The sequence below is a fragment of the Streptomyces sp. NPDC052721 genome, from assembly GCF_040678315.1.
GTDB lineage: Bacteria > Actinomycetota > Actinomycetes > Streptomycetales > Streptomycetaceae > Streptomyces.
Genome location: NZ_JBFATL010000002.1, coordinates 169,999 through 224,473 on the forward strand (window position 1 = coordinate 169,999; position 54,475 = coordinate 224,473).

Sequence of the window (54,475 nt, forward strand, 5' to 3'; positions counted from 1 at the left end):
GACGACCCCTGGGTGGAGCGGCCGAGCCCCGCGCGGGGGGCCTTCTACGCCGAGGTGATGCACGAGTGCGAGGACGGCTGGCGGCCCGTCTTCGACCCCGAACAGATGCTCAGCTCCCGCGAGACATGGGTCTACGACGCCCACTGGGAGGAGCTGGCCCAGGTCCGGTGTCCGACGCTGGTGGTGCGCGGCGTGGACGGCGAGCTGGGGCGGGCGGAGGCCCAGGAGATGGTGCGGGTGCTGCCGCGCGGGGAGTACGCGGAGGTCCCGGACGCGGGGCACCTGGCCCACTACGACCTGCCGGAGGCCTGGCGGGCCGCCGTCTCGCCGTTCCTTGACGGCTTGCCCCGGGACTGAGTGCCTGAACGTGTGCCGGGTTGTTCTTTCGCGGGCGGCTGCGGGTGAGTGGTGCGTGCCCGCCGGCGAAAGAACAACCCGGCGGACGAGTGGGCGAACCGGCTAACGATCCCTCCCGCACGCGTAGGCCAGCGGTGAGATCAACTCCTCCGCGTCCGGTAGCCACCGGTTCGCGGGCGTCGGCCGGCAGGCCCACTGCACGGCCCCCCGGGACCCGAACCGCGTGGGCGGCGCCGCCACGTACGCGCCCTCGCCCAGGGCCATGAGGTCCAGTGAGGCGGGCGACCAGCCGAGATTCCGTACCAGCTCCGGCACCTTCGCGGTCGCACCGGGCAGGACGAAGAACTGCATCCGCCGGTCCGGAGTCAGCGTGACCGGTCCGAGCGTCAGTTCCATCCGCTCCATACGGGCGAGCGCCAGGAACCCCGCGCTCTCCGGGACGGACAGCGCGTCGAACGTCCGGCCCGTCGGCAGCAGGATCGACGCCGTCGGCTGTTTCTGCCACATCCGGCGCGCGACGGTCGTACTGCCGGTCGCCTGGGTCGCCCAGTCGGGGCGCGCGGGGTGCGCGCCCGGCGCAGGGCAGGAGGCGTCGCCGCACGAGCAGCGCTGCCTGCCGTCGACGGCTTCCAGCCAGGTGCCCGGGAACACGTCCCAGTGCCGCTCCTCGGCGTAGCGTACGGCGGTCTCCAGCAGCGATTCCCCGCGCTGCTGCGGGATGTGACCGGCCATCTGAGTGTTCTGGGCGCCCGCGATCGTCTCTTCCACGTTCCACTCAACTCCCGTGCCCACCTGGAGTTACGGCCGTACCGCGCGCGGGGGAGGAGCATCGATTCGGCAGTCGGGGCGCATGGGTGCATGGCCGGGGGCGCGCGGGAGGAGGCGGGGCGTGAGATGGGTAGCCAGGGAGGGGGGCAACCGTCTTTACCCCGGCAAACCGCACATGTCACGCATTAACGGTATGTCAGCTGGGCAGTGATCTTCCCGGCCGGAACTTCGTGCTCCGGAGGATCGCAACACGTTCCAGGGGATAGCGACGCAGGGGGTAGCACATGGCCGCAAGGCCTCTCGTGGCGAGGCAGCCGAACGAACGGCTGCAGGCACTCATCCAGGAAGCGGGGTGCTCGAACGCCGGGCTGGCCCGGCGGGTCAACATGTGCGGCGCCGAGCACGGCCTCGACCTGCGCTACGACAAGACGTCCGTGGCCCGCTGGCTGCGCGGCCAGCAGCCGCGGGGCCGGGCCCCGGCGGTCATCGCCGAGGCGCTCGGGCGCAAGCTCGGCCGTACGGTCACGATCGACGAGATCGGCATGGCCAACGGCAAGAACCTCGCCTCGGGGGTCGGTCTCCAGTTCTCGCCGACGGTACTGGGGGCCATCGAGCAGGTCTGCGAGCTGTGGCGCAGCGACGTGGGGCGCCGGGACTTCCTGTCCGGCTCCTCCGTCGCCGCCTCCGCGCTGGTCGAGCCGAGCCGCGACTGGCTGATCTCGGCGCCGGACCCCCAGGTGGCCCGGCAGGCGGGCCCGCGCGTGGGCCAGTCCGACGTGGCGGCCGTACGGTCCATGACCCAGGCGCTGGTGGACCTCGACCACCAGTACGGCAGCGGGCATGTGCGCCCGGTCGTCGTGCACTACCTCAACAGCGTCGTCTCCGGGCTGCTCGCGGGCTCCTACCGGGAGGCGGTCGGCCGGGAACTCTTCGCCGCCGTAGCCCGGTTGACGGAGCTGGCCGGATACATGGCCGTCGACACCGGGCAACCGGGGCTCGCCCAGCGGTACTACATCCAGTCGCTGCGGCTCGCGCAGGCCGCCGGGGACCGCGGGTACGGCGGTTACGTGCTCGCCGCGTCCATGAGCCACCTCGCCGCGCAGCTCGGAAACCCGCGCGAGATCGCCCAGTTGGCGCGGGCGGCGCAGGAGGGGGCGCGCGGGCAGGTGACCCCGCGCGTGGAGGCGATGTTCCACGCCGCCGAGGCGCGCGGGCACGCCCTGCTCGGTGACGCACGCGCGGCGCAGGCCGCCGGCGGGCAGGCGGTGACGGCGATGGAACGGGCGGACGGCTCCGCCGGGGACGACCCCGCGTGGATCGCCCACTTCGACGAGGCCTACCTGGCCGACGAGTTGGCGCACTGCCACCGCGACCTCGGGCAGGCCGACCAGGCCGCGCGGTACGCCGAGCAGTCGCTGGCCGGGCACCCGGAGTCCCGGGCCCGCCGGCGCGCCATCGGCTATGTGCTGCTCGCCACGGCCCAGGTGCAGCAGCGCGAGATCGAGCAGGCCTGCACCACGGGCATGAAGGCGGTGGAGCTGCTGGAGACGCTCCGTTCCGACCGGGGCGCCGAGTACCTGGACGACCTCCAGCAGCGGCTGGAGCCCTTCCGGGACGAGGCGGTGGTACGGGAGTTCGGGGCGCGGCTCGAACTCCAGCAGGCCGCGTGAACATCGGCCCGCCGGCGTGTGAACGAACGGGAAACGGCACCCGGGTGTGCGCCGGGTGCCATGAACAGCGCTTCACGGAGCGGTTGTGTTACCGCTGTCACAGGGAAGGAGGTCACGTCCCGCGCTGCGTGGCACGCGGCTCGGGGGACCCGGTAGCGTGAGCCGACGATTCACAAGGTCCCCCATTAGTAGGAGTCCCGGTGACGCAGAGTGGACAGGGCGAGGAGCCCTCGGCGCGGACCGCGCGCGAAGGCATCGTGCTGCCCTCCGACGGAGGAGAGCCCCTGCTGCCGGGCATGACCGGGACGCCCGCCCCCGCCAACCCGGCCGGCGGACAGGCCTGGGGCGGTTCCTGGGGCCCCGGCCAGCAGGCACCCCAGCCGGGCCAGGGCTGGCCCCCGGCGGCGGCCCCGCAGTGGGACGCCCCCGGCGGTCCCGACCAGCGGCCCCCGTCCGCCGCGAACCCCGGCCCGCTGCCCCCGGAGGGGGCCCCGGCCCCGTCGTACGGCGGCCAGGCCCCGGCCTACGGCGGCCCGACGGCTTCCTACGGCGGCCAGGACGCCCAGTACGGCGGCGGCCAGGCCGGTCCCGGCGCCGGTGCCTACGGCGCGGCTCAGCAGCCCGCGTACGGCGCGCCCGAGCCCTACCAGCAGCACGCACAGCAGCAGCCGTACCCGGCGCAGCCCGCCGCCGCGCCGCAGCCGTCCGCGTACCCGGCCGCGGGTGCCCCGCTGCCCGCGAGCGCGGACGGCGCGACCCAGTACCTCCCGCCGGTCCCCGCCGGCCCCGGCGACGAGGGCGCCACCCAGTACCTTCCGCCGGTTCCCGCGGGGGGCGGCGTTCACGAGGCGGCCACCCAGTACATCCCGCCGGTCGCGTCCGGCGCGCTGCCGCCGGAGTCGGCCGGTGAGGAGACGCGGTACCTCGGCCAGGCGCCCCGGCAGGCGGCGCCCGCGCCCTCGGACGCGGAGGCCACGCAGTACATACCGCCGTACGCCGCCCAGGCACAGGGGGCGGACCGGCAGCCGCCCGCCGAGTTCGACAACCTCTTCCGCGGCGGCCCCGGGGGCGACGGCGGCCCGGCCGGGTCCACCCAGCAGCTGCCGCGCGTGCAGCAGCCGGACGCCTATCCCGGCCCGGCGCAGTCGTCGTACCGCCCGGCGCAGCCGTCGTACGACGCGGGTCCGGACGACGACGGCGGGCGGCGCCGGGGCCGGTCGCGGGTGCCGCTGATCGCCGCGATCGGCGTCGGCATCGTCGTGCTCGGCGTCGGCGCGGGCGCGCTGCTCAGCGGCGGGGGCGACAAGGACCAGGGCGGGGACGGCAAGACGGTCGCCGCCGCCTCCCCGACCACCCGGGACTCCGCCCCGCCCGCCGCGGACCCCGCCCGGCAGCAGGCCGTCGAGCTGGACAAGCTGCTCGCGGACAGCGGCAGCAGCCGTGCCTCGGTGATCCAGGCGGTGGCGGACGTCAAGCAGTGCGACAACCTCGACCAGGCCGCCTCCAGCCTGCGGGACGCGGCTCGGCAGCGCGGCCAGCTCGTCACGCGGCTCGGCAAGCTGTCCGTGGACAAGCTGCCCGGCAACGCCGATCTGACGGCCGCGCTGACCAAGGCCTGGCAGGCGTCCGCCGCGGCGGACAACCACTACGCGGCCTGGGCCGACCAGGCCAAGGGCCACAAGGTCTGCCGCAAGGGGCGCGCCCGCACCACCGGCGAGACGCAGGCCGGCAACCGGGAGAGCGGCACCGCCAGCGCGCAGAAGGCGAAGGCGGCGGCGCTGTGGAACGCGATCGCGCGGAAGTACGGCCTGACCCAGCGCCAGCCGACCCAGTTGTGACCGCCGGCCGTCACGGCACGTCGGCGTTCTCCAGGGTCCGGGTCACGTCGGCGGTCCCGTTGCTGCCGCCGATGCCCTTGCGGGCCGCGACCAGCTTGCCGTCCCGGACCACCTGGAGGGTGACGTCGGCGTTGACCAGCCGCGGGAGGCCGACCGCGGCGAGCTTGCTCTCGTAGGGCCAGTGCAGGGTCGGGGTGAGGCCGCCGGTGGACACGCGCAGACCGTCGTTGAGGGTGCGCCGCACGGTGTCGGCGCTCACCTCGCCGTCGCCGATCTTCTCCAGGACGGCCTTGAGCACGGTGTAGGCGATCCACGTGGTCTGCACACCGGCGTCCGCGGGGTCGATGCGGTTGTCGCCGAAGGCCTCCTCGTCGATCACCCTCTTCATCGGGTTCCAGCGGGGGTCGGAGACGACCGGGTACCAGCCGGTGATGTACGCCCCCTCGTACGGCCCCGACGCCCCGCCGGTCGCGTTGATCACGGTCTGGTCGACGCTGCCGAGCACGGTCGCCGTGCGCACGGCGGGGAAGTTCTCACGGGCCCGCCGGAAGGAGTCCATGAAGGTGTCGGTGCGGTCCCCGAGGGCGGGCACCACACAGCCCGTCCTCGTCACGTCCCTGGTCGCGTGGCGCAGCGCCTGTTCGGCCTGGCCGCCGTACTCGGTGGCGTCGTCGGCGGCGAGCTGGTCGCCGGCGTCCGCGTGGCCGCCCGCCTCGAGACCGGCGTCGAGCATCGCGGGCAGCTGGTCGCCGGCGATGCTGTCCGGGCGGACCAGGGCGACGTTGCCGCAGCCCTCCGCGAGGGCCCTGCCGAGACCGGCCAGGAGGGCAGGCTGGCCGCCGTTGACCGGGTAGGACATGGCGCCGGTGAACTCGTCGTTGGTGACGCCGTAGCCGCCGATGTAGGGGATGCCGGCGCCCTCCAGCGGGGCGAGGTAGGAGTCGCCGAACTGGCTGTAGGAGCCGACGACCGCGACCACGTTCTCGGTCGCCGCGCGCCGGGCGCACTTCGCGGCGCCCACGCCGTCGTTGTGGTCGTTGCAGGTCAGCACCTGAAGCCTGCGGCCGTTGATGCCACCGTGGGAGTTGATCCACTTGGCGTAGGTGCGGGCCATCGCGGGCATGCCGGGCTTGTTGGTCGCGTCCGTGTCCTGCGGGGCCCAGGTCATCACCTTGACCGGGTCGTCCCCGGAGCCCCCCGTGGCACCGGGGACGACCCCGCATGCGGCGGTGAGCGACGCGCAGAGGGCCACCGCGCCCGCCGCGAGGGCGGTGGCTCTGACGGGGCGGGGAAGGACGGGAGGAGGGGTTCTGCGCGTGCGTCGCCTGCCGGTCATGCACCCGCACGATTCCCTCACAGCACCAACCCCGGAGTGACCCTGGGTCAACGAAGGGTGACGCGGAGGTGAATTACGGGGGCCCGTGAGGCCCATGGGGCGAGGAACGTACGATCGATGACCGTGCAAGGTTCGGAGAACTCTTCCCGTCGCGGCCGTCGCTCCTCCACCATGGGCGGCATGCCCTTGAACGACATGCCGTGGTGGCGGTGGCGCAGCAATGTGCGCTCGGCGCTGCACATGCTCTCCGACCCGGTGTTCCAGCGGGAGGTCTGGCTGGCCGGCGTCGACGGCTACGGTGACGTCACGGACGCCGTGTACCGGCTGGTGGAGGACACCTGGCTGGACAGCTGGTCGGCCGAGAAGTACGTCGGCACCATATTCCGGGACTCGCAGGAGGCGGCGCTCGTCGACACCGCCGTGCTGCGGGTGCTGCGGATCATGCACCAGGTCGGCCCGGACGCGCCGGTCGCCGCGTACCTGGAGCACTCCGGCTGGCCGGACGCGGTGCGGGCGGCCCGGGACGCGCATGTGCGGATGTCGGTGAGCGACGGGGAGGACCCGGACACGCCGCCGAAGAGCCTGGAAGTGCTACGGATCCTGACCAGGTCCGCGTAGCGGACGGCCGCCCCGTGGCGGGCGGCCGGTGTGGGACCCTGTGGTGCATGACCGATCAGTCCGCCTCTTCCGCCGCCGCGCCGGCCGACCAGTACATCCTCACGCTCTCCTGCCCGGACAAAAAGGGCATCGTGCACGCCGTGTCCAGCTATCTGTTCATGACCGGCTGCAACATCGAGGACAGCCAGCAGTTCGGCGACCACGACACGGGACTGTTCTTCATGCGCGTCCACTTCTCGGCCGAGGCGCCGGTGACGGTGGACAAGCTGCGGGCGAGCTTCGCCGCGATCGGTGACTCCTTCCACATGGACTGGCAGATCCACCGGGCCGACGAGAAGATGCGCATCCTGCTGATGGTCAGCAAGTTCGGGCACTGCCTGAACGACCTGCTGTTCCGGGCGCGGATCGGCGCGCTGCCGGTGGAGATCGTGGGTGTGGTGTCCAATCACACCGACTTCGAGGAGCTGGTGGGTTCCTACAACGTCCCCTTCCACCACATTCCGGTGACGAAGGACACCAAGCCGGAGGCCGAGGCGAGACTGCTGGAGATCGTCCGCGAGGAGAAGGTCGAGCTGGTCGTCCTCGCCCGCTACATGCAGGTCCTCTCCGACGACCTGTGCAAGCAGCTCAGCGGCCGGATCATCAACATCCACCACTCCTTCCTGCCGAGCTTCAAGGGCGCGAAGCCGTATCACCAGGCGCATGCGCGGGGTGTGAAGCTGATCGGTGCGACGGCGCACTACGTCACCGCGGACCTGGACGAGGGGCCGATCATCGAGCAGGAGGTCGAGCGGGTCGGGCACGACGTGACGCCGGACCAGCTCGTGGCCATCGGCCGGGATGTCGAGTGCCAGGCGCTGGCGCGGGCCGTGAAGTGGCATGCGGAGCGGAGGATTCTGCTCAACGGGCGCCGCACGGTGGTGTTCGCCTAGGCCCTGTCGTCAAACTCCCGTCTGCCGCGCGACGCCATGCACGCACTCTCGCCGCACCGGGCCCCGACCCAAGTACATCCAGTACGAGGGCCGGGGCCCGGCACGCCGAGAGCACGCACCTGACGCCGCGCGGCCCGCCCTCCGGGCGGACGACGGGAGTTTGACGACAGGACCTAGCCCGTCGGGCGGCTGCCGGTCGAGTGTGGCTGGTCGCGCAGTTCCCCGCGCACCTTCGGGGTGCTCCAGCCCTCTCGTACGTGGCTACATCCGGCTCAGCGACGCGACAGCGAACAGTACGTCCTTGATCGCCTCCCGGTCGCCCAGCTGACCGGCCGCCGCTTCCGCCGGAGGCACATGTCCTGCCGCCAGCTTGCAGAACTCCGCGCCGTCCAGAGCCACGTGGGCCACCTCGAAGTCGGCGGAGCCCACCGCCGCCGGTGAGTCGAGGGGGATCAGCCACTCGCCGCCGGCCGCGCCCTCGATCTCCAGGCGCAGGCTGCGGCCGGGCGCGCCGGCCGGGACCAGGTGCGGGGTCCGGCGGCCCGGCGCGGACAGTCCCGCCCGGCGGCGCGCGGCGAGCACCGTCGGCAGCAGACGGGCCGCGAGGTCGATCATCCGGTTGAGGTGCCGTGGCGCCGGCGGCGCGTACGGATAGTCCACCGCCTCGGCGATGTCCTCGGCGTGCACCCAGCACTCGAAGGCGCGGTCCAGCATCGCGTCGTGCAGCGGCAGCGCGAAGTCGCCGTACGACACCGTCAGTCCGCCCGCGTGGCCGCCGGTGAAGGACACCGTCCGCACCAGGCTGTGGCTCTGCTCCCGCCACGGCCGCCGCACCGAGCGCGTCGGCGGGAAGTGGGAGGCCCGCCAGAACGCCTCCGTGCGGCCCGCCGGACCCACGGCGTCCTTGTCTGCGTCGGCGACCTCGGCCAGCGGGTCCTCCAGACCGAGCGCCGTCGCGATCAGCCCGTCCACCGACAGCAGGTGCGCGATCACCCCGGCGACGGTCGTACGACGGCTCGTCGGCGCGTCGTCCTCGAACCAGCGCAGCCGTACCGGGGCGTGCCACTCCGCGTCCCCGAAGTCCTGGAGCAGCGCGTCCAGCCGCGCGGTCTCGGCGTCGTACGGCGCCGCCCAGCCGGGCACGGGGATGCGTGGCGGCCGGCGGTGCAGACAGGCCGCCAGGACGCGGGTGCGCAGCGCCGGGTTCAGGTCCAGGCTCTCCGGCTGCTGCAGCAGGCCGACCGCCTCGCGCAGCCGGCGGGCCTCGTCGGCGCAGGAGCCGCAGCCGCCCAGGTGCTCCTCGACGGCCGCCGTCTCCGCCGCCGAGCAGGCGGCCAGCGCCCAGGCGCCGAGCAGCGACTTCAGGACGTCGTGCGACAGGTCGAGCGGCACGGGTGCGAGGTCCCCCAGATCGGCGAGGTCGGGCAGCGCAAGCCCGCTGTCCTCCACGGAGGCGCGGGGCGTGGGTATCCGCGGTGCCGGGGCGGGTTCGGACCCACCGGCGCCGGGCGGCACGTCCCCCGAGCCGCCACCGCGCCCACCGGAACCCCCGGCACCGGTGTCTTCCGGTGCCCCGTCGCCGCGGTCATCGCCGTGTGGGCCCGCGCCACGCCCCTCGTCCCCGGACCCCCGCCCGCCCGAGTCGGCGTCCCCCCAGGGCCGTTCCCCGCGCGCGTCACCGCCGTGGCCCTCTTCTCCCCCGTGGCCGGCGTGTTCGCCGTAGTCGCCGTAGTCGCCGTATGCGTCGTGCGCCTCGAAGCCGCCCGTCTCCTTCACACCGCACCCCGGTATCCCGGCGGTGTGCCGGTGTCGTGGGCGGTGGAGAGGAGTTGGAGGCCGAGGCGGAGCCGGCGGCGGGCCTCGTCCTCGGTGACGCCGAGGTCGGCCGCGGTCTGGCGGTAGTCGCGGCGCTGGAAGTAGGCCAGGTCGAGGGCGGCGCGCAGCGGGGCCGGCATGGAGTGCACGATGTAGTCGGCGCGGGCGGCGACCGAGGCGCGGCGGACCTTGCTCTCCAGCTCCTCGCGCCGCGGCTGCTCCAGCTCCTCCCGGTCGCGCAGCCGCTGTACGGCGACCCGGTGGGTGACGGCGGCGATCCAGGAGCGCAGGGGGCCCTGCTTGGGGTCGTAGGTCTCGGGGTGTTCCCAGACGTGGGCGAAGACCTCGCGGGTGACGGCGTCGGCGTCCGCCTCGTCGGCGAGGACGCGGTGGGCGAGGCTGTGCACGAGGGAGGCGAAGCGGTCGTACAGCTCGCCGAGGGCGGCCGCCTCGCCGCGCGCGAGCCGCTGCTGCATCTTGCGGTCCCAGCGGGGCGGTACGTCCTTCCCGGTCATGCGGTCCCCTCCCCTCACCCTGTCCGGCCCGTCCAGCCTGTCGTTCCTGCCCTCTCGAATGTAGTCGGCACGTCTGACAGCGCACGCCCCTTTGTGTCAATGTGCGCCCCCTGAAGGGCCGCAGATGATAGTGCCCCTTTCACACATCCTTCACACAAGATGCGTACACCTCTGATCGAACAGGATCGGTAGTGACCGAAACAAGCCCCTAGTCGATCGACTGTCGTTTGTCGCGTCATGTTTCAGGGAACGGCCGCTGGGCAGCCGCGCGACAGGAAACGTAGGAACTGCTTCCGTTTCCGGGCGGTTCCGGGAGATCCGGCGAGCGGAGGGCAGGGCCGTGGCATTCAACGTGACCGGCGTCGAACAGGGCGAGTGGGCCGTCCTCCGGGTGTCCGGGGAGCTGGACCTGATGACCTCGCCGGTGCTGCGCCAGCGGGTGCACGACGTCGTCGCCGAGGGACACCACAGCCTCGTCGTGGACCTCTCCGACGTGTTCTTCTGCGACTCCAGCGGGGTCGGCGTCCTCATCGCCGCCCGCCGGCTGATCCGCTCCTGCCAGGGCCGGCTGCGGCTGATCCTGCCGGACCGGGGCGCCGACGACGGCTCGCACGTCAACCGCGTCCTCGGCGCGCTCGGTGTGCGCCGCCTCTTCGACGTCCGCCCCGACCTCGACTCCGCCACCACGGACGAGGCCGGGCCGCTCTCCGCCTGAGCGGCCGTCACCGCATCGCGACACGGCCACACTGTTGTCGCAGAATTCCCCCGGTCCTGGCACAACCGCCGCTTTCCCGCCGTCTGCCGGCCGTCCGCGTCGTACGCTCCCTGCCAGGTCACCCCCGCCCACGGGCAGGACCACCCCTACGACCCTCACGTAAGGCGGCCCGAACAGACATGGTCAGCACCGAGTACGAGCGCAGGATCGCCGCCCGGTTCGCCACCTTCGACCAGGACGGCAACGGCTACATCGACCGGGGAGACTTCAACGCGGCGGCCAAGGCACTGCTCACCGAGTTCGCCGTACCCGCCCGCTCCGACAAGGGGCAGGCGCTGTACGCCGGCGCGGAGGCGTTCTGGCAGGGCATGGCCGGCATCGCCGACCGGGACGGCGACCAGCGCATCACCCGTGAGGAGTTCGTCACCGGCGCGGTCAAGCGGCTGCGCGACAACCCCGACCGCTTCGCCGAGATCGCCCGCCCCTTCCTGCACGCGGCCCTGGCGGTGGCCGACACGGACGCCGACGGCCGGATCGGCACCGCCGACACCGCGCGCGTACTGCGCGTCTTCCGCGTCCCGGAGGAGGCCGCCCGCCAGGCCGCCGCCGCCCTCGACACCGACGGTGACGGCAGGATCGGCGAGGCGGAGATCGTACCGGCGTTCGCGCGCTACTTCACGGTCCCCGAATAACGGCAATCCACGGCACGATCCGGCGGCGGCCCGCCGGCCCACCCTCACCTGAACCGCTCCCGCAGCTTGTACTTCAGTACCTTCCGCAGTGTCTCGTTGCGTGGAAGGGCGTCCACCACCTCCAGCCGCTCCGGGAGCTTGTGCACGGACAGTCCTTCCGCGCGGAGGAAGGACACGGCCTCCGGCAGGGTCAGCCCGGGTGTCCCCGGCCGCTGTTCGACCACCGCGCAGACCAGTTCGCCGCGTTCGGCGTCCGGCAGGCCGATCACCGCCGCGTCGCCCACCGCCGGATGCGTGGCCAGCAGGTCCTCGATCTCCTTGGCGGAGATGTTCTCGCCCTTGCGGATGATCACGTCCTTGAGCCGGCCGGTGAGGACCAGGTGACCCGACTCCGTCAGGTGCCCCAGGTCACCGGTGCGCAGGAAGCCGTCGGCGTCGAAGGCGGAGGCCGTCTGCGCGGGGTCCAGATAGCCCTGGCAGACGGCCTCGCCGCGCAGCCGTATCTCTCCGTCGACGATCCGGATCTCCATGCCCTGCGGGGGCCGCCCCTCGGTCGTGGCCAGGTTCTCGGGGGTGTCCTGCGGGTCGCCCATGGTGATCATCGGGACTTCGGTCATGCCGTAGCCGTGGGTGAGCTGGACGCCCATCTCGCGGACCACGGCGCGGTACAGCTCGGGCGGCTTCGGGGCGCCGCCGCCCGCGAGCAGCCGCAGCGACGGGATCACCTTCTCGCCCGGCCGTTTGCGCTGCTCGGCCAGGAACAGGGAGTAGAAGGCCGTGGACCCGCCGGCCACCGTGACCCCGTGCCGCCGGTACTCCGCCAGCGCCTCCGGCAGCGCGAAGTGCTCGCACATGACCGCCGGGAAGCCGTAGAGGAGGAGCATCACCGTGTAGTCGGGGCCGGCGATGTGGGCGTAGGGGAAGGCCATCGAGCCGACGTCGTCCGCCGACAGGCGCAGGGCGTGCGCCAGGCAGGAGCCGCCCGCGATCAGGGAGCGGTCGGTGTGCAGCACGCCCTTGGGGTCGGAGGTGGTGCCCGAGGTCCAGTAGATCCAGCGGACCGACGTGCCCTCGGCGGGCGGCGGGGGCAGGACGGACGGGTCGCCGTCGGGGAGGTCGTCGTACGCCTCGAAGATCCCCTCGGCGCCCAGCCGCCGGGCCATCTCCGTGTGGTCGTGGCCCCGCCACACACCCGGTACGGCGAAGAACTCCGCCTTCGACTCGCGCAGCGCGAAGCCGACCTCCCGGTCCCGGTAGAAGGGGATGACCGGGGACTGTACGGCGCCCAGGCGGGCCAGCGCGAAGGACAGCAGGGCGGTCTCGATGCGGGTGGGCAGCTGCCAGGCGACCACCGTGCCGGGGCGTACGCCCATGCCGTACAGGCCGGCCGCGACGCGCTCGGCGCGGGTGCGCAGGTCGCCGAAGGTGAGGACCCGGTCCTCCTGGATCAGGACCGGGCGGCCGGGGGTGAGGCCGGCGCGGCGGGTGACCAGCTCCCACAGTGTGCGGGCGGAACCCAGGGTGTGCGGGGTCTCGTTCACGGCTGCCCCCTGCTTGGCTGACGACTCGTCAGATGCCATGCTATCTGACGGGCCATCAGTTACGCAGGGCCCAGTCGAGCACCGTCCGGCGGAGGGGACCCATGGCGACCGAACTGCCCCGCATCATCAGCGTCGACGACCACGTCATCGAACCCGCCCACCTCTTCGAGACCTGGCTGCCCGCCAAGTACCGGGACCGGGGACCCCAGCCACTGACCGCCGGGATCGGGGAGCTCGCCTATGTCGGCGGGAAGTACCAGATCACCATGGACCCGGCGGGACAGCCGACGGACTGGTGGATCTACGAGGACCTGAAGTTCCCGTACAAGCGGAACATCGCCGCCGTCGGCTTCGACCGGGACGAGATGACCCTGGAGGGCATCACCCGGGAGCAGATGCGGCGCGGCTGCTGGGACCCCAGGGCGCGGCTCGCCGACATGGACCTCAACCACGTCGAGGCCAGCCTCTGCTTCCCGACCTTCCCGCGCTTCTGCGGGCAGACCTTCGCCGAGGCCCACGACAAGGAGGTCGCCCTCGCCTGTGTGCGCGCCTACAACGACTGGATGGTGGAGGAGTGGTGCGGGGACAGCGGCGGCCGGCTGATCCCGCTGTGCCTGATCCCGCTGTGGGACGTCGAGCTGGCCGTCGCGGAGATCCGGCGCAATGCCGCGCGCGGGGTGCGGGCCGTGACCTTCTCCGAGATCCCCACCCACCTCGGGCTGCCCTCCATCCACTCCGGCTACTGGGACCCGTTCTTCGCCGTCTGCCAGGAGACCGGCACGGTCGTCAACATGCACATCGGCAGCAGCTCCCAGATGCCCGCCGCCTCCCCCGACGCACCGCCCGCCGTCCAGGCGTCCCTGAGTTTCAACAACGCCATGGCCTCGATGATGGACTACCTCTTCAGCGGGGTGCTGGTGCGCTTCCCCCGGCTCAAACTCGCCTACTCGGAGGGCCAGATGGGGTGGATCCCGTACGCCCTGGAACGCGCCGACGACGTGTGGGAGGAGCACCGCGCCTGGGGCGGGGTCAGGGACCTGATCCCCGAGCCGCCGTCGACGTACTACTACCGGCAGATCTTCTGCTGCTTCTTCCGCGACAAGCACGGCGTCGCCTCACTGGACGTCGTCGGCCGCGACAACGCCACCTTCGAGACCGACTACCCGCACGTCGACTCGACCTTCCCGCACACCAAGGAGGTCGCCCTCGACCATGTGAAGGGCCTGGACGACGAGACCGTCCACAAGCTGATGCGAGGCAACGCCATCCGCATGCTCGGCCTGGACCTGGACCGCTAGTGGACCTCTCCCGCACGCCCGAGGAGGAGGAGTTCCGGGTCCGGCTGCGGACGTGGCTCGCCACGGTACTGCCCACCCTGCCGGCCAAGCCGTCCCCGGACGACTGGCCCGGCCGCCGCGCCTACGACCTGAGCTGGCAGCGGATGCTGTACGACGCCGGGTACGCCGACGTGCACTGGGACGCCTCCCCGACGATCCGGATGATCTACCTGGAGGAGACCGAGAAGGCGGGCGCGCCCTACGTGGGCGCCAACTTCGTGGGACTGCTGCACGCCGGGCCGACGATCGCCGCCGAGGGCACCGCCGAACAGCGGGCCCGCTGGCTGCCGCCGATCCTGCGCGGCGAGCAGGTGTGGTGCCAGGGGTTCAGCGAACCGGACGCCGGCTCCGACCTCGCGTCGCTGCGCACGCGCGCGCGCAGGGACGGCGATCACTACGTGGTGACCGGATCCAAGATCTGGACGTCCCACGCGGAAGTCGCCGACTGGTGCGAGCTGCTGGTCCGCACCGACCCGGCCGCGCCCCGCCACCGGGGCATCACCTGGCTGGCCCTGCCGATGGACACCGAGGGCGTCACCGTACGGCCGCTGCGCACGCTCGCCGGGTCGGCGGAGTTCGCCGAGGTCTTCCTGGACGAGGTGCGGGTGCCGGTCGCCAACCGGGTCGGGGAGGAGAACGACGGCTGGCGCGTGACCATGGTCACCCTGTCCTTCGAACGCGGTACGGCCTTCGTCGGCGAGGTCGTCGCCTGCCGCCGGGTGCTGCGCGCACTCGCGTGCGCCGCACGGGAGAACGGCCGCTGGGACGATCCCGTGCTGCGCCGCCGGCTCGGCCGGCTGGAGGCGGAGTTCCGCGCGCTGTGGCGGCTGACCCAGTGGAACGTGAGCGAGGCGGAGGCGAACGGCGGGCTGCCCGGCGTCGGAGGCTCGGTCTTCAAGCTCCGCTACTCGCACGCCCGGCAGGAGCTGTACGACGCCGCCGCCGAGGTCCTCGGCCCGGACTGCCTGGATCTGGACCGCCCCTGGGTGCTCGACCGGCTGTCCTCGCTGTCGTACACGATCGCCGCCGGGACCTCGCAGATCCAGCGCGGCATCGTGGCCGAGCGGATCCTCGGCCTGCCCAGGGGGAGGTGAGCGTGCGTCCCCGGCTCACACAGGATCGCGCGGACCGCGCGGAGGGGAGGTCCGGTGCGTTTCCGGCTCACCGATGACCAGCGGGCCTTGCGGGCGGGTGTGCGGAACCTGCTGGAACGCCGTTTCGCGCGGGAGGCGCTGCGCGCGGCCGTCGCCGCGCCGGGCCGGCTCGACCGGGCGCTGTGGCGGGCCCTCGGGGACGCCGGGTTCTTCGCCCTGCGGCTATCCGAGGCGGACGGCGGGGTCGGACTGGGGCTGCCCGAGGCCGTGCTGGCGTTCGAGGAGGCCGGGCGGGCCCTGCTGCCCGGCCCGCTGGTGGCCACGCATCTCGCGGCCGGCGGCGTGCCCGGCGCGGCGCGCGGGGAGACGGTCGTGGCGGCCGTCGACGGCGAGCTGGTGGAGTGGCTGGACGCGGCGGACGTCGTCCACGGGGACGCCTCCGGTGCCGTACCGCTGCGGTCGGTTGACCCGCTCACTCCGCTGCACCGGGTGCCCGCTTCCGCGCCCCCGGATCCCGTCGCCGTGCTCCTCACCGCCGCCGAGCAGCTGGGCACCGCCGGACGAGTGTGCGAACTGGCCGTGCAACACGCCCGGACGCGAAAGCAGTTCGGGCGGCCCGTCGGCGCCTTCCAGGCCGTCCAGCATCTGTGCGCGGACCTGCTGGTGCGGGCCGAGACCGCACGCGCCGCCGTCTACGCCGCCGCCGTCACGGCCGACCCCGCCGACATCGCCGCCGCCCGGCTGCTCGCCGACGACGCCGCCGTCCAGGGGGCCCGCGACTGCCTCCAGGTGCACGGCGGCATGGGGTTCACCTGGGAGGCCGACGTGCATCTGCACCTGAAACGGGCGTGGGTGCGGGCCCGGCGCGCCGGAGGGAGCGCCGAGAGTGAGGAACTGCTCGCCGCCGTGCTGGCGGGCTGAACCGCCGGTGGCGTCCCGGGCCGCCGTACCCGGGCCGTCGTGGCCCACGGTGTCGCGGATCGTGGCGTGTCGGCGTCACGGAGCGTTGATACCGGGTTGTGTCCTTCGCGGGACTCGTCACGTCCCGGAGTCGGCTGTCCGCTCGGGTACCTTGTGTGAGATGCGAGTGGCTGCGCGTACGAGCCGGGCCGGCGATGCCCCTGGGGCGGTGCCGGGCCGCGCGGTGCGCGCCGCAGCTCGCGGGGCGGTCAGGCCCGTTGTCCCCGTCTGTTCGACTCCCCGGCACGAGCGTCGCACAGTATGCCCTACGCGTACTCCTTCGCGCGGGAATATGCCCGAAGCGCTTGTTCGGGTGACTGTACGTCAACCATGCTGTCTCGCAAGGGAGTCACGGTCCGTGACCCTTGCTCTGGCCGTTGTTCTGGCCATGCAGAAAATGGCTAGGATCGTGGCCCTCGTGATCGCCGCCGCGGCTGAGACCGCGGAGCGCGGTTGGCGTGGGGTCATGTATCCGCCGGTTCGGATGGTGTGAGCGGTGCAGGTGCTTCAAGTGCAGCTGGAGATCCGGCCCGACCCCGCGGAGGTGGGGCGCGCCAGGAGGTGGGCTCGCTCGCGGCTCGCCGGATCGGGGATAGCGGCCGACGAGCCGCTGGCCGAGACCCTGATCCTGCTCGTCTCCGAGCTGGTGACCAATGCCGTGGTGCACACCGGCCGGCCCGCCGTGCTGCGGCTGTGTCTGCCGGGTCCGGCGGCCGAGAAGTGCGCGTCGGCCACGGTGCGGGTCGAGGTGACCGACCGCAGCTCGTGCGCGCCCGTGCCCCGCTGCGCCGGCGACGACGCCACCGGCGGCCGGGGTCTGGCCCTCGTGGACTGTCTCGCCGACCGCTGGGGCTGGAGTCCCGAGGACGCCGGCAAGAGCATCTGGTGCGAACTGGACCGCTGTTCACAGCCCCGGGAGAGCGCGGCGATGGCGTACAGGGGCGGACTGCCCGCGTACGAGGGCCTCGCCTTCGAAGCGGTGTAGCGGCCCGGAGCGGTGGTGCGCCGGGGGTGCGCCCCTGCGCGGGTGCTGTGAGCGGGGCTGCCGCAACACAGGTCCGTACCGGCGTTGACGTTCCCTGGGCGCCTGATCAGGCTGGGGTGCGTCGATCCGCCGCGAGGGGGCGGCGAGGGCCCCGATGACGGCGGTCCTCGCCGAGTGCGGATCGCGTCGGACGGCGGCGCGTGCGTGTGACGGTGGGGGGAGGCACGCGCCGCCGACCGCGGTCGCGCCGTGGCCGTACGGCCGTCGTGCCGCGCTCGTCCCTCGGCCGTCGTGTCGCCGTCGTTCACAGGATCGCCACCGGGGCCACCGGTGTCCCCGTCGCGCCCACGAACGGCTCGGGCATCGCCGACAGCAGGAACGTGTACCGGCCCGTTTCTCCACAGGCTGTGGACAACTCTTCGAGATTCCAGTTCTGGCCCTGGAGCATCCCCATCTCCACCAGGTGCAGCGCGTGCACGGGCAGCCACAGGTCCTCGATCTCGGGCGGGAAGATCTCGAACGTGAGGGTGTCGTTGGCGACAGCCGCCACATCGCGTGCGTGGAACCACTCCGGGCACCGCACCGAGAGCCCCGGTGACGGATAGCCGTACCCGTGCTTGTCCCCGGCCAGATACACCCGCACCTGCCCCGTCCGTACGAGCACGATGTCACCGGCACGCACGCGCGTACCGGCCAACTCCTCGGCCGCCTCCAGGTCTTCCGGCGTGACCGCATGACCGCCCCCCAGCCGGTCCACGCCCCGCGCGCGGGCCACGTCCAGCAGCACCCCGCGCGAGACGAGGTGCGGCACCTTGTCGATCCCGCTGAACTCGGCGCCGCCGTGCGCGGTGACCGTGTGCGCGGGGCGGCCGTTGTAGAGCTTCCCGGAGTGCGAGACATGGGTCAGCGCGTCCCAGTGGGTGCCGGCCTGGAGCCCCATGGTCACCGCGTCGTCGCTGCACGCCACCGTGCCCGGCCCGAACAGCTCCTGGTTCAGCTGCACCATCGCGTGCAGCGGGTTGACCCGGCCCGGGATCACCCCCGTCTGCACGCCGTCCTGCCCAAGGGGGAGGGCGAGCGGGACGCGGCGCCCGGTGCGCACCTCGCGGGCGGCCTCGCGCACGACGTCGTCCGTGATCAGGTTCAGGGTGCCGATCTCGTCGTCGGCGCCCCAGCGCCCCCAGTTGTTCACGCGCCCCGCGATCGTGTGGAACTCCTCCGGCAGTGCCATCCGGTGCCTCCCCGGGGCTTGTGCCCGCGCGGCCGGCGGGCCATAGAATCTAACGGACCGTCAATCTAACGAACCGTCAGAAATTGCGGGAAGGGGCCGGGCGTGGGGAACTTCTTGGCCGGCAAGGTCATCGCCGTGACGGGTGCCGGGCGCGGGATCGGACGGGCGGTCGCGCTCGCGGCGGCGGCCGAGGGAGCGAAGGTCGTCGTCAACGACTACGGCGTGGCCGTGGACGGCGCCTCGCCCACCAGCGAGGTCGCCGAGGCCGTCGTCAAGGAGATCGAGGCGGCGGGCGGCGAGGCCGTCGCGGTCGCCGACGACATCTCCACCATGGCCGGCGGACAGCGGGTCGTGGACACGGCGGTGCGGACGTACGGCCGGGTCGACGGGGTCGTGTGCGTGGCCGGCATCCTGCGCGAGCGGATGCTGTTCAACATGACCGAGGACGAGTGGGACCCGGTCGTCGCCACCCACCTGAAGGGCACGTTCACCGTGTTCCGGGCAGCCTCCGCCGTCATGCGCCGGCAGCGCTCCGGCACCCTCATCGGCTTCACCAGCGGCAACCACCAGGGCTCCGTCGCGCAGGCCAACTACAGCGCGGCCAAGGGCGGGATCATCTCCCTCGTGCGCAGCGCCGCGCTCGGCCTGCACAAGTACGGGGTGACCGCGAACGCGGTGGCGCCGGTGGCGCGTACGCGGATGTCGGCGAACGTGCCGATGCGGCTGGCGGAGATCGGCGAGCCGGAGGATGTGGCCGCGCTGGTCGTGTACCTGCTGTCCGAGCGGGCTGCCGCGCAGGGCGTCACCGGGCAGGTGTACACGGTCGCCGGGGCGAAGATCGCGGTGTGGGCGCAGCCGAGGGAACTCCGCTCCGTTTACGCCGAGGGGCCCCGCTGGACGCCGGAGCGGATCGCCGAGGTCCTGCCGGGGTCGGTGGGGGTGGATCCGATGCCGATGCTCGCCGAGCTTTCGGCGCTGGAGGAGGCGGCGCGGGCTGGGGGCCGACCGAACGCCTCATAGCCCGGCGGGCGTGATGGTTCGGCGACTGCGGTGCGTCGTGGTTCCTCGCGCCCGCGCGGCTGAGCCGCATATCGACGCGGCCCCGCGCCCCTCCGGGCGCGGCGGCACCCCGCCGGCGCGGGTGAGCGGACCGGCCCCCGGGGCCGGCACCGGCGCCGGTCACCGATCAGAGGTGGTGGACATGGAGTTCGGGTTCGGCGAAGAGGACGAGGCGTTCCGTGCCGAGGTGCGGTCCTGGCTGGGTGAGCATGCCAAGGGCCCCGTGGGAAGGCGCGCCTGGGAGAGGACCCTCGGTGCCGCCGGCTGGATCGGGCTCGGTTGGGCCGAAGGGGGGTACGGCAACCGGACCGTGCCCCTCACCCAACAGGTCGTCTGGGCCGAGGAGTACGCCCGCTCGGCCGCGCCCCCACGCTCCGGGCACATCGGGGAGAACCTGCTCGCCCCCACCCTCCTCGCCCACGGCGACGAGGAGCAGAAGAGCCGCTTCCTGCCGCCGGTCGCCGCCGGTGAGGAACTGTGGTGTCAGGGATACAGCGAACCCGGTGCCGGCTCCGACCTCGCCGGGGTGCGCACGGCGGCCGTGCGGGACGGGACGTCGTACCGGATCAGCGGGCAGAAGATCTGGACCTCGCTCGCCCAGGAGGCCGACTGGTGTTTCGTGCTGGCCCGGACCGACCCGGACGCCCGCCGTCACCAGGGCCTCAGCTTCCTGCTCGTGCCCATGGACCAGCCCGGCCGCGTCGAGGTCCGCCCCATCCGGCAGCTGACCGGCACGAGCGACTTCAACGAGGTCTTCTTCGACGGGGCACGCGCGCGCGTGGAGCACGTCGTCGGGGGAGAGGGGCAGGGCTGGCGGGTGGCGATGAGCCTGCTCGGGTTCGAGCGCGGGGTGTCCACCCTGGCCCAGCAGATCGGCTTCGCCCAGGAGCTGGCGGGGGTCGTCGCGACCGCCGTGGAGACCGGGGCCGTACGCGATCCGGTGCTGCGCGGCCGGCTCGTCCGCCAGTGGGCCGAGCTGCGCGCCATGCGCTGGAACGCCCTGCGCACCCTCGGCGGTACCGCCGACCCGGGCGCGTCCAGCGTGGCCAAGCTGCTGTGGGCGAACTGGCACCAGCGGCTGGGCGAGCTGGCCGTCGAGGTCAGGGGCGCGGCGGCGGCCGTTGGTCCCGCGGACTGGTCGCCCGTCTCGCCGTACGCGCTCGACGCGGACCAGCACCTGTTCCTGTTCTCCCGGGCCGACACCATCTACGGCGGTTCCGACCAGATCCAGCGCACGATCATCGCCGAGCGCGTGCTCGGTCTGCCGGGTGAGCCGAAGGGGGCCGTGTGATGCGGGGTGTGGTGTTCGACGGCAGGCAGGTCCGGGTCGTCGGCGATCTGACGGTGCGGGAACCCGGCCCCGGCGAGGTGCTGGTCGCCATCGCGGCGGCCGGGCTGTGCCACAGCGATCTGTCGGTGGTGGACGGCACCATCCCGTTCCCGGTACCGGTGGTGCTGGGCCATGAAGGCGCCGGTGTCGTGGAGGCGGTGGGTACGGGCGTCACCCATGTCGCGCCCGGTGACCACGTGGCCCTGTCCACGCTCGCCAACTGCGGGACGTGCGCGGAATGCGACCGGGGACGGCCCACCATGTGCCGGCAGGCGATCGGGCGCCCGGCGAAGCCGTTCACGCGGGGCGGTGACCCGGTGCACCAGTTCGCCGCCAACTCGGCCTTCGCGGAACGCACGGTCGTCAAGGCCGTGCAGGCCGTGCGCATCCCCCGGGACATCCCGCTGTCCTCCGCCGCGCTGATCGGGTGCGGGGTGCTCACCGGGGTCGGCGCGGTCCTGAACCGGGCCCGGGTGGAGCAGGGGGACAGCGTGGTCGTGATCGGCACGGGCGGGATCGGGCTGAACGTCATCCAGGGCGCGCGGCTCGCCGGCGCCCTCGCCGTCGTGGCCGTGGACGCCAGTCCCGCCAAGGAGGCCGTGGCCCGGCAGTTCGGCGCCACCGACTTCCTGACCTCGGCGGACGGCGTGCGGGACCTGCTGCCGACGGGGGCCGACCACGTCTTCGAGTGCGTGGGCCGGGTGGAGCTGATCCGCCAGGCAGTCGACCTGCTCGACCGGGGCGGCCAGGCGATCCTGCTCGGCGTGCCCCCGGCCACGGCCGAGGCGTCCTTCCTGGTCTCCTCCCTGTACCTGGACAAGTCGATCCTCGGCTGCCGGTACGGCTCCTCGCGCCCCCAGCGGGACATCGCGCTGTACGCCGAGCTGTACCGCCGAGGACGGCTGATGCTGGACGAGTTGGTGACGGAGGTGTACCCGGTGGAGGACTTCGAGAAGGCCCGGGCGGAGGCGGAGGCGGGCCGGGTGGCACGGGCGGTGCTGACGTTCTGAGTCCCCCTCAGGCGCCCTCGGGGGAAGTTGTCCACAGGCCCGGGAAAAGGGGCCGGCGCCGGCCGAGGCCGGGCTGCTCCGGTCCGGCGCGGTGCTCACCCGGGACCTGTCCCTGCGCGAGGTGCTCCCGCCGGAAGCCCTGGCCGCCGGCTACTCGGTCATGTACGCGGCCGTGGGCGCCGGTTACGCGGCGACGGGCTCGCTCGCCGGCGCCCTGCTGCCGCGCACCGCGCCCTCCACGGCGATCCTGGCCGGGGTGCCCCTCACCCTGCTGCTGACGGCGGTCGGCTCGTGGGGCGAGAGACGGGCCGGCCGGTCAGCGCCGGGTGCCGACACCGTCCTGCCGCTCGGCGCCGCCGCCGGTGCGGAAGGCGCGCCGGTAGGCGGTGGGCGTGACCCCGAGGGCGGCCTGTAGATGCTGGCGCATCGACTGGGCCGTGTTGAAGCCCGACTCCCGGGCCACCTGGTCCATCGACAGATCCGTGGACTCCAGCAGGTGCCGGGCGCGCTCCACGCGCTGCCGGGTGAGCCACTGGCCGGGGCTGACGCCGACCTCCTCGCGGAAGCGGCGGGTGAAGGTGCGTACCGACATGGCCTCCTGTTCGGCCAGGTCCCGCAGCTGGATCGGCTCGTGCAGCCGGCCCAGGGCCCAGGCGCGGGCGGCGGTCGTCGTGGCGACCTGGGGATCGGGGACCGGGCGGTGGATGTACTGGGCCTGGCCGCCGTCGCGGTGGGGCGGTACGACCGTGCGGCGGGCCACGTCGTTGGCGACGGCCGTGCCGAAGTCGCGGCGGACCATGTGCAGGCACAGGTCGATCCCGGCGGCGACCCCGGCCGAGGTCAGCACGTCCCCGTCGTCGATGAACAGCACGTCCGCGTCCACCTTGATCTTCGGGAACATCCGCTGGAAGCGCTCGGCGTCGGCCCAGTGCGTGGTCGCCGGGCGTCCGTCGAGGCGGCCGGCGGCGGCGAGGACGTAGACGCCGGTGCAGATGGAGGCCAGCCGGGTGCCGGGGCGGATGCGCGCGAGGGCGGCGGCCAGCTCGTCGGTGAGCCGGCCCTCGTCGTAGAGCGGGCCGCGTTCGTAGGACGCCGGGACGATCACCGTGTCGGCCGTCGCCAGCGTCTGTGGGCCGTGCGCTACGTGCACGGCGAAGTCGGCGTCGGTCTCGACCGGGCCGGGCGGCCGGGTCGAGCAGGTCACGACCTCGTACAGGGGCCTGCCCCGGGCGTCCCGGGGATAGCCGAAGATCCGGTGCGGGATGCCCAGCTCGAAGGGCAGCAGGCCGTCCAGGGCGAGGACGGCGACCCGGTGCGGCCGGAATTCCCCTGCTGCTGCGCTCGTCATGGCCCGATCATAGCGAAGGCTGTCCATCGGGCCACTCGATGCAGGAGCATGCGCACGGGAGGGTGGACGACGTGACTCAGACAACCCCAGCCGTCGCCCCCGTCCAGGTCCCGCCCGCCCGGCGCGGCCGTGTGCACCGTGCCTGGTTCGTCGCCGCCGTCACGTTCGTCACCATCACCGGCGCGGCGGCCTTCCGATCCCTGCCCGGCCTGCTCATCGACCCGCTGCACCAGGAGTTCGGCTGGTCGCGCGGCACGATCGGCGCCGCCGTCTCCGTCAACCTCGCGCTCTACGGCCTCACCGCGCCCTTCGCCGCCGCGCTGATGGACCGCTTCGGCATCCGCCGGGTCGTCGCCGCCGCGCTCACCGTGATCGCGCTCGGCTCCGGCCTGACCGTGTGGATGACGGCGGCCTGGCAGCTGCTGCTGTGCTGGGGCCTGCTGGTGGGGCTCGGCACCGGCTCCATGGCGCTGGCCTTCGCGGCGACGGTGACCAACCGGTGGTTCACCGAGCGGCGCGGTCTGGTCACCGGCATCCTCACCGCCGCCTCCGCCTCCGGCCAGCTGGTCTTCCTGCCGCTGCTGTCCTGGATCGTCGAGCGCCACGACTGGCGGCCCGCCGCGGTCACGGTCGCCCTGGCCGCGTCCGCCGTCGTCCCCTTCGTCTGGCTCCTGCTGCGCGACCACCCGGCCGACGTGGGCGTGGCACCGTACGGGGCGCGGGAGTTCGTGCCCAAGCCGCCGCCCGTCACCGGCGCCGCCCGCCGCACGCTCGGCGTCCTGTCCTCCTCCGTCCGCACCGGCACGTTCTGGCTGCTCGCCGGCACCTTCGCGATCTGCGGTGCCTCCACCAACGGGCTGGTCCAGACGCACTTCGTGCCCGCCGAGCACGACCACGGCATGCCCGTGACGACGGCGGCCTCGCTGCTCGCGGTGATCGGCGTGTTCGACGTCGTCGGCACGATCGCCTCCGGCTGGTTCACCGACCGCTTCGCACCGCGCCGCCTGCTCGCCGTCTACTACGCCCTGCGCGGCCTGTCCCTGCTGTTCCTGCCGATGCTGCTGGGCCCCGCCGTCCACCCGCCGATGCTCTTCTTCATCGTCTTCTACGGCCTCGACTGGGTCGCCACCGTCCCGCCCACCCTGGCCCTGTGCCGCGAGCAGTTCGGCGAGGACAGCGCCATCGTCTTCGGCTGGGTGCTCGCCGCCCACCAGGTCGGCGCGGCCGTCGTCGCCTACCTCGGCGGAGTCGCCCGGGACGTCTTCGGGTCCTACGACGTCGTCTGGTACGCCTCCGGCACACTGTGCGCGGCGGCGGCCCTGATGGCGCTGGTCATCCGGCGCACCACACCGGCCGCGCCGACCCCCGCCGTACCCTGAGGCGGGCGCCGCGCCCGGCCCGCCCCTCCAGCGCTTCCCCGGTCCTGCGACGGCGCCCACCCCGGGGTGCTGCGGTCAGGCCGTGGCGGGCTCGGATTCCCGGACGGAACGGGACCAGATCAGGGCTGCGGGCGCCACCATGACGAGCCCGATGGTGAGCATCAGGGTGGCTGGACTCATCAGCACGCCGGCGACGCCGCCGACCGCGAGTCCCGCGGGTACCGCCGTCAGGTTCGCGGCGCGATAGGAGGCTGTGGCCATGGGCCGTTCCCGGTCGGTGATGGCCCGGGCGCGGAACGTCTGGACTCTGACCAGGACGACACCCGAGCAGAACTCGTCCATGACGAATCCCGCGAGTACCAGCACCAGTCCACCGGTGCCGCCCAGGTACGCTCCGAGCCCGATGACCGTGTAGGCGCCGATCGCGCCGCACCCGAACAGCGAGGTTCCCCATCCGCTGCGGAGCGCTCGCGGAAGCCGGTCGGCCATATAGGCGCCGAGCACGGCGAAGAGCACCGCACAGCTGCGGATGACGCCGAACGTCGCTGCGGACAGTGGCGTCGTCCGCAGCAGCGTGATCAGGAGCACGGCCTCGATGACGCACTGCCCGAAGTTGTACGACAGGGACCAGACGGTGACCGTGCGCAGCGCCGGCGTGCGGAAGTTGACGGCCAGGCCGTCGCGCAGCGTGCTCTTCCTGGCGGGGGCGGCAGCGGCCTCCTCCGGCTCCGCGGGCGGAGTTCCCGGTTCCCCGGCCTTCTCGTCGGACGCGTCGCTGCTCGGTACGCGTACGCGCGGGATCCGCACCAGCAGCGCGCACGCGGCCAGGGCCAGCGCCGCGGCCGAGCCGAACGTGGGTGCCAGGCCGAGGGCGGCCAGGCCGATGCCGGACACGAAAGGTGCTACCGCGTCGGCGGACGACTCTGCCATGCCGAGGCGTGAGTAGATCTTCGGCAGGGCCTCGTCGGCGAAGGCCTGCGGGATCAGTACCTGGGTCGAGACCGCGGTCAGGATGGAGCCGCAGGCCAGGGAGATGTTCGCCAGGCAGAAGATGACGATCCCCACGCCGGGCGCGAAGGCCAGGCCGAGCGCCGCGAGTGCGAAGGCGACCACCCGCAGCAGCTCGGAGCCGATCATCACGGCCCGCTGGTCGAACCGTTCGACCAGTCGGGCCGTCGGACCGGCCAGCAGCACCTGTGGAGCGAAGCGGCAGATGCCGAGCAGGGCGACGATCGTCGAGTTGGCGCCGAGAGCGTCCACGGCCACGAACGGCACCGAGAACTCGACAGCGGCGATGGCGAAGAACGAGAGAAAGTTCGCCACCGGCAGCGATACCGCCAGCGAGTCGTTCTTCCTCAGTGGTGCGGTGGAGGTTGTCATCCGTTCCCGGGCTCTTCTCGGTGTTCCGTTCTCGGGCGTTCGAGTGCTCAGGCTTTCGCCAGTACACCGACGCGCAGGCACTCTGCGACGTCGGCGGCCGTGCTGTCGGTCAGCACGGAGTCCTGCTCCAGCAGGGACACGAACAGGTCCCGGCCGACCGGGACCTGGGCCCCTGCGTTGCTCAGTACGTACCGGGCGCTGTCGCCCGTCCCGAAGACCGCCATCACCGTCGCGTCCGCGCGGCGGACGGGGATCTTCCGCGGTGTGGGAGACGCGTACAGACCGTCCTCGGTGAGCAGGAACCCGATATCCGGATGGCGGGAGAAAGCCAGCGCGTCCGGCGCGGACTCGATGATCGGCTGGGCGGGCCCGTTGAAGGAGGTGTTGACCAGGACGGGGATCTGCCCCATCTCGGCGATGTGCGTGAGGATGCGGTGGATCGCGGGGTTGTCGTCGGCCGTCACCGTCTGCGCCCGCGCCGATCCGTCGGCGTGCACGATCTCCTTCAGCACGCCACGGTATTCCTCGCGCACCTCGAAGTCGTAGTTCATGAACGGCGCTTCACCGGGTCCGATGAAGTAGGTCTCCAGGTCCTCCGCGCGCACCATCGGGGCGACCGGTCGCCACGGCTGCCTCTTCTTGATCCGGTTCAGCTTGGACTGGGCGCCGTCGCAGGCGACCGGGTGGCACAGGATCGACCTGTTCCCGAGCGCCCGCGGACCGAATTCGGCCCGGCCCGCGTAGCGGACCACGATCGCCCCGTCCAGCAGCACTTCAGCGGTTCGCCGGCTCAGGTCCGCCGTCGCGGGGACAGCGCGGACGGCGTATCCCTGGTGCTCCGCCTCCTGCGGCGTGATCCGTTCGGCCGGGCGCCCCAGGAAATCGGACGTGACCTTCTCGGACACCGCGGGCAGCGTCCGGGAGGTGCGCGCCCAACCGAGGTAGGCGGCGCCGACGGAGATGCCCGCGTCGTGCGGACACGACGGCACGTACAGGTCCCGTACCTGCGGCAGCGCGCCGATGGCGGTGTTCCCCGAAAGGTTCAGGAAGACTCCGCCCGCGCAGCACAGGTCCGGTATTCCGCTCAGTTCGACGGCGTGTGCGGCATGGCTGACGATGAGGCGGTTGAACGCCTCCTGCACCGCGTGCGCGATGTCGGCGCTCTCTGCGACATCGGCGGACGCTTCCAGGATCTGCCAGCCGTTGCGCAGCCGTGGCCGGGGGCCCGGGGTGACGATGTCGTCGGCGACCAGCCGGGCGGGCCCGTCGAAGGGCAGCGCGGCCAGTGCCATCAGCTGGCCGTGGGCGTGTTCCTTGCGGAAGAGGAACCTGGCGACGTTGTCGTAGAGACTCGCCTCGCTCTGCACGAAGACGTCCGGCTGGTTGTGCGGTTCGCTGTACGCCCGTTCCAGCAGCTCGAACCGGCCCTGCCGGAACGCGTACGTGGAACGCATCTCGGTGAAGATCCGCGAGGGCGCCACGTCGCTGTAGTACGTGCGGAAGAACTCCGCGAACGGCACGTGGAAGTCCGCGCCGTCCCGCGACGACGTGCCCGCGCTGTCCGAGACCAGCACGGCCGCTTCCCGCAGGCCCGACGCGTACACCGCGGACGCCGCGTGCGCCAGGTGGTGGGACACCACCTGGTGGCGTTCGTCGAACGGATCGAAGAGATCGAAGGAGGACGACACCAGGGGTCGCTGCAGGCCCACACCGGAAGGGCCCGCGGCCTGGAAGGAGCTGACGATGACGTCGACGTCTTCCAGTGTCAGGCCGGCCGCGGTCAGCACCTCCCGGACCGGGAGCCTGTTGGTCAGCGCCTCCTGACCGTCGTACTTGCGCCGGGTGACCCGCTCCTGCTGGATCGCGGCCAGCAGGACGCCGTCCCGGACAACGGCGCAGGAAGACTCGTGTCCGCAGTGGATTCCGAGGGCGACGGTCATCGCTTGTAGTTCTCCAGCGGTGCGCCCTCGGGCATGAATCCGAACGTGAGGATGGAGACCCGCTCGTCCTGGCGGATCGGCGTGCGGCTGTGCGCCTGTGTGCCGGCCAGGAAGATGACGACCTCGCCGGGCTCCAGCTGGAACCGCTCCTTGCTGCCGTCCGCGTAGTGCATGTGCAGCGCCGAGGGCTCCGGCGTCCCCTCGGGAATGTCGTGCGCGAGCATCATCAGCACGTTCAGGGAGAAGATGTCGGTGTCGATGTGCGGGATGATGCCCTGGCCGGCGTCGCGGTAGTAGAGATAGCTCGCCACACCGGTCGCCTCCGCCTTCGGTACGACCGAGGCCACCAGGTCGGCCAGTTCCCGGCTGGTCGCCAGGCTGCTGGCGATGGGGCCGCCGTAGCCGAGGTAGTGCTCGTCGTAGGGCAGCGCGGTCTTGCCGACCTCCTCCGACTCCTGGGTCAGGGACGCCAGCAGTTCGTCGGTGAGGAAGTCGGGGCGTCCCCGGTACTGCACTCCGCGCGGGTCCGGTACGTCGTAGGGGCAGAGCATCTCCAGCGCGTCGGTCACCGCCTCGCGGCCCGGTGCCGCCTCGACCCCGGTCGCGGCCACCAGGCGGCCGGCGGACAGGCCCAGGATCAGCTTCAGATTCGCCTGCTCAGCGGGCGAGAGCCGCTCGTGCAGACCGGCGAGGCGTCGTCCCATGGTCGACGTGTCACTCATGTGTTCCCCCAAGGGTGCGGTAGCCGAAGGACACCAGGCGGATCGCCTCGTCCGCGACGGTCCTGGTGCGCTGGTGCGTGACACTGTCCGCGAAGAAGACCAGGGACTCCCCCGCCCGCAGATGGAAGTGCATCGCTTCCTGACCCGGCGGATGAAGGATGAGTTCGGACCGTTGCTCGCTGCTCGCCCGGTGTTCGAGCATGGTGAGGATGTTCAGGGAGAACTCGTCCTTGTCGACGTGCGGATCGATTCCGAGTCCGGGCTCGTCGTAGTACAGGTAGTTCGCCCTGCGCGTCGGTGCGACGGGACCGACGTTCTCGTTGAGGAATGCGCGGATGGGCTGAGAGATGGAGATCTCTCTGGCCACGGAGGCGCTGGAGGCCACGTAGTGGTCGAGGAAGCGCTCGGCGATGGGGCGGCAGGCGCGTGATTCCCGGTCCAGTGCGGCGAGGTCCTCGTCGGACAGGAAAGGTGCACGGCCGTAGAACACGACCCCGGTAGGGAATTTCTCCCGCGCCCCCGCAAGGAGCTTCGGCAGTGATTGCTGTGTCGCGCCGAGGGCGGTCTCCCGCATTTCTTCCGATATTTTTTCAGCATGGCCGCTGAGCACACCGCCAGCGGCCATGCTCAGGAGGAATTTCAGGTTCTCCCGTTCTGCGGCGGTCAGATCCGTCGACAGCTGAGACAACCGCTGTGCCAATGCCGAAGCTTCTTCCGCAGACGCCATATTTCGATCCCCTGACCTTCCCCTGTACTTACTGACAGTGCTTACGGCGAGCGCCCGCCCGCCGGCGAGTGCTTACTCCCCGGAGAATCCCAGCTGTCCGGGAAGGTCGATCAGACCCATGCGGATCTCCGGCGTGGCGGCGGCCGAAATCGGCTTCGCGAAGATGAACAGCGCCTCCTCGTTGCCCTTCTGCAGCTCACGAAGGTGCATGCTGGCCGAGGTCACGATGGAGCTGAGCACGGCGCGCTCGTCGACGGTGAGTTCCGCGGACAGCTGCCCGAGCTTGTCGGCGAGCGTGGGGAGCGCGGCTTCCAGCGCCGCCGCGTCCAGCTCGGCGTCGAGCAGAAGGTCCGGGTTGGTGGTGGATTCGGTGGTCGCTTCGGTGGTGACTTCGGTTTCGTTCGCCATGCTCTTGTCTCCTTTTATTCGGGCATCACGCCCATTTTTTTCTTGCTCGTACGACGATGAATGAAGCTAACAGCGCAAAACCGTTTCCTCTAGAGGGCCGCAAAATGGCCGAGTTCACAAGTGGCCGACCATGCATTGTTGCCAACCGAAGCTAGGATGGCTCCATGCCCGAAAAAAATTCCTGGCCGATCGCCGCTTCGCTCCAGGGTGAGCGTTTGCAGTTGGAACCATTGACGATTGAGCATGCTGAAGAGGCGGTGGAAATCCTCAACGATCAGCGTTTGCACGAGTGGATCGGTGGTGCTCCGCCCAGCCGTGAGGAACTGGAGCAGCGCTATCGGAGGCAGGTGGCCGGCCACTCGCCCGACGGGCGGCAGGGTTGGCTGAATTGGATGCTTCGGGAGAGGGCCGGCGGGCAGCTGGTCGGAACAGTGCAGGCAACGCTCTACAGGCCCTGCCCGGACCGCGTCGAAGCGGAGCTGGCGTGGGTCGTCGGCCATGCCTTCCAGGGGGCCGGCTACGGCAAGGAAGGGGCGTCCGTCATGGCCGCGTGGCTGCGGACCCAGGGGATTTCCGGGTGCGTGGCCCATGTGCATCCCGGCCACGGAGCATCGGCCGGCATCGCGAGGGCGCTGGGTATGAAGCCGACCGACGAGATCCACGACTCCGAGGTGCTGTGGGCCGACTTCGACCCGCGCGAACGCCGTTCGGAGTGCTGAGGCCCGCGGCCTGATCGGTGACCTGTCCTTGGGTCACGTCGACCTGCCCTGTGCCGGCCGGCCCCGCGCCGGCCGGCCGGGCCGGTCCCCGCGGAGCCGCGCGAACCGCCCCCGGTGGAAGAGCAGCGGCTCCGCCGTGCCGTCCGCGTCGAGGGCGGCCACCCGTCCCACGACGATGAGGTGGTCGCCCCCGGTGTGCACGGCGTGGACGGCGCAGTCGATCCAGGCGGCGGCACCGGCGAGCCGCGGCGACCCGGAGACGGGCGCCGGGTCGTACGCCACTCCGGCGAACTTGTCGGCGCCGCTCACCGCGAAGGCCCGGCACAGCTCGTCCTGGCCGGCGCTGAGCACGTTGACGCAGAAGACGCCGGCGCGGGCGATGCGCGGCCAGGTCGTGGACGTACGGCCCACCATGAAGCAGACGAGGGGTGGTTCCAGGGAGAGGGAGGAGAAGGACTGGCAGGCGAACCCGGCGGGCCCCGGCTCACCCTGGGTCCCGGGCGCGGTGATCACGGCGACCCCACTGGCGAAGCTCCCCAGCACCCGCCGGAACTCCGCCTGCCCCACCGGCGCCGGCTCACCGTCCCGCACGCACCGCAACTCGGGCCGTGGCATGGCCTCCACGGGCCTGCCCCCCAGATACCGGACGGCGAACGCCGCCGCTCCTGCGTGTCCCATCACCCCTCCATTGAAGCTGACGGATCGTCAGATAGGAAGGGCCGGAGAGGGGTGTCAGCGCCCCCGGAACTCCGGACTCCTGCGCTCGGCGAACGCCCGTAGGCCCTCCCGGGCGTCCTCCGTCGTCATGTTGAGTTCCTGGGCCCAGGCCTCCGCGGCGAAGGCGGTGGCGCGGTCGGTGTCCAGGGAGGCGTTCACCAGGTGCTTGGTGAGGGCCAGCGCTCTGGTCGGGGCGGAGGCCAGCCGGGATGCCCAGGTGCCGGCCGTCTTCTCCAGGTCCGCGTCCGGCACGACCCGGTTGACCAGGCCCAGGCGTTCCGCCTGAGGGGCCGGGAGCGCGTCGGCGAAGAACATCAGCTCCTTCGCGCGGTGCGGGCCGATCAGACGGGGGAGGAGATAGGCGCCGCCGCCGTCGGGGACCAGGCCGCGGCGGGCGAACACCTCGATGAAGCGGGCCGATCCGGCGGCCAGGACCAGGTCACAGGCGAACGCCAGGTGCGCGCCCAGTCCGGCCGCCGTGCCGTTCACGGCGGCCAGGACCGGCTTCTCACAGTCCAGTACAGCGGAGATCAGGCGCTGCGCGCCCCGGCGCAGAACCCGGGCCACATCACCGGTGATCCGGTCGCCCGAGCCGCCCCCGCCCCGCAGGTCCGCTCCCGCGCAGAAGCCCCGGCCGGTGCCTGTGAGGACCACCGCTCGGACGGCCGGGGACGCCGACGCCTCCTCCAGCAGGTCGATGAGGCGGTCCCGCATGGCGGGGGTGAGGGCGTTCAGGGTCTCGGGGCGGTTCAGGGTGAGGTGGGCGACCCGGTCGCGGACCTCGTGCCGTACGGGCTCGTTCACCGGCACACCACCAGCGCGTCCAGCGCCACCGCGCCCTGGCCCCGGGGCAGCACCATCAGCGGGTTGATGTCCAGCTCGGCGATGTGCGAGCCGAGTTCCAGGGCCATGCGCTGGACCCGCAGGACGACCTCCACCAGCGCGTCCACGTCGGCCGGCGGGCGGCCCCGCACGCCGTCCAGCAGGGCCCGGCCGCGCAGCTCGGTGAGCATGGCGCGGGCCTGGTCCTCGCCGAAGGGCGGGACGCGGACGGCCGTGTCGTGCAGCACCTCGACCAGGATGCCGCCGAGCCCGACCGTCACCGTCGGCCCGAACAGCTCGTCGTGGGTGATCCCGGCCACCATCTCCACGCCCTGCTCGACCATCTGGCACACCAGGACGCCGTCCAGCCCGACGCCCTCGTAGCGGGCGATGTCGGTCAGCTCCCGGTAGGCGTCGCGGACCTGGCTCGCCGAGGTCAGGCCGATCTTCACCAGGCCGAGTTCGGTCTTGTGGGCGATCTGCGCGCCGGACGCCTTCATCACCACCGGGTAGCCCACCTGCCTGGCCGCCCGTACGGCCGCCGCCGCGCTGGTCACCAGCTGCTCCCGCGGCACCCGGACGCCGTACGCCCGCAGCAGCTGCTTGGCCGCGTGCTCGCTGAGCTGCCGGCCGGGCTGCATCAGGGCCTCGGCCTTGCGGAAGGAGGGGGACGGGGTGCGCGGGGCCGTGTCGAAGGGGGAGCGGTAGTCGGTCACGAAGCGGTGGTGGCCGAGCCAGGCGCGCACGGCGGTCAGGCAGTTGCCGACCGTGCGGAAGGTGGCCACGCGGGAGGAGCCGAGCAGGACGTCCCGGTACGCCGGCTCGGTGCCGGCCGGTGAGCCCCACACCACGCACACCAGTTTGTCCGTCTCCTCGGCCGCCTCGACCAGGTCCTGGACGAGCCTGTCGCTCAGCGGCGGGAACGGGCCCGTGACCGGGCAGATCAGGACGCCCACCGCCGGGTCGGCGAGCAGCGCGTCGATGATCTTCCGGCCGCGCCGGTCGCCGACCGGGTGGCCGCCGTTGTCCACCGGGTTGGCCACGCTCAGATACTCCGGTATCCACTGGTGCAGCTCGGCCTGCTTCTCCGGCGACAGCCTCGGCAGCCGGAGCCCCGCCCCGGCGGCCAGGTCGGCGACGTGCGCGCCCGTGCCGCCGGAGATGGAATAGATGGCCACGCCGTCGGCCCGGGGCGTTCGCGCCCGCGCCAGCAGGGCGGCGGTGTCCTGGAGTTCGTCCAGGGCGTCGACGCGGATCACGCCGTACTGCCGCATGGCCGCGTCCACCACGTCGTCGGCCCCGGTGAGCTTGCCGGTGTGCGAGGCGGCCGTCCGGGCGCCGGCCTCGGTGCGGCCCACCTTCACGGCGACGACCGGGACCTTGCGGCGGGCGGCGCGGTCGGCGGCCAGCAGGAAGGCGCGGCCGTCCTTGAGCCCTTCGACGTAAGCGGCGATGGCGCCGACCTCGGGCTGCTCGGCGAACCAGGAGAGGAAGTCGGCGGTCTCCAGGTCGGCCTCGTTGCCGGTGGGCGCCCAGTGCGAGAGCCGGATGCCGAGTTCCTGGAGGGCGAAGACGGGCCGGCCCTGGTGCCCGGACTGGGTGATCAGCGCGATGGCCGGCCCGGTCAGGTCGTCGCGGAAGCGTTCGAAGGCGTTGAGGTTGGTGTTCGGGCCGAGCAGCCTGAGGCCCGAGCGCCGTACCGCCTCGGCCAGCCGTTGCTGTGCCTCGGCGCCCGCCTGGCCGGTCTCCGCGAACCCGGAGGCGAAGGCGACCGCGAACTTCACCTTCGCCTCGGCGAGTTCCCCGATCAGCGGGAGCGGGTCGGCGACCAGCAGCACGGCGAGGTCGACCTGTTCGGGCAGCTCGGCGACGGAGGCCGCGCAGGGCAGGCCGAACACGGAGGGCCGGGTCGGGTGCACCGGGTGCACGCGGGCCCCGACCCGCCCGGCCCAGTCCAGCAGCTGCCGGGTGATCCCGGTGTTCGGCCGTCCCTCGGCGTCCGACGCGCCGATCACGGCGACCGACTCGGGCCGGAAGAACCGGTTCAGGTCCGGTACGTCCGCGTGGAGCGGGCGCCCGCTGACATCGAGGTCCGCCACCCGGTCGTGGACGGCGGGTCCGGGCCGCTGGTCGCCGCAGGCGATGACCCGGGCCCGGCGGGAGTCGGTGGTGAGGGTGCCGTGGGTCGATCCGAGCATCGTTCCGCCCGCCTCCTGTGAGACAGCCACCAGTACCTGACGCTCTGTCAGGTTACTGAACTGACGGTGCGTCAGGAACTGTTCGGAACGGCAAAGTTACCGCCCGGCTACCTCAGCCTCTTCGCGACCGCCTTCGCGATCCGCCCCGCGTCGATCGCCAGCTCCCGGAGCATCCCGCTGAGGGGATTGGTGAACCCGGTGAAGTACAGGCCGGGCGCCTGCGCGGGCGTACGGCCGCCGTGCACCACCGGTCTGCCCCGCCCGTCCAGCACCCCGAGATGCCCGACCAGCCCCTCCAGCGCCCGCACGTACCCGGTCGCCGCGATCACCGCGTCGGGCGATATCCGGCTGCCGTCGGCGAGGACCACCTTGCCGTCCTCGAACGCCTCCACGGCGGCCACGATCTCCACCTTGCCCGTGCGCACGGCGTCGATCAGGCCGACGTCCTGCACCGGGATCGCGCCCTGCTTCACCCTGCTGTACAGGCCGGTGTCCGGACGCGGCAGCCCGTGCGCGGTCAGGTCCGGGGTGCTGAGCCGCCCCACCGGCCCGGCGAGCCGGTCCACGAGCCACACCGGCAGCCGCCGGACCAGCACGCCCGTGTACTGGGAGGCCCAGCCGAGCGTCGACCGGCGCAGGATGTGCGGCGCCGTGCGCACCGCCAGCCGTACCCGGGCGGCCCCGCCCTCCACCAGGTCCACGGCGATCTCCGCGCCCGTGTTGCCGATGCCGACGACGAGCACGTCACGGCCCCGGTAGGGCCCGGCATCGCGGTACTCGCCCGCGTGCAGGAACTCGCCGCCGTACGACTCCCGGCCCGGCCAGCCGGGGATGCGCGGGGTGTGGTTGAAGCCGGTGGCGACGATCACCGCGCTGCCGGTCAGCTCCCGGCCTCCGGAAGCGTGCAGCAGCCAGCCGGTGCCGTCCCCGCTCCGCTCGACGCGGTGCACCTCCACCCCGGTGACGATCTCCAGCTCGTGGTGCTCGGCGTACTTCTCCAGATAGCGGACCACGTCGTCCCGGGAGACCCAGCGGCCGAACTTCCGGGGGATGGTGAGCCCGGGCAGCGAGGACAGCCCCCGGGTGGTGTGCAGGTGCAGCCGGTCGTAGTGCCGGCGCCAGGAGGCGCCCACCCGGTCGGACTTCTCCAGCACCACGGCCCGTATGCCCCGCGCCCGCAGCGCGTACGCGGCGGCGAGACCCCCGGGCCCGGCGCCGATCACATAGACCGGGCGGTCGGCGGGGGTCGGCGAGAGGGGAGCGGGGGAGGGACGGGAGGCGGCCATGAGCGGGAGCGTAATCACCCACCCGGTTGATGGGTCTCGGTCAAGACCGGAATTGGTTGCGGATTGATCACGGCTGTACGGGAAGGGTGCCCCGCCCGTGCAGGAGGGCGCCCGCACCGGGGTGGGCATCGCGACACATCTGACGTACCGTCAGATTCATGGACGCTCTATGGCTGGACGGCGCTCAGTGGCTGGCGGTGCTCCGCATCGGCCTCGGCCTGTGGTGGCTGGAGAGCTGGCGGCACAAGGACAAGAAGGCCTGGTTCGAGCAGGGCAGCGGCATCGCCTGGGCGGCGGACGTGGCCGCCGGACACCGGTGGGCCCCGGTCCGGGCGGGCTTCGACACGGTGGTGCGACCCCACCCGAAGCTGATGGCGTACGTGGTCGCCTACGCCGAACTCGCCCTGGGCCTCGGCCTGATCGCCGGCTTCCTGACCCCGGTGGCCCTGCTGGGCGGCCTGCTCCTGAACCTTCTCTACTTCGTCCTGATGATCCACGACTGGGCGGAACAGGGCCAGAACTCGATGATGGCCCTGATCTCCCTGGTCGGCTTCTTCGGGATGTCCTGGCAGACGTGGTCGCTGGACGCGGCGCTGGGCTGGTTCTGATGGACGGCCCGCGCCACGACGTACCGGAGACCGACGCCCTCACCCGCCCCTACTGGGAGGCGGCGGCACGCGGCCGGCTGCTGATCCGCCGCTGCGGCGCCTGCGGCCGGGCCCACCACTACCCCCGGGAGTTCTGCCCGTACTGCTGGAGCGAGGAGGTGACCTGGGAGGAGGCGAGCGGCCGGGCCGCGCTCTACACGTGGTCCGCGGTCCACCACAACGACCTGCCCCCGTTCAGCGGCCGCCTCCCCTACCTGGCCGCGGTGGTCGACCTGGCCGAGGGCCCGCGGATGATGACCGAACTGGTGGACTGCCCGGAGGGCGGCCTGCGGGCCGGGATGCCGCTGGAGGTGACGTTCCGGGACGGAATCCCGGTGTTCCGGGAAGCGCCGGGAAGGTGAGCCTCACGGCCACAACAACGCCCGGCTCCAGCCGAACCCGGTGCTGCGGTACTCCAGGCGTACGTGCCGCCGTTCCGCGTCCCCCTGGAAGAACTCCACCGTCTCCGGGTGCAGCCGGTACAGGGTCCAGGTCGGCGACGGCTCGCCGGGGTTGTCCCGGGCCCGCTCCCAGGCCGCCTCCGAGGCCCGCCGCAGCTCCTCCACGGAGGACAGCTCCTCGCTCTGCCGGCCGGTCAGCGCGGCGGCCAGCGCGCCCGTGGACCGCGCGTGCAGATCGGCCTGGCTCTCCTCGGCCGGCGCCGGCGTCACCGGCCCGCGCACCCGTACCTGGCGGCCGAGCACCGGCCAGTAGAAGGCGAGGGCGGCGTACGGCCGGGCGCTCAGCGCGCGGCCCTTGCGGCTCGTGGCGTGCGTGGCGAAGGCCCAGCCGTCCGCGTCGGCGCCGTGCAGCATCACGATCCGCACGTCCGGCCTGCCCTCCTCGTCCGCGGTCGCCAGCGACATGGTGTGCGGCTCCGGCTGCCCCGCCGCGACGGCCTCCGCGAACCAGTTCGTGAACAGGGCCAGCGGGGTGGGCGGGGCGGTGTCCGGGTCGAAGGGCCGCAGCTCGGTCACCTGGGCGTCCCAGACCCGCAGCGACCGGAGCAGCTCGTGAAGATCGTGCTGTGCCATGGGCCGAGTATCACCCTTGCCGGCTCGCGTCACCGGGCGGCGCAGGGCCGTATCCTCACTCCCTTCCCAGCACCACGGTCCCCGAGGAGCAGAACCACCCCCCGGTCCCGGAGGCCACACCCAGCCGGGGCAAGCCGCCGTCCCGGCCCCGGACTTGCCGCTCCCCGGCCTCCCCGCGCAGCTGCCGCACCGCCTCCACCAGCAGGAACAGCCCCCGCATGCCCGGGTGCTGGGCCGACAGCCCGCCGCCGTCCGTGTTGACCGGCAGCTGACCGCCCCGGACCAGCAGCCGGCCCTCCCCCACGAACGCGCCGCCCTCGCCCTTGGCGCAGAAACCCAGGTCCTCCAGGGTGACGAGGGTCATGTAGGTGAAGGCGTCGTAGATCTCCGCGAAGTCGATGTCCGCCGGGCTCACCCCGGCCCGCGCGAAGGCCAGCCGGCCGCTCACCGCCGCCGGGGAGACCGTGAAGTCCTGCCACTCGGACAGGGTGGCGTGGGAGACGTGCTCGCCGGTGCCGAGGACCCAGACCGGGGCCGTACGGCAGTCCCGGACGTACTCCTCGGACGCCAGCAGGACCGCCGCGCCGCCGTCCGAGCGCGGACAGCAGTGCAGCTTGGTGAAGGGGTCGGCGATCAGCGGACCGGACAGGACGTCGTCGACGGTGACCGGGGTGCGGAACATCGCCTCCGGGTTGAGGGCCGCGTTCGCCCTCGCCTGGACCGCCACCTGGGCCAGCTGCTCGATCGTCGTCCCGTACTCGATCATGTGCCGGCGGGCCGCCATCGCGTACTTGGCGATCAGCGTGTGGCCGTACGGCACCTCGAACTGGAGCGGGCCCCGGGCGCCGAAGGACAGGGTGCCCGTGCGGCGGCCCGCCTTGACGTCCGCGCGGGCCGTCGAGCCGTACACCAGCAGGACGGCGTTCGCGTGGCCCGCCGCTATCGCGTCCGCCGCGTGCGCCGCCATGACCTCCCAGGTCGAGCCGCCGACCGAGGTGGAGTCGACCCAGGTGGGCCGCAGCCCCAGGTACTCGGCGACCTCCACCGGGGCCAGCGTGCCGAGGCCGGCGGAGGCGAAACCGTCGACCACCGTGCGGTCCAGGCCCGCGTCGGCGAGGGCCCGGCGGGCCGCCTGGGCGTGCAGCGCGTACGCCGTCGCGTCGTCCACGCGACCGCAGTCGGACAGGGCCGCGCCGACCACGGCGACCTTCGTGCTCCCGCGAGCCATGAGAGGGCTCCTCCCTCTGTGCATCTCATTCCGGCCTGCCTAATATGACGGACCGTCAGACAGGGAGGGAAGGCCATGGACACGCGCCTCACCGCCGAACAGGACGAGATCCGCCGGACCCTGCGCGAGGTGCTGCGCAAACGCTGCGGCCCGGCAGAGGTGCGCTCCGCCGTCGACACGCCCGCCGGTCACGATCCCGGCCTGTGGTCGGCCCTCGCCGACCGGCTCGGCCTGCCCGGACTCGCCCTGCCCGAGCGGTACGGCGGCGTCGGCTGCTCGGTCACCGAGCTGGCCCTCGCCTGCGAGGAGACAGGACGCGCCCTGGCGCCCTCGCCGCTGCTCGCCACCTCCGTCCTCACCGCTCCGCTGGTCCTCGCCCTCGGCACCGAGGCCCAGCGCGCCGAGCTGCTGCCGCGCATCGCCGCCGGGTCCCGCACCGCCGCCCTCGCCGTCTCCGGGCCCGCGCTCGCCACCGCCCTCGCCCTGACCGGCGCGAACGACGGCTACAGCGCCGGCGGCGGACGGGCCGGCGGGGTGCAGGCGCGGCGGGCGGAGGGCAGGTGGCGGCTGTACGGGGAGGCCGGGCAGGTGCTGGACGGGCACAGCGCTCAGGTGCTGCTCCTCGCCGCGCACACCGGGGGCTTCGCCCGGTCGCGGGCCCTGCTGTTCCTGGTGGCGGACGACGCTCCTGGACTGCTCCGCGCCCGGCAGACCGCACTGGACGCCACCCGCCCGCAAGGACGCGTCCAACTACGGGACGTACCGGCCGAGTTGCTGGGGTCGGAGGAAGCGGACGTCCTCCCCGCCCTCGCCAGGACCGGGGACGCCGTCGCCACGGTGCTCGCCGCAGAGGCCGTAGGGGCGGCCGACAGCATCCTGGAGCGGACCGTGGAGTACGCCGGACAGCGCAGGCAGTTCGGACGGCCCATCGGGTCCTTCCAGGCCGTGAAGCACCGGCTGGCGGACGTGTACGTGGCGGTGCAGGCGGCACGCTCGGCCGCGTACTACGCCGCCTGGGCGGCAGGCCGGGGCGGGCGGGCCGGCGGTCTCGCGCTCGCGCAGGCTCTGGAGGCGCTGCGCCACGCCGCCGCCGAAGGCATCCAGCTGCACGGCGGCATCGGGTTCACCTGGGAACACGACGCCCACCTGTACTTCAAGCGGGCGGCCGGCGACGAGCTGCTGTTCGGGCCGGTCCACCGGCTGCGGGACCGGGCCGCGGCCGTGACGGGCCTGTTCACGGGCGGGGAGGTGGCCGTCTGATGCCCGCGGCACTCGTCGTCCGGCTCGTCCGGAAGGTGTCCTGCACCCGGCTGTTCGCCAAGGTCGCCCCGCATGTCATCCCGGCCCTCGACCGGGGCGTGCACCGGCTCACCGGGGGAAAGTTCCTGCTCAGCGCCCAGCTGCTGCCGGGCGTGATCCTCACCTCGACAGGAGCGAGGACGGGACGGCCCCGCCGGACCCCGCTGGCCTGCCTGCCCGAGGAGGAGGGCAGGACCTGGATCCTGATCGGCTCCAACTTCGGCCGCCCCGGCCATCCCGCCTGGACCCACAACCTCCTCGCCCACCCGGAGGCCTCGGTGAGCTGGAAGGGCCGGGACGTCCCGGTCTCGGCCCGGTTGCTCACGGGGGCGGAGCGGGACACCGTCTGGCAGGCACTGCTGGCGTTCTGGCCGCCGTACGCCACGTATCAGGCGCGCGTGGAGCGGGAGATCCGGCTGTTCCGGCTCACCGGAAACCCGGACTAGAACGTCGCCAGCCTCTCCACCAGCAAGAACGCGCCGATGCCGAGCATCGCCGCGCCCGACGTGCGGGTCACCGCCCGGGCCGCTGCCGGGCGGGCCCCGAGGAGGGTACGGGCGAGGGTGCCGACGGTGAGGTAGACGGCCGCGCAGCAGGCCATGTGGAGGAGGCCGAGCGCCGCCGTCTGCGCGGGTACGGGGAGACGGGCGCCCCGGAGGGTGAGGAACTGGGGGAGCACGGAGAGGTACAGCAGCAGGCCCTTGGGGTTCAGGCCGCTGATCGTCGCGCCGCGCAGGAACAGGCGGCCGTCGGGCGTCGCCGTGGTGTCCGCGTCCGGGACCGCCGGGTGGCGCAGGACGCCCCAGCCCAGCCACAGCAGGTAGCCCGCGCCGGCCGCCGTCAGGGCCGTCAGCAGCCGGGGCGAGCCCGCCACCAGCACCGCCAGGCCCGCGGTCGCCAGGGCGGTGTGCAGGGCGTAGCCGCAGACCAGGCCCGCCACCGCGCGGGGGACCGAGCCGTTGCGCAGGGCGGTCGCGATGACGTACGCCCAGTCGGCGCCCGGTACGCACACCAGCAGCAGGTCCACGACGAGGAAGGAGAAGAGCAGTCCTGAGTCCATGCCGGGGACATTAGGCGCGAATGTCCCGAAAGTGTTCCCGAAGTTTTCCCATGATCGCGCGTTCTGCGCAAATATCTTCCTCATGGACGACGTAGACCGGAAGATCCTTGCCGAGCTGCAGCAGGACGGGCGGCTGACCGTGACCGAGCTGGCCGCCCGGGTGCGGCTCAGTGTCTCGCCCTGCCACCGGCGGCTGCGCGAGCTGGAGCGGTCCGGCGCCATCCAGGGCTACCGCGCGAGGGTGGACCCGGCCTCGCTCGGCCTGAACTTCGAGGCGCTGGTCTTCGTCTCCATGCGCCAGGAGGACCGGGACACGGTCGCCGAGTTCGAGCGGGCGGTCAGCGAGCTGGAGCATGTGCTGGACGCCCAGCGGCTGTTCGGCGAGCCGGACTATCTGCTTCGGGTGGCCACCGCCGACCTGGCCGCCTTCCAGCGGCTGTACGACGAGCGGCTGGCGACGCTGCCGGGGGTGCAGCGGCTCACGTCGACGCTCGTGATGAAACACGTGGTCCGGGACCGGCCGTTGCCGGCGTAGACGGCAGGCGGTGGCTCACCGTGTGAACCACCGCCTGCCAGACAGGACTTGGACCCCGACAACGGGTGCGTGCTTACTTGGACGGCTTCCTGCCCGTCACACCCAGGTACACCAACAACGCCAGATTGGGCTTGAGTTCGGCCTGTTTCACGCCCCAGGACGAGAAGCCCTTCTGGTGGGCCGCCACCGCCGCGAGCATCGCGACCAGCGAGCCGGCCACCGCGGCCGGGTTCACGTCCTTGTCGATCCGGCCCTTGGACTGCAGTTCCGCGATGGAGTCCGCCAGGGAGTTGGTGACCGAGTTGAGGATCTTCATGCGGATCTTGTAGAACCGTTTGTCCCCCTCGGCGGCGCCGAGGTCGACCACCCGCAGGATCGCGTCGTGCCTGCGCCAGAACTCCAGGAACCCGTCCACGAGTTCCTGCGCCGTCTGCCAGCCCGACTTGCCGGTCCAGGTGCGTCCTTCGAGGAGTTCGGTCAGTCCCGCGCCCTCGGCCGCCATCCGCTCGGCGATCTCCAGGACGGCGCCTTCGACGTCCGGGAAGTACTGGTAGAAGGTCGCGGGCGAAGTGCCCGCCTTCCGGGCGACATCGATGACCTTGACGTCCCGGTACGGGGAGGAGCTGAGCATCTCGCTGAGGCAGTCGAGCAGCTTCTGCCGGGTCGCCTGCCCACGCCGGCCGGCCACGCGGCCGTCGACGGTACGCACTTGTCCTGTCATGCCGTCAGCTTACCGAGGGGTGATCGGAGCGCGATTCGGCCGACTGCAAATGGGGTGCACGGGGGCAACGGGGGTGGTGTGCCTGGTCTGCGCGGTGCGCGCGGCCCGGTTACTTTGACGACATGGCCGAAAACAGGGCATCCACGAACGAAGAGACATACGGGGAGGGCGTCCCCTGCTGGGTGGACGCCCAGCTGCCCGACGTCGAGGCGGGCAAGCGGTTCTACGGTGAGCTTTTCGGGTGGACCTTCGAGGAGGCGTACGGCTCCTCCGTGTGGGCCCGGCTGGACGGCGACCCCGTCGCCTCGCTGGCTCCGAAGACGGACGGCCGGATGCCCACGGTCTGGACCGTCTCCTTCGCCACCGCGGACGCCGAGGCCCTCGGCCGGCGGATCACGGCGGCCGGCGGGCAGCTGGTCATGGCCCCGTTCGCGGTGGGCGACCTGGGCGTCGCCGCCCTGGCCGCCGACCCCGAGGGCGCGGTCTTCGGCCTGTGGCAGCCCGGCACCCATCGCGGCTTCGGGCGGCGGCGCGAGCCGAACACCTTCGTCTGGGCCGAGCTGTACACCCGGGACACCGCCGCGGCCAACGCCTTCTACGGCGGTCTCTTCCACGACGCCCTGTTCGGCACCGACGCCGAGCCCGACTTCGGCCGCGCCGAGGTCACCGACGTCTTCCCGGCCGAGATGCCCCCGCACTTCCTCGTCCACTTCCGGGTCACGGACCTGGCGGACGCCCTCGGGGCCGTGCACCGGCTCGGCGGGCGGGTGCAGGCGTCACCCTTCGGGACGTCGTACGGAGTGGTGGCCGTCGTCACCGACAATCAAGGGGCGTCGTTCGCACTGCTCCAGCGCTGATGCGCCCACTTTGGGATGTTTCAGCGTGAGACACCCTGATTGTCACCGGGTTCGCAACCAGCCGCCCGGCCAGGAAGAATCGGGGTGCGTGCCGCCATGGCGGTGCGGTGGTGAGACGCTGCACTTCGGTCGCGTACCTATGGAGAGTGGCGCGGCTCGTACGGGGAGGTGGCAGGCAGTGGTGGATCAGCTGACGCAGCACGATCCGCGGCGGATCGGGCCGTTCGAGGTGCTGGGCCGGCTGGGCGCCGGCGGCATGGGGCTGGTCTATCTCGCGCGCTCGGCGTCGGGCCGGCGCGTGGCGATCAAGACGGTGCGCACCGAGCTGGCCGAGGACCAGCTCTTCCGCGTCCGCTTCACCCGCGAGGTGGAGGCGGCCCGCGCGGTCTCCGGCTTCTACACCGCGGCCGTGGTCGACGCGGACCCGCGCGCCGCCGTGCCCTGGCTGGCCACCGCCTACGTCCCCGCGCCCTCGCTCGAGGAAATAGTGAACGACTGCGGGCCGCTCCCGGCCCAGGCCGTGCGCTGGCTCGCGGCCGGCGTCGCGGAGGCCCTGCAGTCCATCCACGGCGCCGGGCTGGTCCACCGCGACCTCAAGCCCTCCAACGTGCTCGTGGTCGAGGACGGCCCCCGCGTGATCGACTTCGGTATCGCCTCCGGGGTCTCGAACACCCGTCTGACGATGACGAACGTCGCCGTCGGCACCCCCGCCTACATGTCCCCGGAGCAGGCCAAGGACTCCCGCAGCGTCACCGGCGCCAGCGACGTCTTCTCCCTCGGCTCCACCCTCGTCTTCGCGGCCACCGGCCACCCGCCCTTCCACGGCGCCAACCCGGTCGAGACCGTCTTCATGCTGCTGCGCGAAGGCCCGGACCTCACCGGCCTGCCGGACGAACTGCGCCCGCTGATCGAGGCCTGCATGCAGATGGAGGCCACCGCCCGGCCCACCCCGGCCGACCTCCAGGCCCAGCTCGCCCCGCACCTCTTCGGGTCCGGATCCGACGACAGCGGCACCGCCTCCGCCTGGCTGCCGGAGAAGGCGGTCGCCCTCATCGAGGCCCGCCGCGGCGGACGCCCCGCCGCCAAGCCCGCCCCGGCCCCGGCCGGCGGCCCGCGCAGCGGCGGCCGGCAGGCCGTGCCCCCGCCGCCGCCGTACGACCCGCCGGTCCCGGCGCCCGCGAGCGCTGCGGTGTCCGTCCCGACAGGGGCCCCCGACACCGGCCCGGTCCGGCTGGCCGGCGCCCCGGTGCCCATCGGCCCCGGCCCCCGGGTCGCCGACGCCCGCGCCGCCGCCGTCAAGGCGCCCCCGCCCGAGGCCGGCCTGGTGGCGAGCTGGTCCCGGCCCCGCCCCGGCCTGGCCGGCGCCGACCCCGCCGTACCGCCCGTGCCGCCGCAGCCCCCGGAGACGGCGGCGGGCTGGCGCCCCTGGCGGTTCCGCATGTCCAACGACGTGTGGGGCACCCCCTCCGTCGACGGCGACCTGGTCTACGTCACCTCCTTCGAGGTGCACGCCCTGGACGTGGCCACCGGCCGCCGCCGCTTCAAGACCCGGGACGTCGCCTGGTCCATGGCGGTGGCGGACGGCCGTATCCACGCCTCCGACGGCCCCACCCTGTTCGCCCTGGACGCCCGCGAGGGCACCGACCTGTGGCGGCTGTCCACGGACGCCTGGGTGTACTCCCTCAAGGCCGACCGCGGCACGGTCGTCACCGGCACCCGCGGCGGCGGCGTCCAGGCCTGGGAGGCGGCGAGCGGGCAGAAGCTGTGGGAGATCACCGGCTGCCAGAGCGACTTCGAGTCCCCGGAGGCGGGCGCGGTCGTGCACGACGGCACGGTCTACGTCTGGCAGGACGCCCGGCTGCGCGCCCTGGAGGCCCGCACCGGCGAGGAGCGCTGGTCGTACCCCATCGGCGACGCGGCCTCCTGCGGTGGCGTCCCGGTCCGGCTGGCCCCGGCCCCCGACGGCTGCGTCTACGTCTCCGCGGGCACCCGCGTGCTCGCCATCGAGGCGGTGAGCGGCATGGTCCGCTGGCACTTCGAGGCCCCGGCGGTCTTCCTGAGCCCGCCGGCCTTCGCCCCGGGCCCGGCCGTCACCGGCGGCGGCGTCTACCTCGCCGACTACCTCGGCACGGTCTACGCCCTCGACGCCGCCGACGGCCGCGACCGCTGGCGCATCGCCACCGAGGCCCGCTCCTCCGTCGAGCCGGTCCTGGTGGCCGCCGGGCACGTGCACGTCGGCAGCGGCAAGGGCCTCTACACCCTCGACGCGGTCACCGGCACCCCCAAGTGGCGCTTCCAGGCGGGCGGCGACGTCGTGGGCGCGCCCGCGGTGGCGGAGGGCCGCATCCATTTCGGCTCCACCGACCACCTGCTGTACACCCTGAAGGCCGACGACGGGCGCCTGCGCTGGAAGCTGGCGACCGGCGGCGAGATCACCGGCTCCCCGGTGGTCAAGGACGGCGTGGTGTACGCGTGCAGCAAGGACCGGTGCGTCTACGCGTTGGACGCGGAGAAGGGCACGGGCACCGCGCGGACCGCCTGAGCGGGAGACGGCCGTCGTACCGGTTACACGGAAGGGCCTGGGACGGCGGCCGTCGTCGCGGGGGAGCGGCGTGGCGTCCACCGCTCTCAGGGCAGAGGCTACGCCGGGTACCCGGCGGTCGCCACACAGTGACATGCCCGTGACAGGCATCCCCTAGAGTGCTCGGCATGCATCGACGGGGACACATGCTCAGACTGACGGCGGTATCGGTCCTGGTCGTCCTGGCGCTGACCGGATTCAAGAGCCGCGGCCACGGACACAGCGGCGGCAGCGGCGGTGGCGGGTGCAGCAGCTCCAGCCAGGACCACGACAGCTCCTCGTCCACGTCGTCGGGCGGCGGCTACGGCTCGGGCACACACCACGACTACGACGATGACGACGACTACTCCGGCGGCACCTCCGGCACCTCGTCCGGCGGATCGACCCCCTCCGAACACCAGGACGGCACGGCACGGCTGGTGAGCTGCGCGACGGTGAAGAAGCCCTACGCGACCATCGAGGTCACCAACCCGAACGCCGCCGACAGCAGCTTCGACGTCCACATCACCTTCGAGGACGCGGACGACATGACCGTCAACGGCACCATCAAGGAGGTCAGTGTGCCCGCGAGCGGCACGAAGACCATCCGGGTGCCGGTGGACAACGCCGAGGAGAACGCCCCGGAGGTCGACCACTGCGACCTGGACCCGGTCGCCTCCTACAACTGGTGAACCTCACCGTGTCCTGAAGTCCGCGCGGCGGGCGGCGAACAGCTCCGCCTGCCGCGCGCCCGGCAGATTCCCCAGCGAGATCAGATGCGGCGCCTGCGCGAACGCCTGGGCGAGAGAGGCCTCCCGGGCCGCCCACAACGCCCGCACGGTCCCCTGCACGGCCTCGGCCGGATACCCCGCGATGACGGCGGCGCACTCGATGGCCACCGCCGACGCCCCGCCCGCCTCGGCGACTTCGCAGACCAGACCGACCTCGTACGCCCGCCGGGCCGACAGCCGCTCGGCGCTGCCCATGAGCGCCATCCGCGCGACCTCGCCGTACGGCATGCGCTGCGCCATGAGCATCGACTCGTAGGCGCTGACCATCCCGTAGGTGGTGTGCGGGTCGAAGAAGGCGGCGCCGGCCCCGGCGACGACGAACTCGCACTCCCCGAGCAGATAGAAGGCACCCCCGCAGGCCATCCCCTCCACCGCGGCGACGACCGGCTTCCACAGCCCGTTCGCCTTCGGCCCCACGCCCAGCAGCGGATCGTCCTGCATGTACGGAGAGTCGGGCTGCGGCACGACGGCGCCCCGGTCGATGCCCGTACAGAACGCCCGCTCCCCGCTCCCGGTGAGCACGACGGCCCGCACCGCGTCGTCGAACCGCAACTGGCGCCAGACACCGCGCAGTTCCCGGACCATGTCCAGGTCGATGGCGTTGAGCCGCTCCGGCCGGTTCAGCGTGACGACGGCGACCCCCGCGCCTTCGTCCACGTCGAGCAGGACCGTGTTCACACGAGCACCCACTGCGGCAGCCCCCCGGAGAAGACCGCCCGCACCCGGGCGCCGATCCGCAGGCACGCCGGATCGAGGGAGTCCAGCGGGGCCCCGGCCCGCGCCACCACGTTCCCCACGAGCCGTATCCGCGGGGCCTCCTCCAGCTCCACGACGACCACGTTGTACGGCGCCTGCTCCGCGTAGTCGGGCAGCAGCGGCGGATGGGGCACGACGTACGACCACACGCGCCCGCGCCCCGACACCGGCCGCCACTCGCTCGCGAACGACCGGCAGTGCGGGCAGCAGGGCCGGGGCGGGAAGCGAAGCTCACCGCAGTCGGCGCACGCCTGGACGCGCAGCTCTCCGCGGGCCGCGTACTCCCAGAACGGGGCGCCGTCGGTGTCGGTGACGGGACTCAGCATGGCGGTCAGCTCCTGAGGAGGAGAGCGGAGGTGGGGACGCCTTCACCGGCCGTGACCAGGCAGGTCGCGGCGCCCGGAACCTGGGCGGTACTGGTGCCGCGCAGCTGCTTGACGCCCTCGTTGACGAGGTTGAAGCCGTGCACGTAGGCCTCGCTGAGCCCGCCCCCGCCGGTGTTGATCGGCAGCCGCCCGCCGGTCTCCAGGGCCCCCTGCTCGGTGAAGGCGCCGCCCTCGCCCCGCCCGCAGAAGCCGTAGCCCTCCAGGGACAGCGGGATCAGCGCGGTGAAGGCGTCGTAGATCTGCGCGACGTCGATGTCCTCCGGCGTGAGGTCGGCGTGCTTCCACAGGTGCCGGGCGGCGGTCCAGGCGGGGCCGGTCAGGGGGTCGTCGTTCCAGTAGTTGACCATGCCGTGGTGCTGGGCGGGCAGCCCCTGCGCGGCGGCATGGACGTACACGGGCCGCTGCCGGCAGTCCCGGGCGCGCTCCTTGCTCACCACCACACAGGCGAGGGCGCCGTCCGTCTCCAGGCAGTTGTCGTAGAGGCACAGCGGCTCACTGATCCACCGCGAGGTCATGTACATCTCGCGCGTCAGCGGCCGTTCGTACATGACGGCGGCGGGGTTCTGGTTGGCCCGGTTCCGGCAGGCCAGCGCCACATTGAACAGATGATCGCGCGTCACGCCGTACTCGTGCATGTACCGCCGGGCCAGCATGGCGATCTCGTCGGCGGGGCGGAGGAGACCGAAGGGGCGGGTCCACTGGGCAGGAGTGGGCAGCTGCACGGCCGTGTCGGTCCAGGGCCGGGGCCCGCTCCCCCTCTTCCTGGACCGCCACGCGACCCCCACGGTGGCCTGCCCGGAGGCGATGGCGGCGGCGAGATGAGCGACGGTCGCACAGGAGCCGCCCCCTCCGTACCCCACCTTGCTGAAGAAGGTCAGATCCCCGAATCCGACGGCCTTCGCGAGCTCCACCTCATCGGTCTCCTCCATGGTGTAGGAGGCGAGCGCGTCGACCTCGCCGGGCGCGATCCCCGCGTCGTCGAGCGCGGCGAGCACGGCCCGGCAGGCGAGCGTCTTCTCGTCCTCGGCCAACTGCCGGGCGAACGCGGTCTGCCCGATCCCGACGATGGCGGCGGCGTCCTTGACCCCTGCTCCTGCCACGGTGGGCACCCCCTCTCCTGACAGTCAGTCAGATTACCGCTAACCTGACGATCCGTCAGCTAGGTGTGCTCCTGGGGGAGGCCGGTCCATGACCCCATGGGAAACCATCCCGGAACTGGTGCGGTCGGCGGCCGAGCGGTACGCGGACACCGAGGCCGTGGTCGAGGGCCGCACGAGGATCACGTACGCCGAACTCGGCGCCCGCGTCGAACGCGCGGCGGCGGCCTGCCTGGCGAGCGGCGTGCAGGTGGGCGACCGGGTCGCCGTCTGGGCCCCCAACACCCTGGACTGGATCGTCGCGGCCCTCGGCGCGGTCTCGGCGGGCGCGGTCCTGGTACCGCTGAACACCCGCTTCAAGGGGGCGGAGGCGACGGACGTCCTGCGCCGCAGCGGGGCGAGGCTGCTGTTCGTGACGGGGACGTTCCTCGGCACGTCGTACGTGGCGTCGCTGAGACGGGCGGCGGGGGCGGCCGGCGCCGGGGGACCGGCCGGAGGGCGCCCGCTCCCCGCTCTGCCGACCCTGGACCGGGTGGTGGTCCTCTCGGACGACGCACCGCCCGACTTCGAGACGTGGAAGAACTTCCTCGCGGCGGGCGAGGGCGTGGCGGGGCCGGACGTGCTGGCCCGCGAACGTGAGCTGACTGGCTCGACCCTCTCGGACATCGTCTTCACGTCCGGTACGACGGGCCGCCCCAAGGGCGCGATGATCACGCACGGCCAGACCCTGCGCGCGTACGAAACCTGGGCGGACCTGGCCGGCCTGCGCCGGTCCGACCGCTACCTGATCATCAACCCCTTCTTCCACACCTTCGGCTACAAGGCCGGAGTGCTCGCCTGCCTGATGCGCGGGGCGACGATGATCCCGCAGCCGGTGTTCAGCGTGGACACGGCCCTGGCGAACATCACGGCGGAACGCGTGTCGGTCCTGCCGGGCCCGCCGACCCTGCACCAGCAGCTCCTCGACCACCCCACCCGGGACGCCCACGACCTCTCCAGCTTGCGCCTGGTGGTGACGGGAGCCGCGGTGGTCCCGCTCAGCCTGGTGGAACGCCTGCGCGAGGAACTCGGCGTCGGGACGGTCCTGACGGCGTACGGCCTCTCGGAAGCCACCGGAATCGTCACCATGTGCCGCCGCGACGACGCCCCCACGGTGATCGCCTCCACCTCCGGCCGCCCGATCCCCGGCACGGAGGTGAAAGTGACCGCGCCTTCCGGCACCCCTGGGGAGGTACTGGTCCGGGGCTTCAACGTCATGCGGGGCTACTACGAGGACCCCGAGGCCACCTCCGAGGCGATCACCGCGGACGGCTGGCTGCGCACGGGCGACGTCGGCGTCCTGGACGAGGCGGGCAACCTGCGCATCACGGACCGCCTGAAGGACATGTTCATCGTCGGCGGCTTCAACGCGTACCCGGCGGAGATAGAGCAAGTGCTGTGCGCCCACCCGGACGTGACGGACGCGGCGGTCATCGGCGTCCCGGACCCCCGCCTGGGCGAGGTGGCCAAGGCCTTCGTCGTACGCCGCCCGGGGTCGCCGCTGACCTCGGACGACCTGATCGCCTGGTCCCGCCGGGAGATGGCGAACTACAAGGTGCCGAGGTCGGTGGAGTTCGTACCGACCCTGCCGCGCAACGCGAGCGGAAAGGTACTGAAGGAGGAGCTGAGGGAGCTGGGGGAGCTGAGGGGGAGGGGGTGACCTGCCCCGGCGCTGAAAGGGTCGCTGTGGGCTGAACCCGGCCGCCCGCTTCTTTGGCCAGTGTCGTGCTTCCGCGAGCCGAGTAAAGGGCGCTGCGCGTCGCCTTCGGCGATGGGCCTCCGGCCCACCCTTGACTCGGCTCGCTCCAGCACGAGGGAGAAGCGAGCGGGCGGCCGGGGCAAAGTGGGCGCCTACCGGTGCGGGCCCGTGGGCGAGCCGGGTCCGCCCCCGGCGCTAGGGGTACGCGGTCGCGTCTCGCCTGCACGCCGGGTGGGTTCGGCGGCTTGGGGTGGGTGGGGGGTGCGCGGTCGCGTCTCGCCTGCACGCCGGGTGGGTTTGGCGGCTTGCGGTGGGTGGTGGGAGGGAGGGGAGGGGCTGGCGTCCCATGAGCCCCTGGGGTCACAGGGGCCCGGTGATTGGCGGATTTGGGCCACCCCCGGCGGACCTCCCGCCACCTGACCTATCCCGCCTCTTGGCCCAATCGCGCCAATCACCCTTTGGCACCCTCTGGAGGGGCGAGGTGAGGCCCTCGGGGAGTCCCGGGACTCCCTGGATTCCCGGCATGAGCCGCAGCCGCCGATCCCATCCGGCGTGCTGGCGAGGCGAGACCGCGCCCCGTCCACTCATGGTTCGCCGCTTAGCCCTCCCGGCGTGCTGGCGAGGCGCGTTCGCGCGTCCCTCGCCGACGATGCGGACTCAGCCAACCCGAGGGCCCGTTACCGCTGGGGCCACCGTCTCTTCGGGTCGCTCGCTCGCTTCTTCCTCGTGCTGGAGCGGGCCGGGTCAAGGGTGGGCCGGAGGCCCATCGCCGAAGGCGACGCGGAACGCGCCCTTGAGGCGGGCCGTGGAAGCACGACACTGGCCGAGAAGCGAGCGGCCCAACGGTCACTTGGAATCGCCGGTCAGAGAAGCCAGCGTGGCCCTGATCTCCGCGACCATGTACGCAGGCCGCCGGAAAACGTCCTCGGCGCTGAAGCGGAGGAGGCTGCGGATCTCGGGGCAGCGGAGGAGCTGGTTGAAGCGGTCGATGTCCCTGCGGTGGGCTTCACGGGTGCCGTGGTAGGCGTACCCTTCGATCTCCACCGCGAGCCCTGCCGCCCGGAAGAGGAAGTCGACGACGCGGCGACTGCCGTCCGGTGTGCGCAGCTCGGCTTGGCTCTCGGGGTGCAGACCGGCGTCGTACATGCGCAGCCGGGCGACCGTCTCGGCAGGGGAGCCGGCGAGCGGGTCGGCCAGCCGGAGCCAGTTCAGGGCCCGGACCGACCCCTGCGAGGCCTTTCCCAGCGCGGCGGCGATCTCGTCCAACCGGACCAGCGGTGCGCGTCGGACTCGCCCGACCCTGCGGTACGTCAGGGCCGAGTCCACGGCGACGATCGCCGGGTCTCGCGGGCCGCGGCGGAGAAGGTCGGCGCACGTGCGGGTCGGGGTGGTGAGCCGTAGCCCCTGCCTTTCCACCACGTCACTTCTGCCGAGCGGCAGCCGGTGCACGCGCACGCCGCTGCCCAGGCGGTGCATGCTGAGGTGCGGGTCGATGAAGTCCAGCGGCGCCTTACGGCCACCGCCGAGCAGCTCGATGCGCCAGAGGGCAGCAGCCGAACCGTGGCTCACGACGAACCGTGGTACGCGGAGTTGGACGGCCCGGAGGTGCGTGAACAGGTCGGGGTCGCGCCCCGGTTCGGCCCAGGCGCCGTGCCGGAGCTGCGTCCAGCCCTCCGCTCGCAGCGCGCGCGTCAGGCTACGCCTGGGCCAGCCGGCCGCTACGGCACGTGAGGTGAGGAGGACGCCTCTGTCCGCCAGCGCCCTCAAGTCCGTCCGCTCCACACGGGCAAGATCGCAGAAACCGTGACCTGCCGCTTGGCCTGTGGATAACCGGGGTGGGGTCAGCCCTTCAGGGAGCCGAGGAAGGCGCTCCAGGCGAGGGGGCGGAACAGGAGTACGGGGCCGTCCTGGAGGTTCTTGGAGTCGCGGACGGGGATGACGCGGGGTACTCCGTGGGCGACTTCCACGCAGTCGGCACCTTCTCCGTTGCTGTAGCTGCTCTTGCGCCAGGTGACGGAACTCAGGTCAATCCCCGTGCTGCGCTTCATGTCTGTAGTTCCTCGCTGCTTCTTCGATCAGGGACAGGGACGCCTCAGGCGGAAGTGCGACGGCCCTGAGCAGATCGTAAGAGCTCCGGTACCTCTTCACGAGGGCCGGATAGTCGACAATCTGCCCGTCGAAGTTACTCTCCGTCCACACCAGCGGGGGCGCGTCAGGGAAGGTCATGATCTTGGCCATGCCGTACATGAGCGGGTGCGCGGCGGTTGTTTGCGGGACGACCTGGAAAACGCTGTCCGTGGACTGGACCACGTCGAGGATGTGTTCCAACTGCTCGGCCATCTTCTCCGGGGGGAGCAGCGGATTCCGGATGACCGCCTCGTGGAGGATCGCCCAGTAGGCAGGGCGGTCCGCGCGGCTCCACAGTTCCGCCCGCTTCAACCGCGCGCGGGCACGCTTCTCGATCAGCTCTTGTGACGGCAACGGCTGCACGTGGCGCATGAGCACCCGCATGTACGGCTCGGTCTGCAGAAGCCCAGGAATGACGCTGGGTGCCCACTCCTCCAGCGTCTCCGCCTGTTTCTCCAGGTCCGGCATATCCTCGAAATAGAGGGGATGCCCCGACCGCCGTGCCTTGGCGGCGTCTTCACACCGCCGCTCGAAAAACCCGTCCGTCCCCAGCACCTTGTCGACGTGCCGGGCCAGATCCACCGGCATCCGCCGCTCGCCCCGCTCGATCTGGCTCAGGAACGGCACGCCCCGGAAGCTTCCCTCCGCCAGCTGCTCCAAGGTCAGTCCCGCAAGCTCCCGCTGGTAGCGCAACTCCGCGCCGTAGAAGGAAGGGACGTTCGCCGAGGCGTCCGGGTCTTTGCGTGGGGGCATAACTCGTCACCGCCGTTTGCCACTTGCGCTTGCGCAGCCGAAACCTCTTCAAAAGGTACCGGCGTGGGCGTCACTGTGTGACTGTTTCGTCACAGAGAGCAGCAAAGGAAGGCGTACGCAACCGTGTCGTCCTCGAATCTCCCCTCCGCCCACCGAGCCAACTCCGCCTACGACACCACCCTCTGCGTGGACGACCTGCGCGACGCGCTGTCCACCCACGGCATCACCCTGCCCTCGCTGCGGGTGGACCTGCCGAGCTTCGCGGGCACGTACCAGCCGCCGGCCGGACTGGTCGCGCTCGGCAACTGCAACACGGCGACGGCGCGCAAGCTGGCGAGGGCGCTGCGGGGTGAGGAACGTGCGCCGAGCCGGCCGCCGCTGGACGTGGAGGTCGTCGCCGTCCCGAAGGCGCTCCAAGGGCTGCGCCGTACTGTCCGTCGCTACCTGGACGCGCCCTGCGCCGACGTCCAGCTCTGCGTCACCGAACTGGTCGGCAACGTGATCCGGCATGTGGGGGAGGGTGTGTGTGTTCGCGTACGGGTGGCCCGGACGGACGGTGGGCGCATTCGCGTCGAGGTCACCGACCCGGAGGCGAAAGCCGTGCCGGTGCTCCTGCCTGCCGGAGACGAGGATGAGGCGGGCCGCGGCCTTGCCCTGATCGACGCGGTGTCCCTCCGGTGGGGTGTGGAGCAGGGGGTGGAGAAGACCGTGTGGTGTGAGCTGGCGGAGGGAGAGTGACCGGTCACCTCGGCGGGGGCACACGGCTAGGGGCCGAGCTTCCGCCCGGCCCCTAGGAGATGCGCTGCCGTGTCACGGCGCGTGGCTGTCCTGCGGGGTGACGACCGTGGCCTGGCCGTTCTCCGGGCTCACCGGCGAGTGATTGTCCGCCAGCGCAGGGCTCGCAGCAGCGGCGGTGGCTCCGAGGATGAGAGCCACGGTGGCCACAACCTTCTTGGTGAGCGTCATAGCGTCCTCCCGTTGTTGAACCGGCATCGGCGGGCTCGACGTTAACTAATGAGGCGGGAGTTGTTCGATGGGCTCGAACAGTTCCCGCCGCAGAACGGCTGGATCTTGCCCCGCACACACCTCGGCCGCGACGGCTCCCCCTCCGCGCCGCCGCGGCCGATCCCCGTCGGGGTGGTGGCTTACTTGTTGCCGTCCAGGTTCAGGGCCGGCGGGGCGGGCATGCTGTTGTCCATCGTGGTGATGGTCGAGTCCTTGGCCGGCTCGCTGGGCATGCTGTTGTCGAGCGTGGTGATCGCCTCGTCCGATGTCGGCGGCACGGGCATGCTGTTGTCGAGCGGAGTGACGTCCGATGCCTTCTTCTGGTCGCTCATGGGCCTTGGTTCCTCTGCTGTGGTGACGAGTGAGGAACGCCCATCCGGAAGCTCCCCCGAGGGCTGCCGGACGGGCGTTCGGAGCCGCACACTAGCCGGT

Annotated in this window: 54 protein-coding genes and 1 pseudogene (1 of these 55 cut by a window edge); 27 read left to right on the forward strand and 28 right to left on the reverse strand. The window is 72.4% G+C overall.

All coding sequences use genetic code 11. The features are described 5' to 3' along the window. On the forward strand, window positions 1-357 hold the end of the coding sequence (locus AB0L21_RS02800; RefSeq protein ID WP_365781828.1) for an alpha/beta hydrolase. The gene continues 528 nt to the left of window position 1, outside the view; 357 of the gene's 885 nt are visible here — the last part of the coding sequence; the start codon falls outside the window, past its left edge; the stop codon is at window positions 355-357. 102 nt (window positions 358-459) lie between these two features. Here the strand turns inward: AB0L21_RS02800 and AB0L21_RS02805 are convergent, their stop codons facing one another. Further along, the gene (locus AB0L21_RS02805; protein ID WP_365709061.1) at window positions 460-1,125 is read right to left on the reverse strand and encodes a bifunctional DNA primase/polymerase; all 666 of its coding nucleotides are present in this window, start codon (window positions 1,123-1,125) and stop codon (window positions 460-462) included. 284 nt (window positions 1,126-1,409) lie between these two features. On the opposite strand from AB0L21_RS02805, the gene AB0L21_RS02810 reads away from it, so the two are divergent. Continuing rightward, on the forward strand, window positions 1,410-2,795 hold the full coding sequence (locus AB0L21_RS02810) for a transcriptional regulator (RefSeq protein WP_365709063.1): 1,386 nt from the start codon (window positions 1,410-1,412) through the stop codon (window positions 2,793-2,795). A gap of 200 nt (window positions 2,796-2,995) precedes the next feature. After that, on the forward strand, window positions 2,996-4,633 hold the full coding sequence (locus AB0L21_RS02815; RefSeq protein ID WP_365709065.1) for a hypothetical protein: 1,638 nt from the start codon (window positions 2,996-2,998) through the stop codon (window positions 4,631-4,633). 10 nt (window positions 4,634-4,643) lie between these two features. Here the strand turns inward: AB0L21_RS02815 and AB0L21_RS02820 are convergent, their stop codons facing one another. Next, window positions 4,644-5,969 carry an ABC transporter substrate-binding protein gene (locus AB0L21_RS02820; RefSeq protein WP_365781830.1) on the reverse strand — a complete coding sequence of 442 codons (1,326 nt, stop codon included), beginning with the start codon at window positions 5,967-5,969 and terminating at the stop codon, window positions 4,644-4,646. A gap of 117 nt (window positions 5,970-6,086) precedes the next feature. Here AB0L21_RS02820 and AB0L21_RS02825 point away from each other — a divergent pair, with 117 nt between their 5' ends. After that, complete coding sequence (locus tag AB0L21_RS02825) at window positions 6,087-6,587, forward strand: hypothetical protein (protein ID WP_365709069.1); 501 nt, start codon at window positions 6,087-6,089, stop codon at window positions 6,585-6,587. Between the two features lie 47 nt (window positions 6,588-6,634). After that, complete coding sequence (purU, locus tag AB0L21_RS02830) at window positions 6,635-7,519, forward strand: formyltetrahydrofolate deformylase (RefSeq protein ID WP_365709071.1); 885 nt, start codon at window positions 6,635-6,637, stop codon at window positions 7,517-7,519. 261 nt (window positions 7,520-7,780) lie between these two features. On the opposite strand, the gene AB0L21_RS02835 is transcribed toward purU, so the two are convergent. Continuing rightward, window positions 7,781-9,034 (reverse strand): zf-HC2 domain-containing protein, encoded by a 1,254-nt coding sequence (locus tag AB0L21_RS02835; protein WP_365782036.1) that lies wholly within the window; start codon window positions 9,032-9,034, stop codon window positions 7,781-7,783. A gap of 257 nt (window positions 9,035-9,291) precedes the next feature. Continuing rightward, complete coding sequence (locus AB0L21_RS02840; RefSeq protein WP_365702295.1) at window positions 9,292-9,849, reverse strand: sigma-70 family RNA polymerase sigma factor; 558 nt, start codon at window positions 9,847-9,849, stop codon at window positions 9,292-9,294. Window positions 9,850-10,189: 340 nt separating this feature from the next. On the opposite strand from AB0L21_RS02840, the gene AB0L21_RS02845 reads away from it, so the two are divergent. Beyond that, on the forward strand, window positions 10,190-10,564 hold the full coding sequence (locus AB0L21_RS02845) for an STAS domain-containing protein (protein ID WP_365702297.1): 375 nt from the start codon (window positions 10,190-10,192) through the stop codon (window positions 10,562-10,564). A 179-nt stretch (window positions 10,565-10,743) separates the two neighbouring features. Further along, window positions 10,744-11,256 (forward strand): EF-hand domain-containing protein, encoded by a 513-nt coding sequence (locus tag AB0L21_RS02850; protein ID WP_365702299.1) that lies wholly within the window; start codon window positions 10,744-10,746, stop codon window positions 11,254-11,256. A 44-nt stretch (window positions 11,257-11,300) separates the two neighbouring features. Here AB0L21_RS02850 and AB0L21_RS02855 read toward each other — a convergent pair whose 3' ends face one another. Beyond that, the gene (locus AB0L21_RS02855) at window positions 11,301-12,797 is read right to left on the reverse strand and encodes an AMP-binding protein (protein ID WP_365781832.1); all 1,497 of its coding nucleotides are present in this window, start codon (window positions 12,795-12,797) and stop codon (window positions 11,301-11,303) included. Between the two features lie 101 nt (window positions 12,798-12,898). Here AB0L21_RS02855 and AB0L21_RS02860 point away from each other — a divergent pair, with 101 nt between their 5' ends. The 4 genes from AB0L21_RS02860 to AB0L21_RS02875 all read left to right on the forward strand — a co-directional run bounded on the left by AB0L21_RS02860 (window position 12,899) and on the right by AB0L21_RS02875 (window position 17,173). Then, window positions 12,899-14,095, forward strand: coding sequence for an amidohydrolase family protein (locus AB0L21_RS02860; protein ID WP_365781834.1), 1,197 nt, complete (start codon window positions 12,899-12,901; stop codon window positions 14,093-14,095). Next, the gene (locus tag AB0L21_RS02865) at window positions 14,095-15,228 is read left to right on the forward strand and encodes an acyl-CoA dehydrogenase (RefSeq protein ID WP_365781836.1); all 1,134 of its coding nucleotides are present in this window, start codon (window positions 14,095-14,097) and stop codon (window positions 15,226-15,228) included. Before AB0L21_RS02860 ends, AB0L21_RS02865 begins: the two co-directional genes overlap by 1 nt. 54 nt (window positions 15,229-15,282) lie before the next feature. Beyond that, on the forward strand, window positions 15,283-16,149 hold the full coding sequence (locus AB0L21_RS02870; RefSeq protein WP_365702307.1) for an acyl-CoA dehydrogenase family protein: 867 nt from the start codon (window positions 15,283-15,285) through the stop codon (window positions 16,147-16,149). Window positions 16,150-16,699: 550 nt separating this feature from the next. Next, the gene (locus AB0L21_RS02875; RefSeq protein ID WP_365702572.1) at window positions 16,700-17,173 is read left to right on the forward strand and encodes an ATP-binding protein; all 474 of its coding nucleotides are present in this window, start codon (window positions 16,700-16,702) and stop codon (window positions 17,171-17,173) included. Window positions 17,174-17,477: 304 nt separating this feature from the next. Here the strand turns inward: AB0L21_RS02875 and AB0L21_RS02880 are convergent, their stop codons facing one another. After that, window positions 17,478-18,404 carry a cyclase family protein gene (locus AB0L21_RS02880; RefSeq protein ID WP_365781838.1) on the reverse strand — a complete coding sequence of 309 codons (927 nt, stop codon included), beginning with the start codon at window positions 18,402-18,404 and terminating at the stop codon, window positions 17,478-17,480. 102 nt (window positions 18,405-18,506) lie between these two features. Between AB0L21_RS02880 and AB0L21_RS02885 the strand changes: the two genes are divergently transcribed. The 4 genes and pseudogenes from AB0L21_RS02885 to AB0L21_RS02900 all read left to right on the forward strand — a co-directional run. Then, window positions 18,507-19,424: an SDR family NAD(P)-dependent oxidoreductase gene (locus AB0L21_RS02885; protein WP_365702311.1), complete on the forward strand. Its 918-nt coding sequence runs from the start codon at window positions 18,507-18,509 to the stop codon at window positions 19,422-19,424. A gap of 181 nt (window positions 19,425-19,605) precedes the next feature. Continuing rightward, window positions 19,606-20,754 carry an acyl-CoA dehydrogenase family protein gene (locus AB0L21_RS02890; protein ID WP_365781840.1) on the forward strand — a complete coding sequence of 383 codons (1,149 nt, stop codon included), beginning with the start codon at window positions 19,606-19,608 and terminating at the stop codon, window positions 20,752-20,754. Continuing rightward, complete coding sequence (locus AB0L21_RS02895; RefSeq protein ID WP_365781842.1) at window positions 20,754-21,803, forward strand: Zn-dependent alcohol dehydrogenase; 1,050 nt, start codon at window positions 20,754-20,756, stop codon at window positions 21,801-21,803. Before AB0L21_RS02890 ends, AB0L21_RS02895 begins: the two co-directional genes overlap by 1 nt. Window positions 21,804-21,873: 70 nt before the next feature. Further along, window positions 21,874-22,218 (forward strand): annotated as a pseudogene (locus AB0L21_RS02900) (MFS transporter); the annotation flags it as partial. Here AB0L21_RS02900 and AB0L21_RS02905 read toward each other — a convergent pair. After that, window positions 22,120-23,151, reverse strand: a complete 1,032-nt coding sequence (locus AB0L21_RS02905) for a helix-turn-helix domain-containing protein (RefSeq protein WP_365781844.1) — start codon at window positions 23,149-23,151, stop codon at window positions 22,120-22,122. The pseudogene AB0L21_RS02900 and the gene AB0L21_RS02905 sit on opposite strands and share 99 nt — an antisense overlap. Before the next feature lie 71 nt (window positions 23,152-23,222). On the opposite strand from AB0L21_RS02905, the gene AB0L21_RS02910 reads away from it, so the two are divergent. Further along, the gene (locus tag AB0L21_RS02910; protein WP_365702319.1) at window positions 23,223-24,530 is read left to right on the forward strand and encodes an MFS transporter; all 1,308 of its coding nucleotides are present in this window, start codon (window positions 23,223-23,225) and stop codon (window positions 24,528-24,530) included. Window positions 24,531-24,605: 75 nt separating this feature from the next. Here the strand turns inward: AB0L21_RS02910 and AB0L21_RS02915 are convergent, their stop codons facing one another. The 5 genes from AB0L21_RS02915 to AB0L21_RS02935 form a co-directional block, all read right to left on the reverse strand. Next, window positions 24,606-25,910, reverse strand: coding sequence for an MFS transporter (locus AB0L21_RS02915; RefSeq protein WP_365781846.1), 1,305 nt, complete (start codon window positions 25,908-25,910; stop codon window positions 24,606-24,608). A 47-nt stretch (window positions 25,911-25,957) separates the two neighbouring features. Next, complete coding sequence (locus AB0L21_RS02920) at window positions 25,958-27,850, reverse strand: carbamoyltransferase C-terminal domain-containing protein (protein ID WP_365702323.1); 1,893 nt, start codon at window positions 27,848-27,850, stop codon at window positions 25,958-25,960. After that, window positions 27,847-28,572 (reverse strand): hypothetical protein, encoded by a 726-nt coding sequence (locus AB0L21_RS02925; RefSeq protein WP_365702325.1) that lies wholly within the window; start codon window positions 28,570-28,572, stop codon window positions 27,847-27,849. The genes AB0L21_RS02920 and AB0L21_RS02925 overlap by 4 nt, the downstream gene beginning before the upstream one ends. Then, window positions 28,565-29,299: a hypothetical protein gene (locus AB0L21_RS02930; RefSeq protein WP_365702326.1), complete on the reverse strand. Its 735-nt coding sequence runs from the start codon at window positions 29,297-29,299 to the stop codon at window positions 28,565-28,567. The genes AB0L21_RS02925 and AB0L21_RS02930 overlap by 8 nt, the downstream gene beginning before the upstream one ends. A gap of 72 nt (window positions 29,300-29,371) precedes the next feature. Then, window positions 29,372-29,707 carry a hypothetical protein gene (locus tag AB0L21_RS02935; protein ID WP_365702328.1) on the reverse strand — a complete coding sequence of 112 codons (336 nt, stop codon included), beginning with the start codon at window positions 29,705-29,707 and terminating at the stop codon, window positions 29,372-29,374. Window positions 29,708-29,871: 164 nt separating this feature from the next. On the opposite strand from AB0L21_RS02935, the gene AB0L21_RS02940 reads away from it, so the two are divergent. After that, the gene (locus tag AB0L21_RS02940) at window positions 29,872-30,426 is read left to right on the forward strand and encodes a GNAT family N-acetyltransferase (RefSeq protein WP_365781848.1); all 555 of its coding nucleotides are present in this window, start codon (window positions 29,872-29,874) and stop codon (window positions 30,424-30,426) included. A gap of 33 nt (window positions 30,427-30,459) precedes the next feature. Here the strand turns inward: AB0L21_RS02940 and AB0L21_RS02945 are convergent, their stop codons facing one another. The 4 genes from AB0L21_RS02945 to AB0L21_RS02960 form a co-directional block, all read right to left on the reverse strand. After that, the gene (locus tag AB0L21_RS02945; protein WP_365781850.1) at window positions 30,460-31,104 is read right to left on the reverse strand and encodes a flavin reductase family protein; all 645 of its coding nucleotides are present in this window, start codon (window positions 31,102-31,104) and stop codon (window positions 30,460-30,462) included. A 54-nt stretch (window positions 31,105-31,158) separates the two neighbouring features. Further along, the gene (locus AB0L21_RS02950) at window positions 31,159-31,953 is read right to left on the reverse strand and encodes an enoyl-CoA hydratase-related protein (protein ID WP_365781852.1); all 795 of its coding nucleotides are present in this window, start codon (window positions 31,951-31,953) and stop codon (window positions 31,159-31,161) included. Then, entirely contained in the window at window positions 31,944-34,163 is a 2,220-nt protein-coding gene (locus AB0L21_RS02955) for an acetate--CoA ligase family protein (protein WP_365781854.1), read from the reverse strand. The genes AB0L21_RS02950 and AB0L21_RS02955 overlap by 10 nt, the downstream gene beginning before the upstream one ends. 107 nt (window positions 34,164-34,270) lie before the next feature. Continuing rightward, window positions 34,271-35,449, reverse strand: a complete 1,179-nt coding sequence (locus AB0L21_RS02960; RefSeq protein ID WP_365781856.1) for an NAD(P)/FAD-dependent oxidoreductase — start codon at window positions 35,447-35,449, stop codon at window positions 34,271-34,273. A gap of 158 nt (window positions 35,450-35,607) precedes the next feature. On the opposite strand from AB0L21_RS02960, the gene AB0L21_RS02965 reads away from it, so the two are divergent. Both AB0L21_RS02965 and AB0L21_RS02970 read left to right on the forward strand, forming a co-directional pair. Beyond that, a complete protein-coding gene (locus tag AB0L21_RS02965; protein ID WP_365781858.1) occupies window positions 35,608-36,057 on the forward strand; it encodes a DoxX family protein in 450 nt (149 codons plus the stop codon). After that, a complete protein-coding gene (locus AB0L21_RS02970; protein WP_365781860.1) occupies window positions 36,057-36,458 on the forward strand; it encodes a Zn-ribbon domain-containing OB-fold protein in 402 nt (133 codons plus the stop codon). The genes AB0L21_RS02965 and AB0L21_RS02970 overlap by 1 nt, the downstream gene beginning before the upstream one ends. A 3-nt stretch (window positions 36,459-36,461) precedes the next feature. On the opposite strand, the gene AB0L21_RS02975 is transcribed toward AB0L21_RS02970, so the two are convergent. After that, window positions 36,462-37,130, reverse strand: coding sequence for a pyridoxal 5'-phosphate synthase (locus AB0L21_RS02975; protein WP_365781862.1), 669 nt, complete (start codon window positions 37,128-37,130; stop codon window positions 36,462-36,464). A 55-nt stretch (window positions 37,131-37,185) separates the two neighbouring features. Further along, a complete protein-coding gene (locus AB0L21_RS02980) occupies window positions 37,186-38,358 on the reverse strand; it encodes an acetyl-CoA acetyltransferase (protein WP_365781863.1) in 1,173 nt (390 codons plus the stop codon). A gap of 75 nt (window positions 38,359-38,433) precedes the next feature. Between AB0L21_RS02980 and AB0L21_RS02985 the strand changes: the two genes are divergently transcribed. Together AB0L21_RS02985 and AB0L21_RS02990 are read left to right on the forward strand one after the other, a co-directional pair. After that, entirely contained in the window at window positions 38,434-39,618 is a 1,185-nt protein-coding gene (locus AB0L21_RS02985) for an acyl-CoA dehydrogenase family protein (RefSeq protein ID WP_365781865.1), read from the forward strand. Beyond that, window positions 39,618-40,103 (forward strand): nitroreductase family deazaflavin-dependent oxidoreductase, encoded by a 486-nt coding sequence (locus tag AB0L21_RS02990; RefSeq protein WP_365781867.1) that lies wholly within the window; start codon window positions 39,618-39,620, stop codon window positions 40,101-40,103. Before AB0L21_RS02985 ends, AB0L21_RS02990 begins: the two co-directional genes overlap by 1 nt. Here AB0L21_RS02990 and AB0L21_RS02995 read toward each other — a convergent pair. Next, window positions 40,100-40,717: a LysE family translocator gene (locus AB0L21_RS02995; RefSeq protein WP_365781869.1), complete on the reverse strand. Its 618-nt coding sequence runs from the start codon at window positions 40,715-40,717 to the stop codon at window positions 40,100-40,102. The two genes, AB0L21_RS02990 and AB0L21_RS02995, sit on opposite strands and share 4 nt — an antisense overlap. 82 nt (window positions 40,718-40,799) lie before the next feature. On the opposite strand from AB0L21_RS02995, the gene AB0L21_RS03000 reads away from it, so the two are divergent. Further along, window positions 40,800-41,252 (forward strand): Lrp/AsnC family transcriptional regulator, encoded by a 453-nt coding sequence (locus AB0L21_RS03000; protein WP_365702351.1) that lies wholly within the window; start codon window positions 40,800-40,802, stop codon window positions 41,250-41,252. Window positions 41,253-41,325: 73 nt separating this feature from the next. Here the strand turns inward: AB0L21_RS03000 and AB0L21_RS03005 are convergent, their stop codons facing one another. Then, window positions 41,326-41,973: a TetR family transcriptional regulator gene (locus AB0L21_RS03005; RefSeq protein ID WP_365702352.1), complete on the reverse strand. Its 648-nt coding sequence runs from the start codon at window positions 41,971-41,973 to the stop codon at window positions 41,326-41,328. 122 nt (window positions 41,974-42,095) lie between these two features. Here AB0L21_RS03005 and AB0L21_RS03010 point away from each other — a divergent pair, with 122 nt between their 5' ends. From AB0L21_RS03010 to AB0L21_RS03020, 3 genes are all read left to right on the forward strand, one after another. Beyond that, window positions 42,096-42,830, forward strand: coding sequence for a VOC family protein (locus AB0L21_RS03010; RefSeq protein WP_365702354.1), 735 nt, complete (start codon window positions 42,096-42,098; stop codon window positions 42,828-42,830). A 178-nt stretch (window positions 42,831-43,008) separates the two neighbouring features. Beyond that, complete coding sequence (locus tag AB0L21_RS03015) at window positions 43,009-45,372, forward strand: serine/threonine-protein kinase (protein ID WP_365702356.1); 2,364 nt, start codon at window positions 43,009-43,011, stop codon at window positions 45,370-45,372. A gap of 167 nt (window positions 45,373-45,539) precedes the next feature. Next, window positions 45,540-46,082 (forward strand): hypothetical protein, encoded by a 543-nt coding sequence (locus AB0L21_RS03020; RefSeq protein WP_365781871.1) that lies wholly within the window; start codon window positions 45,540-45,542, stop codon window positions 46,080-46,082. A 3-nt stretch (window positions 46,083-46,085) separates the two neighbouring features. On the opposite strand, the gene AB0L21_RS03025 is transcribed toward AB0L21_RS03020, so the two are convergent. The 3 genes from AB0L21_RS03025 to AB0L21_RS03035 are packed head-to-tail and all read right to left on the reverse strand — an operon-like array spanning window position 46,086 to window position 48,423. Further along, window positions 46,086-46,859 (reverse strand): enoyl-CoA hydratase/isomerase family protein, encoded by a 774-nt coding sequence (locus tag AB0L21_RS03025; protein ID WP_365781873.1) that lies wholly within the window; start codon window positions 46,857-46,859, stop codon window positions 46,086-46,088. Continuing rightward, a complete protein-coding gene (locus tag AB0L21_RS03030; protein ID WP_365781875.1) occupies window positions 46,856-47,263 on the reverse strand; it encodes an OB-fold domain-containing protein in 408 nt (135 codons plus the stop codon). The genes AB0L21_RS03025 and AB0L21_RS03030 overlap by 4 nt, the downstream gene beginning before the upstream one ends. A 5-nt stretch (window positions 47,264-47,268) precedes the next feature. Beyond that, window positions 47,269-48,423, reverse strand: a complete 1,155-nt coding sequence (locus tag AB0L21_RS03035) for a lipid-transfer protein (protein WP_365702574.1) — start codon at window positions 48,421-48,423, stop codon at window positions 47,269-47,271. Window positions 48,424-48,511: 88 nt separating this feature from the next. Here AB0L21_RS03035 and AB0L21_RS03040 point away from each other — a divergent pair, with 88 nt between their 5' ends. Continuing rightward, window positions 48,512-50,119, forward strand: a complete 1,608-nt coding sequence (locus AB0L21_RS03040) for a FadD3 family acyl-CoA ligase (protein ID WP_365781877.1) — start codon at window positions 48,512-48,514, stop codon at window positions 50,117-50,119. 885 nt (window positions 50,120-51,004) lie between these two features. Here AB0L21_RS03040 and AB0L21_RS03045 read toward each other — a convergent pair. From AB0L21_RS03045 to AB0L21_RS03055, 3 genes are read right to left on the reverse strand one after another with little or no spacing between them, the layout of a single operon-like run. Beyond that, complete coding sequence (locus AB0L21_RS03045; RefSeq protein ID WP_365781879.1) at window positions 51,005-51,940, reverse strand: hypothetical protein; 936 nt, start codon at window positions 51,938-51,940, stop codon at window positions 51,005-51,007. A gap of 59 nt (window positions 51,941-51,999) precedes the next feature. After that, complete coding sequence (locus tag AB0L21_RS03050) at window positions 52,000-52,206, reverse strand: DUF397 domain-containing protein (RefSeq protein WP_365781881.1); 207 nt, start codon at window positions 52,204-52,206, stop codon at window positions 52,000-52,002. Then, window positions 52,184-53,038: a helix-turn-helix transcriptional regulator gene (locus tag AB0L21_RS03055; RefSeq protein WP_365781883.1), complete on the reverse strand. Its 855-nt coding sequence runs from the start codon at window positions 53,036-53,038 to the stop codon at window positions 52,184-52,186. The genes AB0L21_RS03050 and AB0L21_RS03055 overlap by 23 nt, the downstream gene beginning before the upstream one ends. Window positions 53,039-53,161: 123 nt before the next feature. On the opposite strand from AB0L21_RS03055, the gene AB0L21_RS03060 reads away from it, so the two are divergent. After that, the gene (locus AB0L21_RS03060; RefSeq protein WP_365781885.1) at window positions 53,162-53,776 is read left to right on the forward strand and encodes an ATP-binding protein; all 615 of its coding nucleotides are present in this window, start codon (window positions 53,162-53,164) and stop codon (window positions 53,774-53,776) included. Between the two features lie 72 nt (window positions 53,777-53,848). Here the strand turns inward: AB0L21_RS03060 and AB0L21_RS03065 are convergent, their stop codons facing one another. Continuing rightward, on the reverse strand, window positions 53,849-54,004 hold the full coding sequence (locus tag AB0L21_RS03065; RefSeq protein WP_365781887.1) for a hypothetical protein: 156 nt from the start codon (window positions 54,002-54,004) through the stop codon (window positions 53,849-53,851). A gap of 179 nt (window positions 54,005-54,183) precedes the next feature. Continuing rightward, window positions 54,184-54,375, reverse strand: a complete 192-nt coding sequence (locus AB0L21_RS03070) for a hypothetical protein (protein WP_365781889.1) — start codon at window positions 54,373-54,375, stop codon at window positions 54,184-54,186. Between the last annotated feature and the right edge of the window lie 100 nt (window positions 54,376-54,475).

Bases quoted from the DNA above. Each gene is read 5' to 3' on its own strand.
- AB0L21_RS02810 (WP_365709063.1), top strand. From the start codon at position 1,410: ATGGCCGCAAGGCCTCTCGTGGCGAGGCAGCCGAACGAACGGCTGCAG.
- AB0L21_RS02820 (WP_365781830.1), bottom strand. From the start codon at position 5,969: ATGACCGGCAGGCGACGCACGCGCAGAACCCCTCCTCCCGTCCTTCCC.
- AB0L21_RS02825 (WP_365709069.1), top strand. From the start codon at position 6,087: ATGACCGTGCAAGGTTCGGAGAACTCTTCCCGTCGCGGCCGTCGCTCC.
- purU (WP_365709071.1), top strand. From the start codon at position 6,635: ATGACCGATCAGTCCGCCTCTTCCGCCGCCGCGCCGGCCGACCAGTAC.
- AB0L21_RS02840 (WP_365702295.1), bottom strand. From the start codon at position 9,849: ATGACCGGGAAGGACGTACCGCCCCGCTGGGACCGCAAGATGCAGCAG.
- AB0L21_RS02850 (WP_365702299.1), top strand. From the start codon at position 10,744: ATGGTCAGCACCGAGTACGAGCGCAGGATCGCCGCCCGGTTCGCCACC.
- AB0L21_RS02860 (WP_365781834.1), top strand. From the start codon at position 12,899: ATGGCGACCGAACTGCCCCGCATCATCAGCGTCGACGACCACGTCATC.
- AB0L21_RS02880 (WP_365781838.1), bottom strand. From the start codon at position 18,404: ATGGCACTGCCGGAGGAGTTCCACACGATCGCGGGGCGCGTGAACAAC.
- AB0L21_RS02890 (WP_365781840.1), top strand. From the start codon at position 19,606: ATGGAGTTCGGGTTCGGCGAAGAGGACGAGGCGTTCCGTGCCGAGGTG.
- AB0L21_RS02895 (WP_365781842.1), top strand. From the start codon at position 20,754: ATGCGGGGTGTGGTGTTCGACGGCAGGCAGGTCCGGGTCGTCGGCGAT.
- AB0L21_RS02905 (WP_365781844.1), bottom strand. From the start codon at position 23,151: ATGACGAGCGCAGCAGCAGGGGAATTCCGGCCGCACCGGGTCGCCGTC.
- AB0L21_RS02915 (WP_365781846.1), bottom strand. From the start codon at position 25,910: ATGACAACCTCCACCGCACCACTGAGGAAGAACGACTCGCTGGCGGTA.
- AB0L21_RS02920 (WP_365702323.1), bottom strand. From the start codon at position 27,850: ATGACCGTCGCCCTCGGAATCCACTGCGGACACGAGTCTTCCTGCGCC.
- AB0L21_RS02925 (WP_365702325.1), bottom strand. From the start codon at position 28,572: ATGAGTGACACGTCGACCATGGGACGACGCCTCGCCGGTCTGCACGAG.
- AB0L21_RS02930 (WP_365702326.1), bottom strand. From the start codon at position 29,299: ATGGCGTCTGCGGAAGAAGCTTCGGCATTGGCACAGCGGTTGTCTCAG.
- AB0L21_RS02935 (WP_365702328.1), bottom strand. From the start codon at position 29,707: ATGGCGAACGAAACCGAAGTCACCACCGAAGCGACCACCGAATCCACC.
- AB0L21_RS02940 (WP_365781848.1), top strand. From the start codon at position 29,872: ATGCCCGAAAAAAATTCCTGGCCGATCGCCGCTTCGCTCCAGGGTGAG.
- AB0L21_RS02945 (WP_365781850.1), bottom strand. From the start codon at position 31,104: ATGGGACACGCAGGAGCGGCGGCGTTCGCCGTCCGGTATCTGGGGGGC.
- AB0L21_RS02955 (WP_365781854.1), bottom strand. From the start codon at position 34,163: ATGCTCGGATCGACCCACGGCACCCTCACCACCGACTCCCGCCGGGCC.
- AB0L21_RS02960 (WP_365781856.1), bottom strand. From the start codon at position 35,449: ATGGCCGCCTCCCGTCCCTCCCCCGCTCCCCTCTCGCCGACCCCCGCC.
- AB0L21_RS02965 (WP_365781858.1), top strand. From the start codon at position 35,608: ATGGACGCTCTATGGCTGGACGGCGCTCAGTGGCTGGCGGTGCTCCGC.
- AB0L21_RS02970 (WP_365781860.1), top strand. From the start codon at position 36,057: ATGGACGGCCCGCGCCACGACGTACCGGAGACCGACGCCCTCACCCGC.
- AB0L21_RS02975 (WP_365781862.1), bottom strand. From the start codon at position 37,130: ATGGCACAGCACGATCTTCACGAGCTGCTCCGGTCGCTGCGGGTCTGG.
- AB0L21_RS02980 (WP_365781863.1), bottom strand. From the start codon at position 38,358: ATGGCTCGCGGGAGCACGAAGGTCGCCGTGGTCGGCGCGGCCCTGTCC.
- AB0L21_RS02985 (WP_365781865.1), top strand. From the start codon at position 38,434: ATGGACACGCGCCTCACCGCCGAACAGGACGAGATCCGCCGGACCCTG.
- AB0L21_RS02990 (WP_365781867.1), top strand. From the start codon at position 39,618: ATGCCCGCGGCACTCGTCGTCCGGCTCGTCCGGAAGGTGTCCTGCACC.
- AB0L21_RS02995 (WP_365781869.1), bottom strand. From the start codon at position 40,717: ATGGACTCAGGACTGCTCTTCTCCTTCCTCGTCGTGGACCTGCTGCTG.
- AB0L21_RS03000 (WP_365702351.1), top strand. From the start codon at position 40,800: ATGGACGACGTAGACCGGAAGATCCTTGCCGAGCTGCAGCAGGACGGG.
- AB0L21_RS03005 (WP_365702352.1), bottom strand. From the start codon at position 41,973: ATGACAGGACAAGTGCGTACCGTCGACGGCCGCGTGGCCGGCCGGCGT.
- AB0L21_RS03010 (WP_365702354.1), top strand. From the start codon at position 42,096: ATGGCCGAAAACAGGGCATCCACGAACGAAGAGACATACGGGGAGGGC.
- AB0L21_RS03020 (WP_365781871.1), top strand. From the start codon at position 45,540: ATGCATCGACGGGGACACATGCTCAGACTGACGGCGGTATCGGTCCTG.
- AB0L21_RS03030 (WP_365781875.1), bottom strand. From the start codon at position 47,263: ATGCTGAGTCCCGTCACCGACACCGACGGCGCCCCGTTCTGGGAGTAC.
- AB0L21_RS03040 (WP_365781877.1), top strand. From the start codon at position 48,512: ATGACCCCATGGGAAACCATCCCGGAACTGGTGCGGTCGGCGGCCGAG.
- AB0L21_RS03050 (WP_365781881.1), bottom strand. From the start codon at position 52,206: ATGAAGCGCAGCACGGGGATTGACCTGAGTTCCGTCACCTGGCGCAAG.
- AB0L21_RS03055 (WP_365781883.1), bottom strand. From the start codon at position 53,038: ATGCCCCCACGCAAAGACCCGGACGCCTCGGCGAACGTCCCTTCCTTC.
- AB0L21_RS03065 (WP_365781887.1), bottom strand. From the start codon at position 54,004: ATGACGCTCACCAAGAAGGTTGTGGCCACCGTGGCTCTCATCCTCGGA.
- AB0L21_RS03070 (WP_365781889.1), bottom strand. From the start codon at position 54,375: ATGAGCGACCAGAAGAAGGCATCGGACGTCACTCCGCTCGACAACAGC.